The sequence below is a fragment of the Dryocola clanedunensis genome (genome assembly GCF_038405435.1).
In the GTDB taxonomy this organism is placed as follows: Bacteria; Pseudomonadota; Gammaproteobacteria; order Enterobacterales; family Enterobacteriaceae; genus Dryocola; species Dryocola clanedunensis_A.
The window spans coordinates 137,305-193,310 of sequence record NZ_JBBYHZ010000002.1; the positions used below are offsets into that span (position 1 = coordinate 137,305).

Annotated in this window: 57 protein-coding genes, 2 tRNA genes and 1 pseudogene (1 of these 60 running past the window's edge); 20 read left to right on the forward strand and 40 right to left on the reverse strand. The window is 55.1% G+C overall.

The genetic code is table 11. The features are described from left to right. Position 1: 1 nt before the first annotated feature. The 3 genes from AAE045_RS04675 to mdtK all read right to left on the reverse strand — a co-directional run bounded on the left by AAE045_RS04675 (position 2) and on the right by mdtK (position 1,790). Positions 2-78 (reverse strand) — tRNA-Val (locus tag AAE045_RS04675). An 18-nt stretch (positions 79-96) separates the two neighbouring features. Next, positions 97-173: transfer RNA gene (locus AAE045_RS04680), tRNA-Val, on the reverse strand. Positions 174-416: 243 nt separating this feature from the next. Next, positions 417-1,790, reverse strand: a complete 1,374-nt coding sequence (gene mdtK / locus AAE045_RS04685; RefSeq protein WP_455546683.1) for an MdtK family multidrug efflux MATE transporter — start codon at positions 1,788-1,790, stop codon at positions 417-419. 248 nt (positions 1,791-2,038) lie between these two features. Between mdtK and AAE045_RS04690 the strand changes: the two genes are divergently transcribed. After that, positions 2,039-2,680 carry a riboflavin synthase subunit alpha gene (locus AAE045_RS04690; protein WP_455546684.1) on the forward strand — a complete coding sequence of 214 codons (642 nt, stop codon included), beginning with the start codon at positions 2,039-2,041 and terminating at the stop codon, positions 2,678-2,680. A 35-nt stretch (positions 2,681-2,715) separates the two neighbouring features. Here the strand turns inward: AAE045_RS04690 and AAE045_RS04695 are convergent, their stop codons facing one another. The 5 genes from AAE045_RS04695 to punC form a co-directional block, all read right to left on the reverse strand. Then, positions 2,716-3,639 (reverse strand): LacI family DNA-binding transcriptional regulator, encoded by a 924-nt coding sequence (locus AAE045_RS04695; protein ID WP_455546685.1) that lies wholly within the window; start codon positions 3,637-3,639, stop codon positions 2,716-2,718. Between the two features lie 50 nt (positions 3,640-3,689). Continuing rightward, on the reverse strand, positions 3,690-5,081 hold the full coding sequence (locus AAE045_RS04700) for a glycoside hydrolase family 1 protein (protein WP_455546686.1): 1,392 nt from the start codon (positions 5,079-5,081) through the stop codon (positions 3,690-3,692). Between the two features lie 49 nt (positions 5,082-5,130). Further along, complete coding sequence (locus AAE045_RS04705) at positions 5,131-6,450, reverse strand: PTS sugar transporter subunit IIC (protein WP_455546687.1); 1,320 nt, start codon at positions 6,448-6,450, stop codon at positions 5,131-5,133. A 207-nt stretch (positions 6,451-6,657) separates the two neighbouring features. Continuing rightward, complete coding sequence (gene cfa / locus AAE045_RS04710; protein ID WP_455546688.1) at positions 6,658-7,806, reverse strand: cyclopropane fatty acyl phospholipid synthase; 1,149 nt, start codon at positions 7,804-7,806, stop codon at positions 6,658-6,660. Between the two features lie 304 nt (positions 7,807-8,110). After that, on the reverse strand, positions 8,111-9,307 hold the full coding sequence (gene punC / locus AAE045_RS04715; RefSeq protein ID WP_455546689.1) for a purine nucleoside transporter PunC: 1,197 nt from the start codon (positions 9,305-9,307) through the stop codon (positions 8,111-8,113). A gap of 115 nt (positions 9,308-9,422) precedes the next feature. On the opposite strand from punC, the gene punR reads away from it, so the two are divergent. Next, positions 9,423-10,361 carry a DNA-binding transcriptional activator PunR gene (gene punR / locus AAE045_RS04720; protein ID WP_455546690.1) on the forward strand — a complete coding sequence of 313 codons (939 nt, stop codon included), beginning with the start codon at positions 9,423-9,425 and terminating at the stop codon, positions 10,359-10,361. On the opposite strand, the gene purR is transcribed toward punR, so the two are convergent. After that, positions 10,358-11,383: an HTH-type transcriptional repressor PurR gene (gene purR / locus AAE045_RS04725; protein WP_455546691.1), complete on the reverse strand. Its 1,026-nt coding sequence runs from the start codon at positions 11,381-11,383 to the stop codon at positions 10,358-10,360. The genes punR and purR overlap by 4 nt on opposite strands. Positions 11,384-11,679: 296 nt before the next feature. Here purR and cydH point away from each other — a divergent pair, with 296 nt between their 5' ends. Next, on the forward strand, positions 11,680-11,769 hold the full coding sequence (gene cydH / locus AAE045_RS04730; protein ID WP_455546692.1) for a cytochrome bd-I oxidase subunit CydH: 90 nt from the start codon (positions 11,680-11,682) through the stop codon (positions 11,767-11,769). Between the two features lie 109 nt (positions 11,770-11,878). Here cydH and sodB read toward each other — a convergent pair whose 3' ends face one another. Both sodB and AAE045_RS04740 read right to left on the reverse strand, forming a co-directional pair. Beyond that, positions 11,879-12,457 carry a superoxide dismutase [Fe] gene (gene sodB / locus AAE045_RS04735; protein WP_455546693.1) on the reverse strand — a complete coding sequence of 193 codons (579 nt, stop codon included), beginning with the start codon at positions 12,455-12,457 and terminating at the stop codon, positions 11,879-11,881. A 121-nt stretch (positions 12,458-12,578) separates the two neighbouring features. Continuing rightward, positions 12,579-13,409 (reverse strand): C40 family peptidase, encoded by an 831-nt coding sequence (locus AAE045_RS04740; protein WP_455546694.1) that lies wholly within the window; start codon positions 13,407-13,409, stop codon positions 12,579-12,581. A 358-nt stretch (positions 13,410-13,767) separates the two neighbouring features. On the opposite strand from AAE045_RS04740, the gene grxD reads away from it, so the two are divergent. From grxD to AAE045_RS04755, 3 genes are all read left to right on the forward strand, one after another. Then, complete coding sequence (gene grxD / locus AAE045_RS04745) at positions 13,768-14,112, forward strand: monothiol glutaredoxin 4 (RefSeq protein ID WP_202304332.1); 345 nt, start codon at positions 13,768-13,770, stop codon at positions 14,110-14,112. Positions 14,113-14,242: 130 nt separating this feature from the next. Continuing rightward, entirely contained in the window at positions 14,243-15,655 is a 1,413-nt protein-coding gene (gene pheP, locus AAE045_RS04750) for a phenylalanine transporter (RefSeq protein ID WP_455546695.1), read from the forward strand. Positions 15,656-15,671: 16 nt separating this feature from the next. Beyond that, on the forward strand, positions 15,672-16,571 hold the full coding sequence (locus tag AAE045_RS04755) for an EamA family transporter (protein WP_455546696.1): 900 nt from the start codon (positions 15,672-15,674) through the stop codon (positions 16,569-16,571). Between the two features lie 93 nt (positions 16,572-16,664). Here the strand turns inward: AAE045_RS04755 and rnt are convergent, their stop codons facing one another. The 5 genes from rnt to eptA all read right to left on the reverse strand — a co-directional run bounded on the left by rnt (position 16,665) and on the right by eptA (position 21,540). Further along, positions 16,665-17,324 carry a ribonuclease T gene (gene rnt, locus AAE045_RS04760; RefSeq protein ID WP_455546697.1) on the reverse strand — a complete coding sequence of 220 codons (660 nt, stop codon included), beginning with the start codon at positions 17,322-17,324 and terminating at the stop codon, positions 16,665-16,667. Between the two features lie 96 nt (positions 17,325-17,420). Continuing rightward, on the reverse strand, positions 17,421-17,828 hold the full coding sequence (gene gloA, locus AAE045_RS04765) for a lactoylglutathione lyase (RefSeq protein WP_455546698.1): 408 nt from the start codon (positions 17,826-17,828) through the stop codon (positions 17,421-17,423). Between the two features lie 259 nt (positions 17,829-18,087). After that, positions 18,088-19,185: an N-ethylmaleimide reductase gene (nemA, locus tag AAE045_RS04770; protein WP_455546699.1), complete on the reverse strand. Its 1,098-nt coding sequence runs from the start codon at positions 19,183-19,185 to the stop codon at positions 18,088-18,090. 55 nt (positions 19,186-19,240) lie between these two features. Then, entirely contained in the window at positions 19,241-19,840 is a 600-nt protein-coding gene (locus AAE045_RS04775) for a TetR/AcrR family transcriptional regulator (RefSeq protein WP_455546700.1), read from the reverse strand. A 71-nt stretch (positions 19,841-19,911) separates the two neighbouring features. Next, positions 19,912-21,540, reverse strand: coding sequence for a phosphoethanolamine transferase EptA (gene eptA / locus AAE045_RS04780; protein WP_455547165.1), 1,629 nt, complete (start codon positions 21,538-21,540; stop codon positions 19,912-19,914). Positions 21,541-21,724: 184 nt separating this feature from the next. Between eptA and AAE045_RS04785 the strand changes: the two genes are divergently transcribed. The 3 genes from AAE045_RS04785 to sodC all read left to right on the forward strand — a co-directional run bounded on the left by AAE045_RS04785 (position 21,725) and on the right by sodC (position 23,509). Continuing rightward, positions 21,725-21,964 carry a DUF1289 domain-containing protein gene (locus AAE045_RS04785; RefSeq protein ID WP_455547166.1) on the forward strand — a complete coding sequence of 80 codons (240 nt, stop codon included), beginning with the start codon at positions 21,725-21,727 and terminating at the stop codon, positions 21,962-21,964. Between the two features lie 57 nt (positions 21,965-22,021). Next, positions 22,022-22,918: an aldo/keto reductase gene (locus AAE045_RS04790; protein ID WP_455546701.1), complete on the forward strand. Its 897-nt coding sequence runs from the start codon at positions 22,022-22,024 to the stop codon at positions 22,916-22,918. A 69-nt stretch (positions 22,919-22,987) separates the two neighbouring features. Then, complete coding sequence (gene sodC / locus AAE045_RS04795; RefSeq protein ID WP_455546702.1) at positions 22,988-23,509, forward strand: superoxide dismutase [Cu-Zn] SodC; 522 nt, start codon at positions 22,988-22,990, stop codon at positions 23,507-23,509. A gap of 1 nt (position 23,510) precedes the next feature. On the opposite strand, the gene AAE045_RS04800 is transcribed toward sodC, so the two are convergent. The 3 genes from AAE045_RS04800 to AAE045_RS04810 are packed head-to-tail and all read right to left on the reverse strand — an operon-like array spanning position 23,511 to position 26,638. Then, a complete protein-coding gene (locus AAE045_RS04800) occupies positions 23,511-25,532 on the reverse strand; it encodes an FUSC family protein (RefSeq protein WP_455546703.1) in 2,022 nt (673 codons plus the stop codon). A 7-nt stretch (positions 25,533-25,539) separates the two neighbouring features. After that, positions 25,540-26,397, reverse strand: coding sequence for an efflux RND transporter periplasmic adaptor subunit (locus tag AAE045_RS04805; RefSeq protein WP_455546704.1), 858 nt, complete (start codon positions 26,395-26,397; stop codon positions 25,540-25,542). A gap of 4 nt (positions 26,398-26,401) precedes the next feature. After that, positions 26,402-26,638, reverse strand: a complete 237-nt coding sequence (locus AAE045_RS04810) for a DUF1656 domain-containing protein (protein WP_202304321.1) — start codon at positions 26,636-26,638, stop codon at positions 26,402-26,404. A 175-nt stretch (positions 26,639-26,813) separates the two neighbouring features. Between AAE045_RS04810 and slyA the strand changes: the two genes are divergently transcribed. Further along, a complete protein-coding gene (gene slyA, locus AAE045_RS04815) occupies positions 26,814-27,254 on the forward strand; it encodes a transcriptional regulator SlyA (protein ID WP_455546705.1) in 441 nt (146 codons plus the stop codon). 59 nt (positions 27,255-27,313) lie between these two features. Here slyA and slyB read toward each other — a convergent pair whose 3' ends face one another. Continuing rightward, positions 27,314-27,781: an outer membrane lipoprotein SlyB gene (gene slyB, locus AAE045_RS04820; protein ID WP_455546706.1), complete on the reverse strand. Its 468-nt coding sequence runs from the start codon at positions 27,779-27,781 to the stop codon at positions 27,314-27,316. Between the two features lie 282 nt (positions 27,782-28,063). On the opposite strand from slyB, the gene anmK reads away from it, so the two are divergent. From anmK to tyrS, 4 genes are all read left to right on the forward strand, one after another. After that, the gene (gene anmK / locus AAE045_RS04825; protein ID WP_455546707.1) at positions 28,064-29,188 is read left to right on the forward strand and encodes an anhydro-N-acetylmuramic acid kinase; all 1,125 of its coding nucleotides are present in this window, start codon (positions 28,064-28,066) and stop codon (positions 29,186-29,188) included. A gap of 93 nt (positions 29,189-29,281) precedes the next feature. Beyond that, positions 29,282-29,605: a C-type lysozyme inhibitor gene (gene mliC / locus AAE045_RS04830; RefSeq protein ID WP_455546708.1), complete on the forward strand. Its 324-nt coding sequence runs from the start codon at positions 29,282-29,284 to the stop codon at positions 29,603-29,605. Positions 29,606-29,662: 57 nt separating this feature from the next. Beyond that, on the forward strand, positions 29,663-30,319 hold the full coding sequence (gene pdxH, locus AAE045_RS04835) for a pyridoxamine 5'-phosphate oxidase (protein WP_455546709.1): 657 nt from the start codon (positions 29,663-29,665) through the stop codon (positions 30,317-30,319). Between the two features lie 141 nt (positions 30,320-30,460). Further along, complete coding sequence (gene tyrS / locus AAE045_RS04840; protein WP_455546710.1) at positions 30,461-31,735, forward strand: tyrosine--tRNA ligase; 1,275 nt, start codon at positions 30,461-30,463, stop codon at positions 31,733-31,735. 85 nt (positions 31,736-31,820) lie between these two features. Here the strand turns inward: tyrS and gstA are convergent, their stop codons facing one another. The 11 genes from gstA to ydgT form a co-directional block, all read right to left on the reverse strand. Further along, positions 31,821-32,423: a glutathione transferase GstA gene (gstA, locus tag AAE045_RS04845; RefSeq protein WP_455546711.1), complete on the reverse strand. Its 603-nt coding sequence runs from the start codon at positions 32,421-32,423 to the stop codon at positions 31,821-31,823. Positions 32,424-32,532: 109 nt separating this feature from the next. After that, on the reverse strand, positions 32,533-34,035 hold the full coding sequence (gene dtpA, locus AAE045_RS04850) for a dipeptide/tripeptide permease DtpA (RefSeq protein WP_455546712.1): 1,503 nt from the start codon (positions 34,033-34,035) through the stop codon (positions 32,533-32,535). A 614-nt stretch (positions 34,036-34,649) separates the two neighbouring features. Further along, positions 34,650-35,285, reverse strand: coding sequence for an endonuclease III (gene nth, locus AAE045_RS04855; RefSeq protein ID WP_455546713.1), 636 nt, complete (start codon positions 35,283-35,285; stop codon positions 34,650-34,652). Further along, positions 35,285-35,971: an electron transport complex subunit E gene (locus AAE045_RS04860; protein WP_455546714.1), complete on the reverse strand. Its 687-nt coding sequence runs from the start codon at positions 35,969-35,971 to the stop codon at positions 35,285-35,287. The genes nth and AAE045_RS04860 overlap by 1 nt, the downstream gene beginning before the upstream one ends. Then, positions 35,968-36,594, reverse strand: a complete 627-nt coding sequence (gene rsxG / locus AAE045_RS04865; RefSeq protein WP_455546715.1) for an electron transport complex subunit RsxG — start codon at positions 36,592-36,594, stop codon at positions 35,968-35,970. Before rsxG ends, AAE045_RS04860 begins: the two co-directional genes overlap by 4 nt. Before the next feature lie 9 nt (positions 36,595-36,603). Then, positions 36,604-37,656 (reverse strand): electron transport complex subunit RsxD, encoded by a 1,053-nt coding sequence (rsxD, locus tag AAE045_RS04870; RefSeq protein WP_455546716.1) that lies wholly within the window; start codon positions 37,654-37,656, stop codon positions 36,604-36,606. Then, the gene (rsxC, locus tag AAE045_RS04875) at positions 37,657-39,729 is read right to left on the reverse strand and encodes an electron transport complex subunit RsxC (RefSeq protein WP_455546717.1); all 2,073 of its coding nucleotides are present in this window, start codon (positions 39,727-39,729) and stop codon (positions 37,657-37,659) included. Continuing rightward, on the reverse strand, positions 39,722-40,300 hold the full coding sequence (rsxB, locus tag AAE045_RS04880) for an electron transport complex subunit RsxB (RefSeq protein ID WP_455546718.1): 579 nt from the start codon (positions 40,298-40,300) through the stop codon (positions 39,722-39,724). Before rsxB ends, rsxC begins: the two co-directional genes overlap by 8 nt. Continuing rightward, complete coding sequence (rsxA, locus tag AAE045_RS04885; RefSeq protein ID WP_455546719.1) at positions 40,300-40,881, reverse strand: electron transport complex subunit RsxA; 582 nt, start codon at positions 40,879-40,881, stop codon at positions 40,300-40,302. Before rsxA ends, rsxB begins: the two co-directional genes overlap by 1 nt. Positions 40,882-40,958: 77 nt before the next feature. Then, a complete protein-coding gene (locus tag AAE045_RS04890) occupies positions 40,959-41,399 on the reverse strand; it encodes a DUF2569 domain-containing protein (RefSeq protein WP_455546720.1) in 441 nt (146 codons plus the stop codon). 100 nt (positions 41,400-41,499) lie between these two features. Continuing rightward, positions 41,500-41,715 carry an HHA domain-containing protein gene (ydgT, locus tag AAE045_RS04895; RefSeq protein ID WP_455424595.1) on the reverse strand — a complete coding sequence of 72 codons (216 nt, stop codon included), beginning with the start codon at positions 41,713-41,715 and terminating at the stop codon, positions 41,500-41,502. A gap of 707 nt (positions 41,716-42,422) precedes the next feature. Here ydgT and AAE045_RS04900 point away from each other — a divergent pair. Further along, positions 42,423-43,466, forward strand: a complete 1,044-nt coding sequence (locus tag AAE045_RS04900) for an oxidoreductase (RefSeq protein WP_455546721.1) — start codon at positions 42,423-42,425, stop codon at positions 43,464-43,466. 47 nt (positions 43,467-43,513) lie between these two features. On the opposite strand, the gene add is transcribed toward AAE045_RS04900, so the two are convergent. The 6 genes and pseudogenes from add to AAE045_RS04930 form a co-directional block, all read right to left on the reverse strand. Next, complete coding sequence (gene add / locus AAE045_RS04905) at positions 43,514-44,515, reverse strand: adenosine deaminase (RefSeq protein WP_455546722.1); 1,002 nt, start codon at positions 44,513-44,515, stop codon at positions 43,514-43,516. A 93-nt stretch (positions 44,516-44,608) separates the two neighbouring features. Then, entirely contained in the window at positions 44,609-45,772 is a 1,164-nt protein-coding gene (locus AAE045_RS04910) for a site-specific integrase (protein WP_455546723.1), read from the reverse strand. 293 nt (positions 45,773-46,065) lie between these two features. Beyond that, on the reverse strand, positions 46,066-46,359 hold the full coding sequence (locus AAE045_RS04915) for a hypothetical protein (protein WP_455546724.1): 294 nt from the start codon (positions 46,357-46,359) through the stop codon (positions 46,066-46,068). After that, complete coding sequence (locus tag AAE045_RS04920; RefSeq protein WP_455546725.1) at positions 46,356-46,604, reverse strand: DNA polymerase III subunit theta; 249 nt, start codon at positions 46,602-46,604, stop codon at positions 46,356-46,358. The genes AAE045_RS04915 and AAE045_RS04920 overlap by 4 nt, the downstream gene beginning before the upstream one ends. Before the next feature lie 45 nt (positions 46,605-46,649). Further along, the gene (locus AAE045_RS04925) at positions 46,650-47,192 is read right to left on the reverse strand and encodes a hypothetical protein (protein WP_455546726.1); all 543 of its coding nucleotides are present in this window, start codon (positions 47,190-47,192) and stop codon (positions 46,650-46,652) included. Next, positions 47,189-47,377 (reverse strand): annotated as a pseudogene (locus AAE045_RS04930) (hypothetical protein); the annotation flags it as partial. The gene AAE045_RS04925 and the pseudogene AAE045_RS04930, both read right to left, overlap by 4 nt. 99 nt (positions 47,378-47,476) lie before the next feature. Here AAE045_RS04930 and AAE045_RS04935 point away from each other — a divergent pair. Next, positions 47,477-48,613 carry a hypothetical protein gene (locus tag AAE045_RS04935; RefSeq protein ID WP_455546727.1) on the forward strand — a complete coding sequence of 379 codons (1,137 nt, stop codon included), beginning with the start codon at positions 47,477-47,479 and terminating at the stop codon, positions 48,611-48,613. Here AAE045_RS04935 and AAE045_RS04940 read toward each other — a convergent pair whose 3' ends face one another. After that, positions 48,614-49,753 (reverse strand): acyltransferase family protein, encoded by a 1,140-nt coding sequence (locus tag AAE045_RS04940; RefSeq protein WP_455546728.1) that lies wholly within the window; start codon positions 49,751-49,753, stop codon positions 48,614-48,616. Positions 49,754-49,884: 131 nt separating this feature from the next. On the opposite strand from AAE045_RS04940, the gene AAE045_RS04945 reads away from it, so the two are divergent. Together AAE045_RS04945 and AAE045_RS04950 are read left to right on the forward strand one after the other, a co-directional pair. Then, a complete protein-coding gene (locus AAE045_RS04945; RefSeq protein WP_455546729.1) occupies positions 49,885-50,124 on the forward strand; it encodes a DNA polymerase V in 240 nt (79 codons plus the stop codon). Further along, entirely contained in the window at positions 50,124-50,513 is a 390-nt protein-coding gene (locus AAE045_RS04950; RefSeq protein WP_455546730.1) for a HumD family translesion DNA polymerase, read from the forward strand. Before AAE045_RS04945 ends, AAE045_RS04950 begins: the two co-directional genes overlap by 1 nt. Positions 50,514-50,702: 189 nt before the next feature. Here AAE045_RS04950 and AAE045_RS04955 read toward each other — a convergent pair whose 3' ends face one another. Both AAE045_RS04955 and malX read right to left on the reverse strand, forming a co-directional pair. After that, positions 50,703-51,875 (reverse strand): MalY/PatB family protein, encoded by a 1,173-nt coding sequence (locus AAE045_RS04955; RefSeq protein WP_455546731.1) that lies wholly within the window; start codon positions 51,873-51,875, stop codon positions 50,703-50,705. A gap of 47 nt (positions 51,876-51,922) precedes the next feature. Continuing rightward, the gene (malX, locus tag AAE045_RS04960; protein WP_455546732.1) at positions 51,923-53,515 is read right to left on the reverse strand and encodes a maltose/glucose-specific PTS transporter subunit IIBC; all 1,593 of its coding nucleotides are present in this window, start codon (positions 53,513-53,515) and stop codon (positions 51,923-51,925) included. A 188-nt stretch (positions 53,516-53,703) separates the two neighbouring features. On the opposite strand from malX, the gene AAE045_RS04965 reads away from it, so the two are divergent. Both AAE045_RS04965 and AAE045_RS04970 read left to right on the forward strand, forming a co-directional pair. Then, positions 53,704-54,738 (forward strand): Mal regulon transcriptional regulator MalI, encoded by a 1,035-nt coding sequence (locus tag AAE045_RS04965; RefSeq protein WP_455546733.1) that lies wholly within the window; start codon positions 53,704-53,706, stop codon positions 54,736-54,738. 263 nt (positions 54,739-55,001) lie between these two features. Beyond that, positions 55,002-56,006: the 5' portion of an aldo/keto reductase gene (locus AAE045_RS04970; protein WP_455547167.1), read on the forward strand. It continues 30 nt past the right edge of the window; the window shows 1,005 of its 1,035 coding nt (coding positions 1-1,005); the start codon lies at positions 55,002-55,004; its stop codon lies off the right edge, out of view.

The following is a 56,006-nucleotide window of genomic DNA, read 5'->3' on the forward strand; positions in this document are numbered from 1 at the left end:
ATGGTGCGTCCGAGTGGACTCGAACCACCGACCCCCACCATGTCAAGGTGGTGCTCTAACCAACTGAGCTACGGACGCACTGTATGAAATTTTAAATGGTGCGTCCGAGTGGACTCGAACCACCGACCCCCACCATGTCAAGGTGGTGCTCTAACCAACTGAGCTACGGACGCATCATGTTGTCTGGCGACAACGGGGACGAATATTAGCGGCAGCTCCCGCTGCTTGCAAGCTGAAATCCTTCATTTTCTGCAAGATTTCATCCGATTGCTGAGCAACTGCGCAGTACGTCGAAAAAATAGCCGCCCGGCGGGTAAACATCATCCATTGTTAACGGCTGCTGTGTCGGATGGCACTGCGCTTATCCGACCTACGAATATTATTCAAAAGCCACGACAAAGCTGGCTGACGGATTTTTATCGCGCCGCGCGCTGCAAAATAGTGATGGACGGCTGACGCTGTAGCCAGCGCATGCGCAGCATCATCATGATTGCCGCCGAGGTCAGGCCAATAATAAAGCCCATCCAGAAGCCTGCCGGCCCCATTCTGTCCACCACCAGGTCGGTCAGCCCCAGAATATAGCCGCTCGGCAGCCCCAGCACCCAGTAGGCGATAAAGGTGATGAAGAAGATCGAGCGGGTGTCTTTATAGCCGCGCAGCACGCCGCTGCCGACGACCTGAATGGAGTCGGATATCTGATAGACCGCCGCCAGCAGCATCAGCTGGGCTGCCAGAGCCACGACCTCCGGATTGTCGTTGTAGAGCAGGGCGATATGTTCGCGCAGCGTGACGGTAAACAGCGCCGTGCAGACGGCCATGCACACCCCAACGCCAATACCTGTGCGGGCAGCCGTTTGCGCGTCCAGCGTTGACCCCTGGCCAAGGCGGAAGCCGACGCGGATAGTCACCGCCGCCGCCAGCGACATTGGCAGAACGAACATCAGCGAGCTGAAGTTCAGGGCTATCTGGTGTCCGGCCACGTCCACAATCCCCAGCGGGGAAACCAGCAGCGCCACTACGGCAAACAGCGTCACCTCAAAGAACAGCGCCAGCGCAATCGGCAGGCCAAGCTGGGTCAGACGTTTCAGCACCTGCCAGTCCGGCGCGCTGAATCCGGCAGGGTTGCGGATATCGCGCATGGAGCGCGCGCGACGCACATAAGAGATCATGCTGAAGAACATGACCCAGTAAACCGCCGCCGTCGCCACGCCGCAGCCTACGCCGCCCAGTTCAGGCATGCCGAAGTGGCCGTAGATAAAAATGTAGTTAACCGGAATATTGACCAGCAGGCCGATAAAGCCCATCACCATGCTCGGCTTGGTTTTCGCCAGGCCCTCGCACTGGTTGCGCGCCACCTGGAAGAACAGGTAGCCGGGCGCACCCCACAGCAGGGCGCGCAGGTAGCCCACGGCTTTTTCTGCCAGCAGCGGATCCATGTTTTTCATCGAGCTAATAATGTAGCCCGCGTTCCACAGGACAAACATGATCAGCACGGAGACGATCCCCGCCAGCCAGAACCCCTGGCGAACCTGGTGCGCGATGCGTTCGCGTCGGCCCGAGCCGTTTAGCTGGGCCACGACCGGCGTTAACGCCAGCAGCAGGCCATGGCCAAAGAGAATGGCAGGCAGCCAGATGGAGGTGCCGATGGCCACCGCGGCCATATCGGTGGCGCTGTAGCCCCCGGCCATCACGGTATCGACGAAACCCATTGCCGTCTGGGCGACCGAGGCGAGGATTACGGGTATCGCCAGCGCTAAAAGCTGGCGGGCCTCAACAAAATACTTATCCATTAATACACCTGATTATTATTAGTTATTGGAGACACTAAGACGCCGCCGTAAATGGCAGCAAAAAGAAATATGCAGGGGGAAGAACCAGACTATTGTAGCGACAGATAATTAAATCGCCAGACAAATCATGGTAGGGCAGTGATGATGACTGGCAAGCTTTTTTTCCAACTGTTATTGTGCTGTTCACGGATGCAGGCCTCCCTGAAACGGGCGGGCGCTGCCACTTATTGACTTGCCGGAGTTTAAGGATGTTTACAGGAATTGTGCAGGGCACCGCGGCCCTGGTCTCCATCGAAGAAAAGCCCAATTTCCGCACCCACGTTATCGAGATGCCAGAAGAGATGCTGCCTGGCCTTGAGACGGGCGCGTCCGTAGCCCATAACGGCTGCTGTCTGACCGTCACGGAAATCAACGGCAGCCGCGTGAGCTTCGATCTGATGAAAGAGACGCTGCGCATCACCAATCTGGGTGAGCTGGCGGTTGGCGACGTCGTCAACGTCGAGCGCGCGGCGAAATTCAACGATGAAATCGGCGGCCATTTGATGTCCGGTCACATTATGACCACGGCCGAGGTGGCGAAGATTTTAACCTCGGAAAATAACCGTCAAATCTGGTTCAAAATTCAGGACAAGAGCCTGATGAAATATATCCTGCACAAAGGGTATATCGGCATTGACGGTATAAGCCTGACGGTTGGTGAAGTAACGGCGACCCGCTTCTGCGTGCATTTAATCCCCGAAACGCTGCAGCGAACGACCCTGGGCAGCAAAAAGCTGGGCAACCGTATTAATATTGAAATTGATCCGCAGACCCAGGCGATTGTGGATACGGTTGAGCGAGTGCTGGCGCAGCGAGAGGCAACGCTGGCAGCAGTATTAACGAAAGAATAAGAACGTGCGGCGGGTTCGCAGCGACCCGCCGCCGCTTAAGCGATCAGCAGGCTTCCGCGCACCAGATCGCTGCTATGGCGATCCCCCAGCAGTAACTCCACCGCCCGACGGGCAATGTTTTCCAGCGGGTACTCAATGGCCGGAATGGCGTTTGTGCCGGGCAGGCGGGTTGACCCATCCAGGCTGAATACCATCACTTTTTCCGGTACGTGCAGCTGATACTGGTTGAGCATCATCACGGCTTCCTGCGCCTGGCTGTCGTCGGTGACCAGCAGGGCGGAGAACTTCACGCTGCTGTTGATAAGCTTTTGCAGGGCAATGCGTAAAGAAGGCTCATTTTCGATAACCAGCTGGCGGTTAAACGGCACCACGTAGTTGTGCAGCGCCTGGCGGTAGCCTTCAATCGTCTGCGTCGCCGCATCGCCGCCCGCAAAGTTGATTAGCGCAATATGCCGACGCTGCTGGGAACAGAGATAGTGCACGGCGGTTTCGACGGCGAAAACCCGGTCGCACTGGACGCTGCTGGCGGTGGAAGGGCTGAGGCAGTCGATCAGCACTATGTCATCCGCAAGCTCGGGCAGAGGGAAACGTGCGCCCACCACCACCAGGGCATCACACATGCCGTGGGACAGCTCCGCCACCGCGTGTAGCAGGCTGTCCGCATCGTTAGCGAAGCGCAGCAGCAGGTGCTTGCGGTGGGCTTTTAGCTGCTTTTCCAGCGCCTGCAAATAGCCGGTAGACTGCTGGATATGCTCGGTGGCGCAAATTACCCCGATGCAGTTTGTTGACTGGCTGCTCAGGGACTGGGCAATGGCGTTTGGCGTGTAGTTGAGGATTTCCGCCGCGCGCAGCACCGCCTGGCGGCTCTCTTCTTTCACGCCGCGGCTGCCGCTCAGCACCCGGGAAACGGTGGCTTTGGATACCTGCGCGAGTCGCGCTACATCATTGATATTCGACATGCTTGTTTCCTGCCCAGCTAAAGGCGGGCCATCGTGGCCCGCATGATTTTTTAACCCCGGTCGTCAAAACCGTTTTTTGCTGCCGTTTCCCTGAACCACTCGCCGCTCTTCTTGATGGTGCGCTTCTGGGTTGCCAGATCCAGCGACACGAAGCCATAGCGGTTTTTGTAGGCGTTACACCAGGACCAGTTATCGATAAACGTCCACATATGGTATCCGAGGCAGTTGCTGCCCTCGCTGATGCCTTTGTGCAGCCACTTCAGGTGGTCGCTGACGAAATCGATGCGGTAATCATCCTGAATCTGCCCGTTTTCGTCAAAGCGTTGTTCATGCTCTACGCCCATGCCGTTCTCGGAGATATAGCAGCGCGGGTTGCTATAGTTTTCACGCAGGTTGGTCAGAATGTCGTAGATGCCCTGCTCATAGATTTCCCAGCCGCGGTACGGGTTCATTTTGCGGCCCGGCATTTCATAGGACTCGAAGAACCACTCCGGCATAAACGGGCTGTCGGGATTGACCAGCGAGTCGCGGCACTTGATACGGCGCGGCTGATAGTAGTTGATACCGAGCAGGTCGACAACGCCCGCGGCGAGTAATGCTTTATCCTCCGGCTCGCAGGCCGGAAGCTGGCCATGCTCTTTCAGCAGCGCAACCAGCTCCTGCGGATATTCACCGCGCAGCGCCGGGTCAAGGAAGCTGCGGTTGAACATCAGGTCCGCAATATTCGCAGCCTTTACGTCCGCCGGATTTTGCGAACGAGGGTAGGACGGCGTCAGGTTCAGAATGATGCCGATTTCGCCGCCGTCGTTGCGCTCGTGGTATGCCTTAACCGCCAGCGAGTGTGCCAGCATGGTGTGATAAGCAACGGTAGCCGCACGTTTGAAATCGACCACGTTAGGATAGTGGAAGTCATACAGGTAACCGCCTTCCACAGGCACAACCGGCTCGTTGAAGGTGAACCAGTGCTTCACCCGATCGCCAAACAGCTCGAAGCAGGTCTTCGCGTATTCGCCATACGCCGTGACAACGTCACGATTTTCCCAGCCGCCCAGCTCCTGCATCACCATCGGCATATCAAAATGGAAGAGGTTGATAAACGGCGTGATGCCCTGGGCATGCAGCTCGTCGAAAATCTGGTTGTAAAACTTCACGGCCTCCTGGTTTACTTCGCCCCGGCCCTGCGGGATCAGGCGCGCCCAGGAAATAGAAGTGCGGAAGGTATTGTGGTTCAGCTCTTTGAGCAGCGCGATATCCTGTTTCCAGTTCTGATAAAACGTGGAGGTGTCCGCCGGGCCTACGCCGTTGTGGAAGCGCGTTGGCTGCTCCGCAAACCATCGATCCCAGATGGTTTCCGATTTGCCAAAGTTAAGCGTTTCGCCTTCGGTCTGCGGCGCGGAGCTGGCACTGCCCCACCAGAAATTATCAGGAAATGCATATTTCATTACTTCTTCCTCTTTGGACGTGCCTGCCAGACCGGCAGGCAATAAATGTTCAGTTGACGGTAACCGGGTTTTCTTCTTCCTGCGCGCCACGCTCTTCGTCCTGCTTCAGCAGGGTGCGCTCGTAGGCCTTCAGGAAGGGGTAATACATCACAGCCGACATCACCATACAAATCAGGCACATGATTACGGGACTTACCGCCCAGTTTGCGGCCCATGAAGCCCCGATTGGCGCGGGCGTCGTCCACGGCGTCAGTGAAACGACCTGAGCAATCCAGCCTAGTTTGGTAGCGATATACGCAAGCGTGGCGTTAATCATCGGCACCAGGGTGAACGGCAGGAAAAACACCGGGTTCATGATGATGGGCGTCCCGAACAGAATAGGCTCGTTGATGTTAAAGAAGCTTGGCACGACGCCCATTTTGCCGATGGTGCGCAGATGCACGGCGCGGCTGCGGAGCAGCAGGAAGGCCAGCGGCAGCGTCGACCCCACGCCGCCAATCAGCAGATAGTGGTCCCAGAAGCCCTGCAGATAGATATGCGGCAGCGCTTCGCCCGCGGCCAGCGCGGTCTGGTTAGCCGAAAGGTTTGCCATCCAGAACGGGTTCATTATGCCGGTGACAATCAGCGCGCCGTGTATTCCGGCAAACCACAGGATCTGGCAGATAAACACCGAGATAAGGATCGCGGGCAGCGAGTCGGAGGCCGAAACCAGCGGGGCGAGCAGGTGCATTATTGCCTCGGGCAGAATCATGCCCGTTGTGGCTTCTATCAGCAGGTTGAGCGGATGCAGCGTAAAGACAATCACCACTACGGGGATGAGGATTTCAAACGAGCGCGCAACGCCGGTGGGCACCTCTTTTGGCAGCCGAATCGTAATGTTGTGGCGCTTGAGGAACGAATACATTTCGCTGGCGTAAATCGCGGTGATCAGGGCGGTGAAAATGCCCTGGCCGGAGAAATACTGCGTCGAGATATGGCCATCTTGATACGGTGCTGCGACCAGCAGAAACGCCATAAAAGCCAGCAGCCCGGTCATGATCGGATCGAGCTGGTAATGCTTGCCGAGGCTTGCGCCAATGCCGACGGAAATAAAAAACGTCATCACCCCCATGCTGAGATTGAACGGCAGCATCAGCTGATCGCGGTACTTCAGCGAAAAGTTAAGCCAGCCGCGGGCAAAACTCCAGCTGCTGTCGGGGGAAAAGGGAGGGAAGATAAAAACTAACAGGAATGAACCGATAATCATAAACGGCAGGGCGGCAATAAAGCCGTCGCGGATGGCGATGACGTGGCGCTGAGAGCCCATGGTCCCCGCCAGCGGGGTCACTTTTTGCTCAATCACATTGACCATTTTTTGGTACATGCTCATGGCGGTATCCTTGCTTGTTTCACGGTAAGTGGGTCTATTGTGAAACACAACGGAAACCGGTTTCCACTCGGGATATTCATAACTGTTAACGGGATCAAACTCACAGAATTTTACGGCGATAAAACGTGATGGTTATCACGAATTGTTAAGAAGTTGCTGCAAAATAGCGGCAGGCGTTAACCCCGGACAGCGCCGGGGCTAACGTGATTAGTGCGGCACCCGCAGCCCGTTCTCAATACCGCGGCTGAAGACCACCTGCCACAGCTGAATATCCCTTGCCCGGAAGGCTCCGGCGCAAGCGTTGAGATAGTAGCTGAACATGCGTTTGAAGCGTTCAGAATAGTTATCGGCAATCTCCGGCCAGCTGGCGTGGAAGCGTTCGTGCCACGCCATCAGCGTTTTATCGTAGTCCGCGCCGAAGTTGTGCCAGTCTTCCATGACGAAATGGCTTTCGCTCGCCTCGGCAATCTGGCGCACGGAGGGCAGGCAGCCGTTCGGGAAGATGTATTTATCAATCCACGGGTCCACATTGTTATCGGTTTTATTCGAGCCGATGGTGTGCAGCAGGAAAATACCGTCCGGCTTCAGGTTGCGGTCCACAACGTTGAAATAGGTGGCGTAGTTTTTTGGCCCGACGTGTTCAAACATGCCCACCGAGACGATTCGGTCGAACTGCTCGTTCAGGTCGCGGTAGTCCTGAAGCAGGATAGTCACGTCCAGCCCGGCGCAGCGGTCCTGGGCCATTTTCTGCTGCTCGGCCGAAATGGTGACGCCGTGTACTTTTACGCCGTAGTGACGCGCGGCGTACTCCGCAAGCCCACCCCAGCCGCAGCCGATATCAAGCAGGGTCATCCCCGGCTCCATATGCAGCTTGTCGCAGATCATTTTGAGCTTGGCGTCCTGCGCTTCGCTGAGGGTAGTAGCTTCTTTCCAGTAGCCGCAGGAGTACTGCATATGCTCGTCAAGCATGCGGCTGAACAGGTCGTTACCAAGATCGTAATGCTCTTTGCCGACTATCCAGGCGCGTTTTTTACTTTGCAGATTAACGAGGCGGGCGGCAGCAATGCGAAGGGTGTCTTTAATATGGTGCGGGAGCTGATGCTCCAGACCGGCACGAATGACCTTGCTGAAAAAGGCATCCAGGCGTTCGCAGTCCCACCAGCCGTCCATAAAGCTTTCACCCAGACCGAGTGATCCTTCCTGCAGGACGCGTTTAAAAAAATCGGGATGTTTTACCTGAATATCAAAGGGATGGGGACCGTTAACGGTGATCCCTGCCCGGGTAAGCATTTCGTTCGCGATACGATACCATTCGTTATCTCGTATGCTGACTTCTTCTATACACGATGAACTCATAGCTTCTCCAACACCTTCTGTGCGAGGAACCTTAAAACAGCGTAGACGCTATTTCGGGTATGTGAGAAATCTCACGGAAAAATCCGCGTGCCTGATATCCGACGTAGGAAAGAGAAAGGGGCAAGAGCCCGCAAAAACTAAAGAGAAAACAAATAAAAAAACGGGAGCACAAGGGCTCCCGTTACACATTCTTTATAGTGGTACTCATCGAGCCGTTTTGAGTATAAGCCTGAAAATCAGATGATTCAACGCTTTATCGTTAGCAAGCTAATAACCTGATTTCAACATTATCCCCCAGGTTACCTTACGAATGCTGATGCGCCTCTTTGGTCTCCCAGGCTTCGGCACCTTTGCGACGCTGCATCAGGTAGCCCAGCATTGCCAGCACGACGGTCGTCAGCATGACGCTTGTGGTGGTCAGCAGCGCGCTGGAAACCAGCCAGGAGACCATCAGGCTTGCAAAGAAGCACAGGCCAAGCTGCAGGGTGTTCTGCAGCGCGGCGGCTTTACCGGTTGCCTGCGGGAACGGCAGCAGGGCAGAAGCAACCACAATCGGGTAAATCGCGCCGTTAGCCATCGCCATAACACAGAATGGAATCAGCAGCAGCGTCAGGTTGGCATGACCGCTGGCCGCCACGCCCCAGGTGCCGAAAATGCTCAGGGTATAAAGGGCCAGCAGCCACGGCAGCATCTGCTTACCGCTCCATTTTTGCAGCGCGCTGCGGCAGCCGTAGCCGCCCACCAGAAACGCGATGGTCTGCGGCATATAGCTCAGGCCGATAGCTGAAGGGCTGTAGCCCATATCGTTGAGAATAAACGGTGAGCCGGTCAGCCACGCAAAGAAGCTTGCGGAGCAGGCCGCGTAAATCAGCACGTTACCGCTGTAAACGCGCGAGCGCAGCAGCGACATAAAGCTCACTTTGTTCTCTTCGGTTTGCGGATGGTGCTGGGTGCGCGGCTTGAGGCGCAGCGTGGGGATCATCAGCAGCAGCGTAATGGCAAACAGCGTGGCGAAGATAGCCTGCCATTCGAAATGGTTAAGGATCCAGCTGCCCAGCAGCGGAGCCAGCGCCGGAGAAAGGCCGACCAGCGGCATAATAGTGGCGAAAATACGGTTTGCGCGGCTGGCGGGATAGTAGTCCGTCACCAGCGCCTGCCAGCTTACCGCCGCAGAGCAGACGCCCACGGCCTGAATAAAGCGCAGCACCAGCAGCGCCGTTGCGCTCTCCACCCACAGCATGCCCAGGCAGCTGACGGCGAAAATGCTCAGGCCAGCCAGCAGGACGGGTTTGCGTCCGAAGCGGTCGGACATGGGGCCCCACATCAGCTGCGCGAAGGCAAAGCCGGCTAAAAACAGGCTAAGGCTGGCGCTGACCGCGGAGGCCTCGGTGTTCAGATCCTGCTGGATGGCGGCAAAAGCAGGTAAATACATGTCGGTGGCAAGGAAACCCAGCACGCTCAGACCGGCGAGCCAGATAAGAAATCCTTTTGATGGTTGCATAGTTATCTCTTGAATTATTTGCAGGTAATCAGCGCCCGGAGTGTACGGAGTGCAAACTGGCTTGTGAAACGCTAATATTTGTAGATTGCATTCAAATATTTTGCAGGCAGAAATTATGTGGTCTGAATATTCTCTCGAAGTCATCGATGCGGTGGCGCGCAACGGCAGCTTCAGCGGGGCGGCACAGGAGCTCCACCGCGTTCCGTCTGCTATCAGCTATACGGTGCGCCAGCTTGAGGAATGGCTGGCGGTACCGCTGTTCGAACGCCGCCATCGCGATGTGGAACTGACCCCAGCTGGCGCCTTTTTTTTGAAAGAAGGCCGTTCTGTTATCAAAAAAATGATGACGACGCGGCAGCAGTGCCAGCAGATCGCTAACGGATGGCGAGGGCACCTGGCTATCGCGGTGGATAACATCGTGAAGCCTGAAAGAACGCGGCAGCTGGTGCTCGATTTTTATCGTCACTTTCCGGATATCGAACTGCGTATTTTCCAGGAGGTCTTCAACGGCGTGTGGGACGCGCTGGCCGACGGGCGCGTGGAAGTGGCTATTGGCGCCACGCAGGCTATTCCCGTTGGGGGACGCTATGCGTTCCGGGATATGGGCACGCTCAACTGGCGCTGCGTGGTGGCCGCCAGCCATCCGTTAGCACAGCGGGAGGGGGCGCTGAGCGATGAAGATCTGCGCGCATGGCCGTCGCTGGTGCTGGAGGATACCTCGCGTTCGCTGCCCAAACGCATAACGTGGCTGCTGGATAACCAGCATCGCGTGGTGGTGCCGGACTGGCAGTCCGGCTCCGATTGCCTCAGCGCCGGGCTGTGCATCGGCATGGTGCCATCGCATATCGCAAAACCGTGGCTGGAAACCGGCGAATGGCAGGAGCTTGAGCTGGAGAATCCTTTCCCGGACGCGGCATGCTGCCTGACCTGGCGGCAAAACGATGCCTCACCGGCGCTAGGCTGGCTGCTGGATTATCTGGGGGACAGCGAAACGATGAATCAGGAGTGGTTAAAAGAGCCTGAAACGAACGTCCAGGCTCCTGATGAGGCTTAGCGGCGATAGTCGCGGAACGGGCCGTCCGCGACGGAGCGGCGCTCAATAAGGCGCGGATGCACCTCGATGGTCTGCGACTCTTCGCGTTTGTTGACGATACGGTCCAGCAGCATGCCGAAGGCCGTTTCACCCAGCGAGTCTTTCGGCTGGTGGATGGTGGTCAGCGCCGGGGAGAAGTAGCGGGCGTTGCGCACATTGTCGTAGCCGATAATGGAGATATCCTGCGGGACACGCAGGCCCATTTCATCCGCCGCGCAGATCGCGCCCATTGCCATGATGTCACCGCCGCAGAAAACGGCGGTAGGGCGATGGGACTGGTTGAGGATCTGCTGCATGGCCCGGTAGCCGGATTCAGGTTCGAAGTCGCCCTGCACGATCCAGTTTTCAGGAATGGCAATGTTTGCCTCCTGCAAAGCCTGCATAAAGCCCGCGTGGCGACCGCCGCCGGTGTTACGCTCCATTTGTCCCGGAATGGCGCCAATCTCGCGGTGGCCGCGCTCAATCAGGTAGCGCCCGGCCAGATATCCGCCCCGGAAGGCGTTATCAATCACCGAGTCGGTAAAGTCCGCTCGCGACTCACCCCAGTCCATCACCACCATCGGGATATGGCGATACTCTTCCAGCATGGTCAGCAGCGTATCCGGGTATTCCGAGCACATCACCAGCAGGCCGTCTACGCGCTTTTGCGCCATCATTGAGAGGTAGGCGCGCTGCTTTTCAAAGTTGTTGTGCGCGTTGCCCAGAATCAGGGTGTAGCCTTTCTCGAAGCAGCTGTTTTCAACGGCCTCAATGATTTCGGCGAAATAGGGCGCTTCGCTGGATGTGGCAAGCAGGCCGATCGTTTTGGTGTGATTAACCTTAAGGCTGCGCGCAACCGCGCTTGGCGAATAGTGTAATTCTTTGATTGCCGCCCATACCGCGTTGCGGGTCTCTTCTGCCACGAAGCGGGTTTTGTTAATAACATGTGATACGGTTGTAGTGGAAACGTTTGCGCGCTTCGCCACGTCCTTGATTGTCGCCATTAGATATCACTCCAGGCCATATCGTAAACTCCTGATAATTCTTGTGTTAAACGTTTGCGTTCGCTAACTCCAGGGCAACTTTTGGGTTGCAGGCATGTCGGGGAGGCGACATAAAGCGGGAGGAGGGCGTTGAATTGATAGCACGCAGTAAATTAGCGAAGGATTTTGGCGCATCTTTTCGAAAAGTGGAAGAGGGAAAACTAATATCATTATAAATCCAGGAGGATTTTTGTTGCTGGTTGTGGGAAAATCCCTCCGAACGCACTCTTTACAGGGTTATAAAAAGGAGATTATCCATGAGCACCGATCTGAAATTTTCCGTTATCACAACGGTTGTCGTACTGGCTCTGATTGTTGCAGGTGCTTTAACCGCCGTTCTGCACTGATTAAAATGGGCCGCTTTTGCGGCCCATAGCTTTATATCCGGATAATATTTAGTGGTTGGCGCTGGCGCTTTTCCACCCTACAACAAGCGTAGCCTTATCCCAGACTGGCTTAAGCCAGGTTCTTCGCCACAAACTCCCAGTTCACCAGCGCCCAGAAATGCTCCAGATAGTTTGGACGAGCGTTGCGGTAGTCGATGTAATAAGCGTGTTCCCATACGTCCACGGTCAGCAGCGGCTTCGCGTCGGTGGTCAGCGGCGTGCCTGCGTTAGACGTTGAGACGATTGCCAGGCTGCCGTCGGCGTTCTTCACCAGCCAGGTCCAGCCCGCGCCGAAGTTTTTCACCGCCGCGTCCGTAAACTGCTGCTTAAAGTCTGCGAAGCTGCCAAACGCTTTATTAATGGCGTTGAGCAGATCGCCTACTGGTTCTCCGCCCGCGTTCGGTGCCAGACAGTTCCAGTAAAACGTGTGGTTCCACACCTGGGCGGCGTTGTTAAATACGCCACCTTCGGAAGAACGAACGATCTCTTCGAGTGATTTACCTTCAAACGCCGTGCCCTTCACCAGGTTGTTCAGGTTAGTGACGTAGGTTTGATGGTGTTTGCCGTAGTGGTATTCCAGGGTTTCGGCTGAGATATGCGGTGCCAGGGCATCCTTCGCATAGGGTAATGCAGGTAGTTCGAACGACATTGCTTAACTCCTTATTATTGTTGACGCTAAATAACCACGTTTAGTGTGGGTTTAGGGTAACAAATTGAAAGGATGAGCAAAAGGGGGATGTCACCCTCTCCGCTAAGAGAAGGTGACAGGTTTAACGAATGGTTTTCGGGGTCATCACGCGGCGCGCGCCAACGTAGTGACGCTGCCAGTAATCTTCGCTCAGCGAAGTGATCTGGATGTCCCGCCCGGTGCGGGGAGACTGAATAAACTTGCCGTTGCCGACGTAAACCCCAACGTGGTCCGCCGTGCCGCGTCCACGGGTGCGGAAGAAGACCAGGTCGCCGCTTTGCAGCTCGCCGCGGTCAACCGAAGCGGCATCACGCAGGTGATACATCTCGTTGGCCGTACGGGGGATGCGGAACTTGACCAAATCTTTATAAGCGTAATAAACCAGACCGCTGCAGTCGAAGCCGGTACGGGGAGAAGTGCCACCCCAACGGTACGGTTTGCCAATCTGCTTCATCAATTTGTTCATCGCTGTTTTCTGCGCTTTTTGCACGCGAACCTTATGGGCCTGGGCAATGGTCAGATTGCTGTCAGTTTTTACCGTGGTGCATTTTGCCTTATGGCCCTTGCGTGCTTTCGTGCAGTGCTGGGTGGCGGCAAGCGATTGGGTTTTGATAGCCGGAGCGGTTTTTTTAAGCGATTTTTTGCTGCTGGATTTTGCGAGGGTTTTACTTTTACTTTTTACGTCTGTCTTTTTCTTTTTCACTGCGGCAACTGATTTGCTGCTGGACTTCTTCGTGGTGGAGCTCGCTTTTACGTTACTCTTGCTGGTTTTCTTTTTCGCCGTGCTCTTTGTCGCATGTGTTTTTTGAGCAGAGGCAGTGGACGCATGCTCTGAAGCGTGCGTCAATGGGGTCAACGGCAAGGTAAATAGCAGAGCACAGAGCGTGATAGATCTTTTTGTTATCCGCGCCACTCAACAATCCCCTGATTATGCGGACACGACGAATACCATCATGCCCACGTATGATTTTAGAAACCTGCCGATTCTAATCGATAAGACGCCAGAAAGTTAACAGTCTTTTCCCCCGGGAAGGGCATTTCGTTACCGGTCGCAAAAAAATTAACCGATTATGCACTCATTAAGCAATTTATTGATCGAGATTGGGGTATTTTGCCGATTGGCGCTATTCGGAAAAGTGTTATTCTTAATCCATGTTTGGCGCTCGTCGCGCGCCGGGGAATAACCTTATGCAATTTGGTGTTTTCGGGCGGGGGCGCTACTCGTTACAATGGCAGACTACTGCCGTAAAAAGGTTTGAGGAAGCAAGACAATGAGCACAATCGAAAAAATCCAACGCCAGATCGCTGAGAACCCAATTCTTCTGTATATGAAAGGTTCCCCGAAGCTGCCAAGCTGCGGTTTCTCCGCCCAGGCCGTGCAGGCGCTTTCCGCCTGCGGCGAGCGCTTCGCCTATGTGGATATTCTGCAGAACCCGGACATCCGCGCAGAGCTGCCAAAATACGCTAACTGGCCAACCTTCCCGCAGCTGTGGGTTGACGGCGAGCTGGTCGGCGGCTGTGACATCATCATCGAGATGTACCAGCGTGGCGAACTGCAGCCGCTGATCAAAGAGACTGCGGAAAAGCATAAGTCAGAAGAGCCAGACGCGGAATAATCCTCCCCGGCTGTACAAGAACCCGCCACTTATCCGGCGGGTTTTTTTATGCCGTGTTTCTCGCACCTTGCCACTCCCGTCCTCAGGTGTTAAAAGGTGCCCCCTTGAATGAAAGAGACAGGAGAGGGACGTGAAAGACACGTCAACAACATCAGGGCGGATGGGTCAGGATGTTACGCACGAAGATGAGCCGGTGCTTAAGCGCGGCCTGCAGAACCGCCATATTCAGCTAATCGCCCTCGGGGGCGCCATCGGCACCGGCCTGTTCCTGGGGATTGGGCCTGCTATTCAGTTGGCAGGGCCTGCCGTGCTGCTGGGCTACGGGGTGGCGGGGATTATCGCCTTTCTGATCATGCGCCAGCTTGGCGAAATGGTCGTTGAAGAGCCTGTGTCCGGTTCGTTTTCCCATTTTGCCTATAAATACTGGGGGCCGTTCGCAGGCTTTCTCTCGGGCTGGAACTATTGGGTGATGTTCGTGCTGGTGGGCATGGCGGAGCTCACCGCCGCCGGTATCTACATGCAGTACTGGTTTCCGGACGTGCCGACGTGGATTTGGGTGGCGGCGTTCTTTGTCATCATCAACGCGGTCAACCTGGTCAACGTGAAGCTGTACGGCGAAATGGAGTTCTGGTTTGCGCTCATCAAGGTGCTGGCGATAGTCGGGATGATCGGCTTCGGCATCTGGCTGCTTGCTTCGGGCCACGGCGGCGAAAAGGCGACAATCGCTAACCTCTGGCAGCACGGCGGCTTCATGGCGACCGGCTGGCACGGGCTTATCCTGTCGCTGGCGGTAATTATGTTCTCCTTCGGCGGGCTTGAGCTGATTGGCATCACCGCCGCAGAGGCGCAAAATCCGCAAACGACGATCCCGAAGGCCATTAATCAGGTGGTCTACCGTATTCTGCTGTTTTACATCGGCTCGCTGGTGGTGCTGCTGTCGCTCTATCCGTGGCTGGACATAAAGTCCAGCAGCAGCCCGTTCGTGATGATTTTCCACGAGCTGGACAGCAACATCGTGGCGTCGTCGCTGAACTTCGTCATTCTGGTTGCCTCGCTTTCGGTCTATAACAGCGGCGTCTACTCCAACAGCCGCATGCTGTTCGGCCTTTCGCTCCAGCGCAACGCGCCCGCCTTCCTGGCGAAGGTCAACCGCGGCGGCGTACCGGTTAATTCGCTGATGCTCTCCGGGGCGATAACCTCGCTGGTGGTGGTGCTGAACTACGTGCTGCCTCACGATGCGTTTGGCCTGCTGATGGCGCTGGTGGTAGCCACATTATTGCTCAACTGGATCATGATTTCGCTGGCCCACCTGAAGTTCCGCTGCGCCATGCGCCGTAAGGGACGGGAGACACGCTTCAGGGCGCTTCTTTATCCGTTCGGCAACTATCTGTGCATCGCCTTTATGATGATGATCCTGGCGCTGATGTGTACCATTGACGACATGCGGCTTTCGGCCATGCTGTTGCCGGTGTGGATTGTCTTCCTGTTTGGCGCGTTTAAGCTTTCCCGCCGCAGGCAGGTTAAGTGGGTTCAGGGACATTAATTAAAGGGCAGGGGAAATGAGCGTTAGTCGGAAAGGGATGCTGTACGTGCTGTTTGCTGCCGTGCTGTGGGGCAGCTCCGGGGTTTGCGCCCAGTTCATGATGGAGCGAAGTCATATCTCGTCGGAATCGCTGACCATGCTGCGTCTGCTGTTTTCCGGTTTAATCCTTCTGACGCTGTCGTTTATGCACGGGGACAAGATCTTCGCGGTGTTTAAGCACCGTCAGGATCTTATCTCGCTGCTGATTTTTACGGTATTCGGCGCGCTGATAGTCCAGCTTACGTTTCTGGTGACGATCGAGAAGTCTAACGCGGCCACTGCCACCGTCCTGCAGTTTCTCTCGCCGACGATAATCGTGGCCTGGTTTGCGCTGGTGAAGAAAAAACGCTCCGGCAAGCTGGTATTTGCTGCTATCGGCACGTCGCTGGTGGGGACGTTCTTACTGGTGACGCACGGCGACCCAACGTCGCTGACTATTTCTACGGCCGCGCTGTTCTGGGGCATCGCCTCGGCGTTCTCTGCCGCTTTCTATACAACTTATCCCTCAGCGCTGATAGCGCGCTACGGCACTTTGCCGGTAGTGGGCTGGAGTATGCTGCTTGGCGGGATCGCGCTGCTGCCGTTTTACGCCAGCCAGATCGGCAGCTTCAACGCCAGCGGCGGCGTGCTGCTTGCCTTCTTCTATCTGGTGGTGGTGGGGACGGCGATTACCTTCAGCCTGTACCTGACCGGCGCGCAGATGATTGGCGGGCCAAAGGCCAGCATTCTGAGCTGCGCGGAGCCGCTGAGCAGCGCATTTTTATCGGTGCTGCTGCTGGGGGTGTCGTTCGCGGTGCCGGACTGGATTGGCTCGCTGCTGATTATCTCTTCGGTGCTGCTGATTTCGCTGGATACGCGCGGGAAACTTCACGGCTGAGGATATTGTCGGATGGCGCATTCGCTTATCCGACCTACGTATTCACTGATTTGTAAGGTGGATAAGCGAAGTCGTCATCCACCATTTCTGCTATTAAGCCTCAGGCGCTTCCTGCTCGGGCAGCGGCAGCGGCCAGCCGCCTAAACGCTTCCAGCGGTTCACAATCTCACAGAACAGCAGGGCGGTCTGCTCGGTGTCATAGAGCGCCGAGTGTGCCTGGCTGCTGTCGAACGGCATACCTGCCGCGATACACGCTTTTGCCAGCACGGTCTGACCGAGAGCCAGGCCGCTCAACGCTGCGGTATCAAAGGTCACGAACGGATGGAACGGGTTACGCTTAAGCGACGCGCGCTCTGCTGCTGCCATTGTGAAGCTGTGGTCGAAGGTCGCGTTGTGCGCCACCATAATTGCCCGGTTACAGCCGCTGTCTTTGATGCCTTTGCGGATCATTTTGAAAATGGCGTGCAGCGCTTCATATTCGCTGACGGCTCCACGCAGTGGGTTATGCGGGTCGATACCGTTGAAGGCCAGCGCTTCAGGCTGGAGGATAGATCCCTCAAAAGGCTCAACGTGGAAATGCAGAGTTTCGTCAGGCATTAACCAGCCGTTCTCATCCATCTTCAGGGTAATGGCAGCAATCTCCAGCAGGGCATCGGTTTTGGCGTTAAACCCGGCGGTTTCAACGTCGATGACGACTGGATAAAAGCCACGAAAACGGTCGCACAGGCCATGCAGTTGCGTGTTGTCAGACATCAGGATCTCTTAATACGGGGAAAATGCAGCGCGCATTATGGCAAATTTTGCGGAGTGTTGCAGTAACGGGTGCAGGGAGCACCCGTTAACAGGAGATTAGTTGCCCAGACCCTTACCGGCGTCTTTGCTTTCGATAAGCTCGATTTTGTAACCGTCCGGATCTTCGACGAAAGCGATCACGGTGCTGCCACCTTTAACAGGACCAGCCTCGCGCGTCACGTTACCGCCGTTATTGCGGATACGCTCGCAGGCTTCGGCTGCGTTATCTACGCTCAGCGCGATGTGGCCGTAGGCGTTGCCGAGATCGTAGCTGTCCACGCCCCAGTTGTAGGTCAGTTCGATAACCGCCTCTTCGGTCTCCGGGCCGTAGCCCACGAAGGCCAGAGAGTATTTGTATTCGGTGTTTTCGCTGGTGCGCAGCAGGGTCATGCCCAGCACGTTAGTGTAAAATTCGATGGAGCGTTGCAGGTCGCCAACACGCAGCATGGTGTGAAGTAAGCGCATAAAATCCTCTTAGAATTAAACGTTTAACATCCGAAAACGTTTTGAATGTGCGGTAAGTATAGCGGCGTTTGCGCGCCGCTCAGACTGAAAACAAACTTAATGATTTCCAGTTTCTGTCAGATACCATTAAACAGATAAACAGGAAAATCAATTTATTGATTTTCGACACCTTCCTGCAAAGAAGGAAAAACCACGCTTTTTCCTTCTTTGCCAGCATTTAAAGCGGCGTTTGCGCGCCGCTATCAATCACCTACTAATCTTATAGCGTAGGGTAATCGGTGTAGCCTTCCGCGCCGCCGCCGTAGAAGGATTCAGGGCGCTGCTCGTTGAGTTCGGCGTTGCGGTGCAGACGCTCGACCAGGTCCGGGTTGGCAATGTAATCGCGGCCAAACGCAACGGCGTCGATTAATCCTTTCTCAATCAGGGATTCTGCTTTTTCCGGAGTGTAAGCCCCGGCGCCGATGATCACGCCGCTGAAGCGGTCGCGCACTTTCTGACGGAATTCGTCGCTGTAAGGTGCGCCGCCCGCCCAGTCCGGCTCGGACATGTGCAGATAGGCGATGCCGCGTTTGTTCAGCTCTTCAATCAGGTACAGCGCGTCCGCCTCTTCGTCCGGACCGTTATCAACGTTCTGGAACGAGCCAATAGGTGATACGCGGATGCCAATGCGATCAGCGCTCCACTCTTTGCTTACCGCATCCACAACTTCCAGCACCAGACGGGCGCGGTTTTCGCGGCTGCCGCCGTAGGCGTCGGTACGGTGGTTGGAGGACGGGGAAAGGAACTGGTGCAGCAGATAACCGTGCGCGGAGTGCAGCTCAACCAGGTCAAAACCTGCGTCGCGGGCGTTGCCCACGGCCTGACGGAAATCGTTCACGATGCCCGGGATTTCTTCGAGTTCCAGCGCGCGCGGCATGGAGGTATCGACGCGGATCGCTTTGCCATTTTCATCACGCAGCGAGGTGCGCGTTCCGGCAGAAAGGGCTGAAGGCGCGACAGGAGCCTGCTGGTCCGGCTGGATGCTGGAGTGGGAGATGCGCCCGGTGTGCCACAGCTGCACGGCAATACGGCCTTTTTCAGCGTGAACGCCCGCGGTGATTTTTTTCCACGCTTCGATTTGCTCTTCGCTGTGCAGGCCGGGGGCGCCTTCGTAGCCTTTAGCCTGAGCGGAAATCTGCGTCGCTTCGGTGATGATCAGGCCGGAGCTTGCGCGCTGGCGGTAGTATTCACCCATCAGCGGAGTAGGGATGTCTCCCGGCACGATGCTGCGCAGGCGCGTCAGCGGAGCCATGAAAATGCGGTTTGGAGCGGTAACGGGACCCACCTTCAGTGGGGTAAACAATTTATCTGCTGACATAGTTAATCCTTAGAATAGACCGGTCGTCTAGTAATGAAATAAATAAAAAAGCCCGTCAGGAGACGGGCTCCGCAATTAAGCGATCCACATAAACGAACGCGCTTTCCAGCGGCATTGCGCTGCGTGAAATCTTCGCCTGCAGGCTGGCGCCCAGCCACAGGGCATAAATCGTTTGTGCCAGATCCATCGCGCTGCCGTTAATCAGCAGGCTTTTTTCTGACTGGCCTTTCTCCAGCGCGTTTGCCAGCTGGGCGATAATCTGCGCGGCGCCTTTATCGAGCGCCCCGCGCATATCTTCCGAAAGGTCGCAGACTTCCGCCGAGAGCTTCACCGTCAGGCAGCTGATAAGGCGGCTGTGCTGGCTGAAATAAGTCAGGGATTCCTGATACCAGCCGAGCAGTTTTTCACGATAGTTTCCGGCACCCTGACAGAAATGCTGCTGCAGCCGCTGGTTGTAGGCTTCGTAATAGCGCTCGAGCATCACCACGCCAAACGCCTCTTTTGAGCGGAAGTAGTGATAGAAAGAGCCTTTCGGCACGTCAGCGGTGCGTAACAGTTCGCTTAATCCCATGCCGGTGAAGCCGCGCTGCAGGCAAAGCTGCTCGCCGGTGGCAAGAAGATGTTCACGAGTATCATGTGCAGGGTTTCTGTTCATGGGGCTTACTGTAATAGACCGGTCAGTCTAGCGCAAGCGCCGGGCGGATTTTTTTCTGACCGCCCGGCCGGTCAGCCCTTACGACAGCTGGCGAGAATATCCATATCTGACTGATATTCAGAAGTTTTAATGTCCATCATGCCCAGCATCGTTGAGAACAGATTGTCCTGAGAAACATCGCTGCTGGCCGCCTTTTTCGCCAGGCAGTCGGCGTTGACCGCGTAGTTTTGCTGATAATCTTTCGACAGCCAGAACAGGAACGGAATGTGCGTCTGCTGGGAGGGGGCAAGCATATAAGGTGTGCCGTGCAGATAAATCCCGCTTTCGCCCAGTGATTCCCCGTGGTCAGAAAGATAGACCAGCGCGGTGTTAAATTTATCCTGTCGCGCCCTGAGCTTATCAATCGTCCGGCTGAGCACGTCGTCGGTGTAGAGGATCGTATTGTCATAGGTGTTGATCAGCGCCTGACGGTCACAGTCCTGGATCTGGTTGCTGTCGCATGTTGGCGTAAATCTGCGGAACCTGTCCGGATAGCGCTGGTAGTACGCCGGGCCGTGGCTGCCCATCAGGTGCAACACAATTACCGAATCCTGCTGCACGCCGTCGAGCACGTTGTCCAGCCGGTGGAGTACCGCATCGTCAAGGCACGACTCGCTCTTACAAAGGTTTTCAAGCTGCCACTGGGGCATAGTGGTATGTGGGATGCGGTCGCAGGCACCCTTACAGCCCCCGTCGTTATCTCGCCACAGCATGTTCACCCCTGCATGCCCCATCACGTCCAGCAGGCCTTCCTGATGACGCGCAAGGTCAGCATCGTATTTACTGCGCGGCATATCTGAAAACATGCAGGGTACGGAAACGGCCGTTTCGGTCCCGCAGGAAGTCGCTTTCGGGAAATAAACGACACCCTGTTTTTTCAGCTCCGGGTTTGTTTCACGGGCATAGCCGTTCAGGGAGTAGTTTTCGGCTCGCGAAGCTTCACCCACCACCAGAATGACGACGGTTTTCTTTTTCTGCTGGCTAATCACCGGGCCTTTTTTGGCATCTTCGCCGATGCGAATCAACGTCTGATCCCCGGCAAACCAGCGCTCTTTGCTGTAGCGGCCGATGGCGCTGATATAGTTGGCGGGGGTCACCATTTTTACCACGCCTTTATTATTGCGGAACAGCGAGGCGTAATCTTTATAAAAAACGGAGGCCACAAGAATAATGACCAGCAGCCCTGCCAGAATTCCTACCAGGCGGGTGAGGGCAATATGCCACCAGCGCGCAGGTTTAATTTTAATCGCGCCCAGAATAACAGCGGGGATAATACCCGCCAGCGCAAGCCACATTATAAGCTGCGGCGTGATGAGCGAGGTGGCCTCCTGGGAATCTGTCTCAAAGACGTTAACCATCATGCTCTTATCGATGACGGCTCCGTAGGTATACATAAAGTAATTGCTGCCCGCGCAGCCCAGCACCAGTATTACCAGCATCGGCTTGCGCAGCCATGGAATATTGATCGCGCTGAATATTGTCAGCCAGGCGCAAAAAAGCACGACCGGAACAGTCGCTGCAAATAGCCAGCTGTGCAGGGAGTCGGGCGCAATGATTTGCCAGCTGCGACGAATAAACAGGGCGTTAATAACGGTAAAGAAGAATGCGCAGCAGAGGTTAAACTTCGCATCGTTACATTGTAACTTTTTAATGAGTTCCATAACGGCCATAAAAATTTCTGGAGATTGTGGCCAGAATAAAGAGGGAAGATTAGGCGAACCTTAACGTCACCGTGAAACGCAGCTTTGTTGATGGAACGTTTAAGTTGGCTTTATTCCCATGCCGGGCTTGCATCCTTTCTGATGTCGGGCTTCAATTGAAGGAAGTCAGAGCGTGGGGGTAAAAGTGGCCGAGCAGCTTGAGTTTTTCCCGATACAAAGCCCTTGTCGTGGGATCTGCCAGTCGGATGAACGCGGGTATTGCCGCGGCTGTATGCGCAGCCGGGACGAGCGATTTAACTGGCAAAAGCTCAGCGATCCCCAGAAGCAGGAAGTGCTGCGCCTGTGCCGCCAGCGTTTTTTGCGCAAGTTACGAACAAACGCCACCGGTGCATCCGAAGAACCGCAGCAATCCTCACTTTTTTAATCATTTATCCCCGCTATACTCCGGCGCAGAATTCTTCCAATACTGAGGTCATGCTTTATGGTACAGCGCATTACGATTTCCCCGCAGGGACCCGAGTTTTCACGCCTGGTGATGGGGTACTGGCGTCTGATGGAGTGGAATATGTCTCCGCGCCAGCTGGCCAGTTTTATTGAAGAGCATGTTGAACTGGGGATCACCACCGCCGACCACGCCGATATTTACGGCGGCTACGCCTGTGAAGCAGCCTTCGGCGACGCAATGCGCCTGGTGCCGCATCTGCGCGAGAAAATGGAGATTGTCACGAAATGCGGTATCGCCACTACCGCGAATCCCGACCACGCGCTCGGCCATTACATTACCGATCGCAGCCACATCATCAGCAGCGCCGAAGCCTCGCTGCAGAAGCTTGCCACCGACTATCTCGATCTGCTGCTGATCCATCGCCCGGATCCGCTGATGGACGCGGATGAAATCGCTGAAGCTTTCACCGAACTGCATAAGAGCGGCAAAGTGCGCCACTTCGGCGTGTCGAACTTCACTCCGGCCCAGTTTGCGCTCCTGCAATCGCGCCTGCCGTTTACGCTGGCAACTAACCAGGTGGAGATTTCTCCGGTCCATCAGCCTGCCATTCTGGATGGCACCCTCGATCAGTGCCAGCAGCTGCGTATCCGCCCGATGGCGTGGTCCTGCCTCGGTGGCGGCAGCCTGTTTAACGATGAGGCCTTCCAGCCCCTGCGTGATGAGCTGCAGGCGGTGGCTAACGAAATCGGCGCCCAGACGATTGAACAGGTTGTCTATGCGTGGGTGATGCGCCTGCCGTCCCAGCCGCTGCCAATAATCGGCTCGGGTAAAATTGAGCGCGTGCGCTCTGCAATCCACTCCCTGTCGCTGGAAATGAACCGTCAGCAGTGGTTCCGCATTCGTAAAGCCGCGCTGGGTTACGACGTGCCGTAAGCCTGATTAATTGCCTCCTGGCCATATTCTGCCTAACCTTAACTGGGCAAATAAATACAGGAGGTAATGATGAAGCGTTTGAGTCTCGCACTACTCGCAATGTTGACCTGCGGCGCAGCCCAGGCGGCAAGCGAAAAAGTTGAAATGAATCTCGTCACGCCGCAGGGCATCGGCCACTCTCTTGGCTCCGTCACCATCAACGAAACCGATAAGGGGCTCGAATTTGCCCCTGACCTGCGTACGCTCCCGCCCGGAGAACATGGTTTTCATGTTCACGCCAAAGGTACCTGTGAGCCAGCCATGAAAGAGGGTAAACCTTCAGCCGCCGAGGCGGCGGGCGGCCACCTTGATCCGGAAAACACCGGCAAACATATGGGGCCGGAAGGCGTGGGGCATCTCGGGGATTTACCCGTGCTGGTGGTGAACAATGACGGTAAGGCAACGGAGCCCGTCACAGCACCGCGCCTGAAAAAGCTTGATGACGTGAAGGGCAAAGCGCTGATGATCCACGTGGACGGCGATAATATGTCCGATCGGCCCAAACCGCTGGGCGGTGGCGGCGCACGCTACGCCTGCGGCGTGATTAAGTAGCTCAGCTGCTGCCTGTCAGCGTACCGACAGGCGGCGCTTGTTCCAGCTGTGAGAGGGAGCAGTACAGCCGCCAGATGATCCCCGCCAGATCCCGCGCCGCAGGACTGTGGTGGTGGGCAAGCGTATCGCAAATCCTTTGTAGTTCCCGCAGCGCCTCGCCCAGAGGACGCTGCTGCACGCCGCGTTCGCTCATAACATCCCGTAGCGTATGAATGCAGACGTCCCGCACGTTAGACAGCGGGTCCGATCGCGTTTCCCAGCCGCGAAGCTGCCACACAACGTGCGAACAGTTCAGCAGCACAACCCCCCAGCGCAGCAGCCACCGCCTGGCCGTTTCATCCTTGCTGTTGCTTAACTGGCTGATGTGGTGATAAACGAGCGATTCGAACTGATTTTCATCACGCTGCGGCCTGCGGCTTAGCTGATCGATGAAACCACGGCGGAGCGAACGAATATGACGTCGGCTTTTTCGCGTGTCTGAGCTTGGCCGCAGGACGGAGAATGCCACCCACGACAGCCCCACGCCGATGACCTTGGCGAGGTTATCGTTCAGGAAACCGCCAAAGTCGTAAACCGGCGGATTGGTAACGGCGACAAACGATCCCATAAACACGATTAGCTGGCCCCAGAGGCCAGCGAGCTTAGGCTGCTGAAGCTTGAGCAGCTGCATCGTTGCCAGCAGCGGGAACAGGAAAATCAGGAACTGCCAGAGGTCGGTTATCTGCACCATCAGCCCGAACTTCACCAGGAAGCTGAACAGCGACAGCCAGAGCAGGGTGCGCATCAGCAGCGTCAGCGAGCCCAGCGGAGAGGCGACCGAGGAATACAGCACGCAGCTGATGGCCGCGAGGGATAACGCTCCGCTTGCGGCATCCCACTGCGTTCCGATGCTCCACGCGCCCGTCACGATGATGACGCAGAAAGTTCGCAGCGCGCTCCAGCTTGCTTCTGCGCTGTCCGTATGGCGGGCAAGAGAGGGCGTTTTGGGCGGTGTTATGACCGAAACGGGCGTGGCGTTCTCCAGCTCGCGCAGCCAGCGGCTGCTGTCGAGATACAGCCAGCAGAAATAGCGCAGGCGGTGCCAGAAGGCATGGTGGCGATAGTCGTCGCCCACCCCCGGCGCAAGCTGCTGGAGCAGGCGCGCAACCTGATACTTATGGGTTTCCGGGCGGGCGAGTTCCTTCAGTAGCGCATCCAGCAGCGGCCACAAACGTTCGGGCGGATTTGACCAGTTCACCAGCATGCGGCGCAGGCCGGAAATCACGCTGGTCAGGCGCAGCTGCTGGTGCAGCAAATAGTTGAGCAGGTTGTTCTGACGCCGGAAGCGGTAATGGCTCCAGAAGGCCTGAATGCGCAGCAGGTTCATGGTCAGGATCTGGCCGATGACCCCTTCGTGGGCGGTACGGATTTCATCGGTGGTTTCCGGCTTCCACAGCAGGCTTGCGTGTTCCAGCAGGCGGGCGTGCATCGTTTTCAGGGCCGTGATGAGCGTGGTGCCGTCCGAGGTGCTGGGCAGCACCATCATCATAAAGCCGCCGCATAAAATCCCGACGATAACCTCGCAGACGCGGGCCTGAGCGATATCCCACAGCTGGGTGGTTTCCACGGTATCAATCATCGGAAAGGCGATAATGGCCGCCGTGTAGCCCGCCAGCATAAACGCGTAGGCCGCATTGTTCTGGAAATGGCTGGAGACCCAGGTGCAGAGCGCAAGCCAGGCGGCCATTGAAAGCGTAAACAGCCACGGATCGTTAAGGGTATTACCGGCAATAATCAGTGCTGCCGTCGCGCCTATCAGGCTGCCGGCGATACGCCCCAGGCTTTTACTGACCACGCCGCCCACGGTAGGGAAACTGACCACCGCCGCAGAGGTCATTGCCCAGTACGGTTCGTCTAAATCAAGGCAGTAGGCAATGGTGAGGGCGAGGCACATCGCAATGGCGTTGCGCAGGGCGTAGCGCCACTGCCCACCGGATGCTTTGCCCCACGGGGTGTTATGCCACTCAAGCCAGCTTAGTTTCATCTCCGGCTCATTGCGTAATAGTCACGGTACAGGTGGTACCGGAAACCAGCGTCACGCCCTGCGGCACAGAATCCAGCCGGATGCGGACCGGCACGCGCTGCGCCAGCCGGACCCACGGCACGTTGGGTTTGATATCCGGCACGAGATCGCTCTCGCTCTCGATGCTCTGGTCGTAAATGGCCCGCCCGATGCTTTCAACCTTGCCCGACAGCGGCTGGTTGCCGCTGTATAACACGATATTAGCCGGGTTGCCGGGCCGGATATGCCTGAGCTTCGTCTCTTCGAAATAGCCCACAACGTAGAAAGAATGGCTGTCCACGAGGGCGAAGACCGGCTGGCCCGTGGACGCGTAGTTGCCCGTCCGCGTAGAGAGGTTGGTGACCCAGCCGTCCACCGGGGCGGTGACCGTGGTCTGGCTAAGCTGCCATTGCGCCTGCTTAAGCGTGGCCTGCGCCGCTTTAACGGCGGCCTCGGCGGCCTTCACGTTGATGTTCGCCGTGTCCATATCCTCGGCGGAAATGTAATTTTTCGGCAGATGGCGGCGGCGATTGGCTTCGTTATTCGCTTTGGAAAGCGTGGACTGCGACTGGGCAAGCTGCGCTTCGGCGTTAAGTTCGGCAATCTGATAGGGCGTGACGTCCAACGTGAACAGCACCGAACCCGCTTTAACAAACTGGTTATCGACAACGTTCAGATGAGTAATGGTTCCGGAAACCTGGGGGGTGATGCTGACCTGTTCGGCGCGCACCTTGCCGTCCCGCGTCCACGGGGACTGCATGTAATAATTCCAGAGCAGCCATCCGGCGACGACGGCCGCCGCGAAAACAACGAGGGTCGAGAAATACTTTAAAGTTTTGAAATTCATCTGCTTACCACATAGCCAGGATGACAAACGCCGCGCTTACCGACAGGGAAAATAGCGATAAATCCATCAGGGTCGGATGCCAGATTTCGCCGGAATACATCCAGTCGCGTAACAAACGGTGCAGGATAAGCCAAAAGAAAAAGCCCAGCAGCACCGGTTTAAACAGGGGGGGGAAGTAGATGGACGCGCCAACAATTAAGTCCTGAAGCGCCAGGCCTGATGCGGAAAAAGTGAAGCTCACGTCGAATAATCCTTTAATATATCGGGGACTGCTGCCGTTTTCCCGGACTTCGCTGTAATATTAAAGTGTAGATGGTTACATAACATCAGCGAAAGTAAGGAATTTGTTTTTTAATTTAAAGCCTGCACAATAGTCTAAAATCAGTATAATAACTTAGCAAGCTAATTATAAGGAGATGAAATTGGAATCGCCACTAGGATCAGATCTGGCCCGCTTGGTGCGTATTTGGCGTGCTCTGATTGACCATCGCCTGAAACCTCTGGAATTGACACAGACACACTGGGTGACGCTGCATAACATTCATCAGCTTCCGCCCGAGCAGTCACAGATTCAGCTGGCCAAAGCGATTGGCATCGAGCAACCCTCTCTGGTCCGCACGCTGGATCAGCTGGAGGAGAAGGGGTTAATCTCCCGTCAAACCTGCGCAAGCGACCGTCGTGCAAAGCGTATCAAACTGACCGAACGTGCCACGCCGATTATCACTGAAATGGAAGCGGTGATTAACCACACGCGCGGCGAAATTTTATCGGGGATCAGCGACGAGGAGTTAACCCTGCTGATCAAACTGGTTGCCCGCCTTGAGCAAAACATCGTTGAGCTTCAGGCGCAGGATTGAACCGGCGTTTGTTGCCCAATAAAAAAGGCCTGAATCATTCAGGCCTCTTTTTTTGCATATTAGCGTGGTGAAACGGTCGTCTGGCTGCCGTTGCTGGCAATCATTACGCGTTGCCCTGCGGAGTATTTAGTGGCGCCCTGTTTCTGAACTACCAGGATGGTGTTGCCGTCATCTTTACGAATTTCCAGCTCGACACCCTGCGTCTTATTCATTGCGCCCTGAACGCCCTGGCCCGCTACGCCACCGGCTACGGCACCCGCTGCGGTTGCAAGGGAGCGACCGGTACCGCCGCCAACGGTATTACCCAGGAAGCCGCCCAGCACGGCCCCGCCGATTGCGCCCATCACGTTTTTGTCATCGCCACCCTGAATCTGTACCGGACGAACCGAGACCAGCGTGCCGTAAGTGACGCTCTGGACCTGCTTCGCTTCTGAGGCGCTGTAAACGTCCCCGGAAAGGGAGCTGTCATTAACACAGCCTGCCAGCGTAAATCCGACCAACGAAACAACCAGTACACGTGAAATCATTTGAGAATCTCCTGTTTCAACAACGCCCATGTGAGCATCCATAATGGGTAAATTATAAGGTATTTAGATGCTGAATTTTAGATTAGTTCACAGCGCTGAAAGTAAAAATAATAAATGAGCCTTCGTCAACCGTGAGTAAACGGCGTCACGCCTGGGTTTACCACGAGGTGCGGGGATGCGCCAGGTCGCGAACTTGTTAAAAAGTATTAATAATTTATCGTACTGTCCCGGCGTTTGTGGTGGAGTACTCGGATAATCCGTAATTTTTTACAGGAGCAACTGATGAAATCTGGTCGTTATATCGGCGTGATGTCGGGCACCAGCCTCGACGGCATAGATGTTGTATTAGCGGCTATTGATGAACATCTTGTCGTTCAGCTTGCTAACCATAGCCATCCCATCCCCCTTGAACTAAAAAATGCGATTCTGGCGGTTTGCCAGGGGCAGCAGCTGACGCTCTCGCAGCTGGGCCAGCTGGACCATCGTCTGGGAAAGCTTTTTGCCGAGGCGGTACAAACCCTGATGGACAAGCAGGGCCTGACGCACGCGGACGTGGTGGCCATCGGCTGTCACGGTCAGACGGTCTGGCACGAGCCGCAAGGAGATGCGCCCCACACGATGCAAATCGGCGATAACAACCACATTGTTGCGCGAACCGGCGTCACCGTGGTGGGGGATTTCCGCCGCCGGGATATGGCCCTGGGCGGTCAGGGCGCGCCTTTAGTTCCCGCTTTTCACCACGCGCTGCTGGCACACCCCACCGAGCGCCGGATGGTGCTGAACATCGGCGGGATTGCGAACCTCTCTTTGCTTATCCCTGACCAGCCGGTTAAAGGGTATGACACCGGCCCCGGCAACATGCTGATGGATGCCTGGATCTGGCGGCAGAAAGGTAAGCCCTACGATAAAGACGCCGCGTGGGCGAGCAGCGGCAAAGTAATTTTACCGCTGCTTCAGCAGATGCTCAGCGACCCTTATTTTGCTGCCCCGGCGCCGAAAAGTACCGGGCGTGAATACTTCAACTATGGCTGGTTAGAGCGCCAGCTGGCCGCTTTTCCGGGCGTTGCGCCGGAAGACGTGCAGGCGACGATTACCGAACTGACTGCGGTAACAATTGCCGAACAGGTGCTGCTGAGCGGCGGCTGTGAAAGGGTAATGGTCTGCGGCGGCGGCAGCCGTAACCCGCTGCTAATGGCGCGTCTGGCGGGGCTGCTGCCGGGAATCGAAGTGGGCACCACGGACGAAGCGGGGATCAGCGGTGACGATATGGAAGCGCTGGCGTTCGCGTGGCTTGCCTGTCGTACCGTCTCCAGCCTGCCTGGCAACCTCCCGTCGGTGACCGGCGCGTCAGAGGCCAGCATCATCGGTGCCATATTCCCCGCAAATCCATTGCATAATCAGAGTTAACTGAAATTAACTTCTGCCCCGACTCTTTACACTTAAGACGATAATGGAGGGTGGCCTGCCCTCCAGGGATAAGAAGATCGCCAGGATACGCTGATGAAAAAACTACTTGTTGCCGCTGTTCCTATGCTGCTTGCCGGCTGTAGCTACTACAACTCCTTCGTCGAACGGATGCACACCGACACGCTGCAGTACCAGTGCGACGAAAAGCCGCTGACCGTGAAGCTCAATAACCAGAAGCAAATGGTTAACTTCGTCTATGACAATGACTATCTCTCTCTGACCCAGGGCCTGTCTGCTTCGGGCGCCCGCTATACCGACGGTGTCTACGTTTTCTGGTCTAAGGGTGACTCCGCTACGGTCTACCGCAAAGACAGCATCGTGCTGAATAACTGCCAGCTGCAAAATCCGAAAAGTTGAGATTTCTGAGGGTGGGGCGCACAATAGCCCCACCTGATGATAACCTGACGTAACGCCATGTCTGACAACGACTCTTTGCAACAGATTGCCCATCTGCGCCGCGAATACACCAAAGGTGGCCTGCGCCGCAGCGATCTTACCGATAAGCCCCTCGACCTGTTTGAACGCTGGCTTGCCCAGGCCTGCGAGGCGAAGCTTGCCGATCCTACCGCGATGGTGGTGGCGACGGTGGATGAAAACGGTCAGCCTTATCAACGTATTGTCCTGCTTAAACATTTCGACGAGCGCGGCATGGTGTTCTATACCAACCTTGGCTCGCGCAAAGCACATCATCTGGAGCAAAACCCGCGTATCAGCCTGCATTTCCCATGGCACATGCTGGACCGCCAGGTGATGGTGCAGGGGACGGCAGAACGCCTGTCCACGCTCGAAGTGATGAAATACTTCCACAGCCGCCCGCGCGACAGCCAGATTGGCGCCTGGGTCTCTAAGCAGTCCAGCCGTATTTCCGCGCGCGGCATCCTCGAAAGCAAGTTCCTTGAGCTAAAGCAGAAATTCCAGCAGGGCGAAGTGCCGCTGCCGAGCTTCTGGGGCGGCTATCGCGTCACATTTGAGCAGATGGAATTCTGGCAGGGTGGCGAACACCGCCTGCACGATCGCTTTTTATACCAGCGCGAAGGCGATGCCTGGAAAATTGACCGCCTGGCCCCGTAACCCCCACGATTTATTGCGTTAAGCGCTGGCACTCCTTGGGCTGGCGTTTTATTCTATGCCCCCTAAGAAATGAACCCATTCGCCACGAGGCGAAGAGCTGTGTACCAGCAAAGGTGCAGTCGTATATACATGGAGAATTTGATGGCAAGCATCAATTTGATAAAACAATTGCAAGAGCGGGGCCTGGTGGCTCAGGTCACGGACGAGGAAGCGTTAGCGCAGCGCCTGGCGCAGGGGCCAATCGCGCTCTATTGCGGCTTCGATCCTACCGCCGACAGCTTGCATTTGGGCCATCTGGTTCCGCTGCTGTGTCTGAAACGTTTCCAGGAAGCCGGCCACAAGCCTGTTGCTCTGGTTGGCGGCGCAACGGGTCTGATTGGCGACCCGAGCTTTAAGGCCGTCGAGCGTAAGCTGAACACGGAAGATACCGTTCACGAGTGGGTGGAAAAAATTCGCCGTCAGGTTGCACCTTTCCTTGATTTTGACTGCGGTGAAAACTCAGCGATTGCGGCTAACAACTACGACTGGTTCGGCGGCATGAACGTGCTGACCTTCCTGCGCGACATCGGCAAACACTTCTCTGTTAACCAGATGATTAACAAAGAAGCGGTAAAGCAGCGTCTGAACCGCGACGACGTGGGCATCTCCTTTACCGAGTTCTCCTACAACCTGCTGCAGGGCTATGATTTCGCCTGTCTGAACAAGCTGCACGGCGTTGTGCTGCAAATCGGCGGTTCGGACCAGTGGGGCAACATCACCTCCGGTATCGACCTGACCCGCCGTCTGCATCAGCAGCAGGCATTCGGCCTGACCGTACCGCTGATCACCAAGTCTGACGGCACCAAGTTCGGCAAAACCGAAGGCGGCGCGGTGTGGCTGGATCCGAAGAAAACCAGCCCGTACAAGTTCTACCAGTTCTGGATCAACACCGCCGACTCCGACGTTTACCGCTTCCTGAAGTTCTTCACCTTCATGAGCCTCGAAGAGATCGACGCGCTGGAAGAAGAAGACAGGAACAGCGGTGCGGCTCCACGTGCCCAGTACGTGCTGGCAGAGCAGGTCACCCGTCTGGTGCATGGTGAAGAGGGCCTGGTGGCCGCTAAGCGCATCACAAGCAGCCTGTTCAACGGTAACCTGAGCGACCTGACCGAAGCAGACTTCGCGCAGCTGGCGCAGGACGGCGTGCCGATGGTTGAAATGGATCGCGGTGCCGATCTGCAGCAGGCGCTGGTGGACTCTGAGCTACAGCCGTCCCGCGGCCAGGCGCGCAAGACCATCGCGCAAAATGCCATCACCATCAACGGTGAGAAGCAGTCCGACCCGGAATACACCTTTGCCGAAGGCGATATCCTGTTCAATCGCTACACTCTGCTGCGTCGCGGTAAGAAGAACTACTGCCTCGTCTGCTGGAAGTAAGCGATAAAAAAGGCGAGTGGCTTAACGCCCTCGCCCTTATTATTGAACGCTGCCAAATGCCCTCTTAACCGAGGGCATTTTTGTTTTAAATACCTTCCGCCGCCATTGCCGCTTCGACGGCCGGGCGCGCCTTCATGCGCTCCATAAACGCTTCGATGTTGCTGAGACCGTTCAGATCCAGCTTCAGCGCCTGCGCCCAGCGCAGCACGGTAAACAGATAGGCGTCCGCCACGGTAAAGCGCAGGCCCATCAGCCACTGTTTGTCGTTCAGCTCTTCGTTAACGTATTTGAACTTCTTCTCCAGCGCCTGGCGGGTGACGGTTTTGAACTCATCAGGGGTAGCCGGATTGAACAGCGGGCTGAAGCCTTTGTGCAGTTCGGTGGCGATGTAGTTCAGCCACTCCAGCGTGTGGTAGCGCGTCATGCTGCCCGCGGGGGCCAGAAGCTGGCGGTCCGGCACTTTGTCTGCCAGATACTGCACGATGGCCACGCCCTCGGTGAGCAGCGAGCCGTCGTCCATCAGCAGCGCAGGGACCTGGCCTTTAGGGTTCACCTCAAAGTAGTCGTCACCGGCTTCGGTGCGTTTGGTGGCTAAATCAACTTTGATGAGGGAGAAATCGAGCCCGGTTTCACGCAGGATGATGTGGGGAGAGAAGGAACAGGCACCTGGCTTATAATACAGTTTCATTACTGAACTCCTTTAGGGCGCTAAGATTCCTTATGGTAGTGCTCCTGCAGGCAAAAAAAAAGCCGTTAGCGAAAAGCTAACGGCTGAAAATTAAGTGTTTCCCGCTATATTACGCGGTGACTTTCTCGGATGCCGCGTCAGCAGCATCTGACTGGGTCATACGGTTCAGTTTTGGCGCGATAACAATCATCAGCAGGGCGATAACGCCGGTGGCGATACCAATCTGCATGAACACGTGACCGTAGACATGCAGGGACTGCAGCGGATCGGTAACGTTGTCCGGTACGGCCATCAGGTTAGCAACTTTACCCGCGATTAGTGCCGCACCCGCGGTAGTCAGGAACCAGCTACCCATGATGAAGCCCATCAGGCGCTGTGGCACCAGCTGCGCAACCATTGCCAGGCCCAGACCAGAAATCATAAGTTCACCGATGCTCTGCAGCGCGTAGCTCAGAATCAGCCAGTTCACGGATACGATACCCGCGTCAGTAGCGAACTTCGCACCCAGCGGCAGCACCAGGAAGGCGAAGGAGCACAGCACCATACCAATGGCGAACTTGTGCGGCATCGGCAGGCGGTCACCCATCTTGTTATAAATAGCGGCCAGAATCGGGCTACCAATCATGATCCAGAACGGGTTCAGCGCCTGGAACTGCTCTGGCTGGAACGTGATGCCTAAAATGGCGTGCTCAACGTTACGGATCGCAAAGAAGTTCAGGGAAGTTGGCATCTGGCTGTAGAGCACGAAGAAGACAATCGCTTCCAGCATCAGAATGAAGGCAACGATCATCTTACGACGCGCCGCGCCTTTCATGGCGATCGCTTCTTTAGCGAAGATAATCACGATACCCAGCGCGACCAGGCCCAGCACGCCACGAGCAACGCCCTGGTTGTGCAACAGCCAGGTTGCGATAACGATCAGCACGACAACGCCGATGATGGTGGCGAACAGTTTACCGAAGTGAACCGGTAAGAAGTCAGGCTTAGAGCCGTAGTCTTTAACCCAGCGCTTGCAGAACATGAAGTTCACCAGGGTGATCAGCATGCCGACGAAGCTCAGTGAGAAAGCAACGCTCCAGCCAAACTTCGCGGCCAGCCACGGGGTGGCGAGCATGGAGAAGAAGGAGCCGATGTTGATGGACATGTAATACATGGTGAAGGCGCCATCAAGACGCGGGTCATCTTTCTCATAGCAGGTAGAGAGCAGGGCGGACGGGTTAGCCTTAAACAGGCCGTTACCGACGGCGATAGTCGCCATACCCATATAGACGATTGCTGCGTCATGGCCGGAATAGGCGACGAGTCCGTAGCCGAGAGCCAGAACGATGGTCCCCAGCATAATGACGCGTTTGGTGCCGAGCACTTTATCACCCAGCCAGCCGCCGACGGCAACGAGGCCATAAACCAGTGCGCTGAAAGAGGAGAACAGTGTAATAGAATCCGCTTCTGACATACCCAGTTGTTTGACCAGGTAGACGGCCATGATCCCTTGCAGGCCGTAGTAACCAAAACGTTCCCACAGCTCGATAGAGAAGATCAGGTAGAACGATTTAGGTTGTTTGAAAGCGTTCAGACTAACGCTTTCTGCTGGTTTATTGTTTGCAGTCGACACATATACCTCTTTTTTTACATCCCACTTTAACAGGAGTCTTATAAGCGTGAAGGCCTGTGGCAGTCACTTTATTGTTATTATGGAAGGGGGAAACGGCGGGTAATGTTCACTATCCTGCGCTTTCAGGCAAGTGTTTTGTAATGCCCTGTTACATTTAACTGCGGTGGAATAATGTCACTGAGAATGAAATGTTATTCAGCGTTAAATTTTAATAAACGTCATTTTACCCATTTAAAATCTCTCCCGTTACGTTTTACCGGCCATTTCAGGGATATGTTCTGCTGAAAAAGCGATTAAGCAGCGATAAAGGCCAGCCCTGAAGTTTTAGCCAGCGTAATGTATTGGTTCAGATCCCATAGCAATAACGATTGCCGGGGTTTGGTGACAAAAAAATGACCGGAATTTAACGTTGTGTTATCAAAGTGATCTGCATCACATATTTATAGAAAATTCTCATCGTAAAAAAACGATTAACCTGCTCAGGCGATTATCAGCCATATGTTGTAAAGCTGTTAAAGGAGATTAATGGTGTGAAAAGCTAATGATTTGGCTTTCGCCGGTGGGCATAATTTTAAGGGAGGTAGCCCCGGAGAGAGACCCACGGGGCGGGTAAATTAGATATCTACTTTTTCTTTATATTCGCAGAGGTTTTCGATGATGCACGAGCCGCAGCGGGGCTTGCGGGCAACGCAGGTATAACGTCCGTGCAGAATCAGCCAGTGGTGGCAGTCAACTTTAAATTCTGCCGGAACAACCTTAAGCAGTTTTTGCTCTACCTGCTCAACGTTTTTGCCGGGCGCAAACTGGGTGCGGTTACAGACGCGGAAAATATGGGTATCCACGGCGATGGTCGGCCAGCCAAACGCGGTATTCAGCACGACGTTAGCTGTTTTGCGGCCAACGCCGGGCAGCGCTTCCAGCGCGGCGCGGTCTTCAGGCACCTCGCCATTGTGCAGCTCAATGAGCATGCGGCAGGTCTTGATGACGTTTTCCGCCTTGCTGTTAAACAAGCCAATGGTTTTGATGTAGGACTTTACCCCGTCCACGCCCAGCTCAAGCATCGCCCGTGGCGTATTGGCGACCGGGTAGAGCTTAGCGGTCGCTTTGTTAACGCTGACGTCCGTAGCCTGCGCGGAAAGCAACACCGCAATCAGCAGTTCGAAAGGCGAGCTGAACTGGAGCTCGGTTGTCGGGTTTGGGTTGTTATCACGCAGGCGCGTCAGGATCTCATGACGCTTTATCTTATTCATTACGCTTCCCTGGTTTCAGCTTCCACCACCACGCTTTTCGCCGCGCGGCGCGCCTTCATTTTCTCGTCAATAAGATACTTTACCGCCAGCATCAGCCCGAGGCCAATAAAAGCACCCGGCGGCAGCATGGCGAGCAGAAACGGCGTGTCGGTGTGGAATATCTCAATGCGCAGCACCTTCGCCCAGCTGCCGAGCAAACCGTCTGCGCCGTCAAACAGCGTGCCGTTGCCGATAATTTCCCGCAGCGAGCCGAGCACGAACATTGCGCTGGTCGCCCCTAAACCGATAGCGAAGCCATCCAGCGCTGCCAGCGGCACCGAGCTTTTTGCGGCAAAGGCCTCTGCGCGACCGATAACAATACAGTTGGTGACGATCAGCGGAATAAAAATGCCCAGCGACTGGTACAGTCCGAACGCGTAGGCGTTGATCAGCATCTGTACGGTGCTGACCACCGAGGCGATGATCATCACATAGATGGGAATACGAATTTCCGACGGCACCCAGCGGCGCAGGGCAGAGACGGCGGCATTGGTCAGCGTCAGGACCAGCGTGGTCGCCAGCCCCAGCCCCAGGGCGTTAGTTGCCGTAGAGGTCACCGCGAGCAGCGGGCAAAGGCCCAGCAGCTGCACAAGGGCGGAGTTATTTTTCCACAGCCCCTGGACCAGAATATCTTTTACTTCACTCATGGTTGTGCTCCGCAAGAAGGTAGCTGTTCAAGCGTCGGCGGCAGCGTTTCCGCGTAAAGCCCCGCACGTTTCACGGCGTTAACCACCGCGCGCGGCGTGATGGTCGCACCGGTAAACTGATCGAACTGGCCGCCATCTTTTTTGACGGCAAAGCTCGCGTCGTTCGGGCCGTGAATAATGACATCCGCAAAATGGGTGATCCAGCTGCTCAGGCGCAGCTCGATTTTATCCCCAAGGCCCGGCGTTTCATGATGCTGGGTGACTCGCGTTCCCAGAACCTTGCCGTGAAAGTCCGTACCAACCAGCAGCTGAATGGCACCGGAATAGCCGTCAGGCGCAGTGGCTTCCATCACTACCGCGACGGGCTGCTCTCCTTTACGGGCTACGTAGATACGATGCTCACCCGCGCCGAGCTGCGGCTCATTAACCACGAGGCAGCTGTTCTGAATGTCGTTATCGTACAGATCTGACGGCAATACCTGATCGAACAGCAGCTTCTGCTGGATCGCCGCCTGGCGGTCGATCGTAGGTTTGGTTAACTCGTTAACCACGGCTGTCAGGCCGGTAGCCAGCGCGGCAAAGATCGCCAGCGTTACGCCATGTTTTTGCATAGTTTTCAGCATGACGATTCCTTAGCGGTGGCCGTAAACGCGCGGGCGGGTGTAGTAGTCGATCAGCGGTACGGTGATGTTCGCCAGCAGTACGGCGAACGCCACGCCGTCAGGATAACCACCGTAGGTACGAATCAGCCAGACCAGCAGGCCAGCCAGCGCGCCAAATATCAGGCGGCCACGGTTTGTTGTTGATGCGGTTACCGGGTCGGTGAGGATAAAGAACGCGCCAAACATGGTTGCGCCCGAGAACAGGTGAATAACCGGGGAAACGCACTTCTCGGGGGAAATCAGCCAGCCCAGCGTGGCGCACAGCGCCAGCACAAGCAGGAAACTGACCGGGATATGCCAGCGAATCGTGCCGCGCGCCAGCAGGAACAGGCCGCCGGCCAGAAACGCCACGTTCACCCACTGCCAGCCCAGCCCGGCAAGTACGCCGCCGTAAATCGGCTCCTGGAGAAGATCGCCTGCGGCGTGACCTGCGCGGATACCCGTTTTAAACGTATCCAGCGGCGTGGCCTGGCTGATGCCGTCAATGCCCAGCCGCAGCTGCGTCATGGTGTCGCCCGCGGCTGTCGTACCGGTGAAAATCACGTGCAGGATATCCGTAATGCCCGGCACGTTCGCAGCGATAGACTGCGGCGGCAGCCAGGAGGTCATCAGCACCGGGAAAGCTATCAGCAGTACGACATAGCCAACCATCGCCGGGTTAAACGGGTTATGCCCCAGACCGCCGTAAAGCTGTTTGGCGATGATGACGGCAAACACGGTGCCGACGATAATCAGCCACCACGGGGCGAGCGGGGGGATGCTCGCGCCGAGCAGCAGACCCGTAAGCGCAGCCGAGTTGTCCCCCAGCGTTTGTTTGTAAGACTGTTTGCGCAGCTTAACAACCAGCGCTTCCGCCAGCACCGCGCTGACGATCCCTAAGGCAATCTGAATCAGGCTACCCCAGCCAAACCAGAAGCACAGCGCGGCGATGCCCGGCAGCGCGGCCAGGGTAACCAGCAGCATGATTCGCGACGTGCTGCGCTGGTTGTGGGTATAGGGAGAGCTTGCGATTTTAAAAACCATTTAATCCTCTGGCGCCATCTGCTGAGCGGCCTTACGTGCCTGCACGCGGGCGATGGCCGCGGCAACAGCTGCTTTTCTTGGGTCTTGTTCTTCTGTGGATTCTGCTGGCGCTGCTTCTTTAGCTTCGGCCTGCTGCGCGGCTTTGCGCGCCTTAGCACGAGCGATAGCCGCCTCAACCGCCGCTTTGCGCGGATCGATGGCCTGAGCTGGCTGCGCTTCAGTTACGGGTTCGCTGGTCGCCTGTGCCGCTTTACGTGCTTTCGCACGGGCAATGGCAGCTTCGACGGCGGCTTTACGCGGGTCGACAGCTTCAGCAGGTTGTGCCTCAGCTACAGGTTCGGCAGTGGACTGAGCCGCTTTACGGGCTTTCGCTCGGGCAATAGCTGCTTCAACGGCGGCTTTACGCGGGTCCGCTACGCTCGCTTCCGGCACATCAACCTGCTGCGCTTTTTCAGCCTGTTTTGCTCGCGCCAGCGCCTTACGGGCCTCGCGGGCAGCAATCATTTCGCTGTTGTCCGGTTTGCTACCGGCTTTGATAATAATCGGCTCGTTGCCGTCTGCCTTTTTACTCTTCACCCGGGCGAGGGCGGCCTGAATGGCGTCGCTGTCCTTCGCGGAGGGCTGGGCGGCAGACTTTTTATGGCGCTCCTGGCGTGCGGCTTTCTCACGCTCCAGACGGGCCTGGCGGGCTTCAAATCGCACCTTCGCTTCCGCAGTGCGTTTTGCCTCCAGCTCAATTTCGCGGATCTCTGCCTTTTCCTGGCGGAAATACTGCACCAGCGGAATGCTGCTGGGACAGACATAGGCGCACGCGCCGCACTCGATGCAGTCTTTAAGATTATGCGCGGTGGCCTTGTCGTGCTGCTGGCCTTTGCTGAACCAGTACAGCTGCTGCGGCAGCAGGTCGGCAGGGCAGGAGTCCGCGCAGGCACTGCAGCGGATGCAGCTTTGCTCCGGCTCCGGCTCGCCCATTTCGCCTGCGGACGGGGCCAGCAGGCAGTTGGTGATTTTTACCACCGGCACGTCCAGCCACGGCAGGCTGAAGCCCATCAGCGGGCCGCCCATAATGACCTGCTGGTCGTGAGCAGGCCGGAACCCCGCGAATTCCAGCAGGTGACGAACTGGCGTACCAAGACGCGCCCAGACGTTACCCGGCTGCGCGACAGATTCCCCGGTCAGCGTGACGACTCGCTCGGTGAGCGGCTCCCCGTCGATGACGGCGCGCTTAACCGCAAAGGCGGTGCCGACGTTCTGCATCAGTACGCCGATGTCAGAGGAGCGACCGCCGTGCGGAACCTGCTTGCCCGTCAGGATCTGCGTCAGCTGCTTTGCCCCGCCGGAAGGATATTTCGTTGGGATCACCCGCAGTTCGATATCGTCTGAGCCGACCAGCACGGCACGCATCATGGAGATGGCCTGCGGCTTATTATCTTCAATGCCGATCAGCACGCGCTGCGGCTGCAGAATGTGCGCCAGGATGCGAATACCTTCAACGATTTGCGCCGCGCAGTCCTGCATCAGGCGATCATCCGCCGTGATATACGGCTCGCACTCGGCGGCATTGATAATCAGCGTTTCGATTTTATCGCCGCCGCCCTGCAGTTTATTACCTGTCGGGAAGCCAGCGCCGCCCAGACCGGCCACGCCGTACTGGTGGACGCGCTCAATCAGTTCTTCACGACTGCGGCTACGGTAGTCCGCCCAGCCGTCGCGCTCGAACCAGATATCATCGCCGTCCGCTTCAATAATCACGCTCATTTCTGCCAGCGCGGAAGGGTGCGCCGTGGAGTGCGGGGCGATAGCGATAACGGTGCCGGAGGTTGGGGCGTGAACCGGCAGCATTCTGCCGCGTCCCCTGGTCAGGGGCTGCCCGCGTAACACATGGTCACCGGCTTTAATGCACAGTTCGCCCTCAGCACCGATGTGCTGCTTCAGGGGCAGGATAAGCCGTTCGGGCAGCGGCACCTGGCGCAGGGGCGTGCCGTTAGACTGGGACTTCATCTCTGGCGGATGGATACCGCCGTCGAAATCCCAGATTTTGTCTTTTTTGAACCGACTGAAGAAATTAAGCATGTTGCTCCACCGGAATATTACGTACCGGGATGGTCTGGAGATCCCATTTCCAGCTCTCCGTGGTGGTGGCGACCGGGATCAAATCAATACAGCTTGTCGGGCAAGGGTCCACGCAGAGATTGCAGCCGGTGCAGAGGTCGCTCAGCACCGTATGCATCGCGCGCGTTGCGCCAACAATGGCATCTACAGGGCAGGCCTGGATGCATTTGGTGCAGCCGATACAGTTGGCTTCGTCGATAACGGCCAGCATGCGCACGGGGGCGAGAGCAGACTCGTCGCCTTCAATGGGCTGCGGCTCGACGTTAAGCAGGGTGGCAATTTTTTGCATCACCGCTTCGCCGCCGGGCGCACAAAGATTTATTTTTGCGCCGTTGTTGCCCACGGCTTCGGCATACGGGCGGCAGCCGGGGTAGCCGCACTGGCCGCACTGGCTCTGCGGCAGCAGCTCCTCGATTTTCTCGACGATAGGGTCTTCTTCCACCGCAAAGCGGCGGGAGGCGTAGCCCAGAATAAGGCCGAAAAGCAGCCCCATCAGGGTCAGCGCAATAACAGCAATCCAGACGGTGCTCATCAGAACTTCACCAGCCCGCTAAAGCCCATAAAGGCCAGGGACATAAGCCCGGCGGTGATCAGCGCGATGGCGTTGCCTTTAAAGGGAGCTGGGACGTCGGCAACGACCAGCCGTTCACGAATAGCGGCAAATAGCACCATCACCAGCGAGAAGCCAACCGCCGCAGAGAAACCATACAGGGCGGACTGCAGGAAGTTATGGCCCAGATTAACGTTGAGCAGCGCCACGCCTAATACCGCACAGTTTGTGGTGATGAGCGGCAGAAAGATCCCCAGCAGGCGATAGAGGGCCGGGCTGGTTTTACGCACCACCATTTCCGTAAACTGCACCACAACGGCAATAACCAGAATAAAGGCAAGGGTACGCAAATAGACCAGATCGAGGGGGATAAGGATCAGGTCGTTAATAATCCAGGCGCAGACAGAGGCCAGCGTTAATACAAAAGTGGTCGCCAGCCCCATGCCAATGGCCGTCTCCAGCTTTTTGGAAACGCCCATAAACGGACACAGGCCGAGAAACTTCACCAGAACGAAGTTATTGACCAGTACCGTACCAACAAAGAGCAGCAAATAATCTGTCATGATGAGACCTGAAACAAAAAAAGCCGTCCATTATCGTCCATGCGGCGCAGGACGACAACGGAGTATTAATAAGGTTATTACGGATTAATAAAGGTTTGCTTCACGCGTTTTGAGCGTTTGAAGTAGGGCACCAGCAGTGAAGCCGCAAGCAGCGGGAACAGAAGCTGACGCAACGCCAGCTCGTCGCTGACCGGAGAGAAGGCAAACGCTTTGATCGCCAGCAGTATGGAGATCAATAACCACAGGATGTAATGACGCACCACATTCTGACGTTTTTTAAAAAACGCGATGGTCAGCCAGACGGTATAGCCCCACATGGCAATGGCGCAGGCCACGGAGAAATACCAGAACAGCACCATATGCTGCCCCTGCGCGCTCATCAGACGATGGCTTTCAGGCGAAATCAGCATCATCAGATAAATCGCCAGCGCAACAGTACTGCTGAGTAAGGTCAACAGCAGCCAGGCGAGAGGGGCGAGAAGCCAGCCTGCAATACGCGGCGCCTGCGTGGTAGTCATTTTGCCTCCCGGGATGCAAAGAATAGAATGCGGTCCTTATGTCTGACATAAGGCGGGGGCGATTATAAGGCTTTTTGAGCGTAATGCTACTCGCACACGGTTACACCACGTAACGCCAGACCGTTTTTGGCACGCAGCCGAGGTCAAACAGCCGGCCACCTGAGACCAGCTCCGCGCGGCGATGATCGGCTGCGCGATACATATTCATAATTTCATTGTTATCGGTAAGGCTATAATTGAGGTGGTCGAACAATTTTTCCAGGCTTTCCAGGGTACTAATTTTTCTGAACTTCATTAAATAATCTTGAGCTGTCATAGGGGATATCCGTAGAGGAGGTTTTATTAGTTTAAAAGCAGAAGTTGAATCCCAGCATAATAAACGCAACCCGTGTGAAATTATCAGCGCAATTTCATCTGGCAGATTATTTCGGACTTTTCCTTGAAATGCGACGCAGTTGTTAATCAGCGCTGCCGGAATATCTTAATGGATACCTGGCGTTTCGCTGTAAACCACGATCGGCAGTCAGCCTCGTTACCGGGCAGGGCCTGGCGGCTGGCGGCAGGTGAACCTGAGGTTTTAAGGGGGAGGGGGCATCAGCATCGCCCTCTTTTCTACGAGATAAATCGGAATATTATAAAACCGTTTAATTAGCTGGCCGGCAGAGCATAAACAGATTCACGACGAAGATGGAATATAAATATAATCTTAAAAGATCATTCATGAGCGCTATTCATTTGTTTTCACAAACCGATACACAAATGGGCCGTCTGTCATTTATTACCACCTTTGTTGACAATAAAAGTATACCGGTAAAATTTTGCTCTTAGCCCTGCATAATCGTATTTATACCGGCTGCGTTAAACCCTGGCGCGGGCGCGGGTATATATGTCAGGCGGTCCTGAAGGGGGAATACGTGAAAACGCCTGGCAAGTATGCAACCGACACGTAACAATTAAAGTACCGGTTGTTACACCGTGGTGGATGGTGTCAAATGAGCTGGTCCATAAACGTGAGGAATACAAATGAGTGATAAGATTCGTGTCGGACTAATCGGCTACGGCTACGCCAGTAAGACATTCCATGCGCCGCTCATTGTGGGCACGCCGGGAATGGAGCTTGCTGCGGTATCCAGCAGCGATGCGGCAAAAGTCCATGCAGACTGGCCAAACATGCCCGTTGTCTCCGACCCGCACCACCTGTTTAACGACCCGGATATCGATCTCATTGTGGTTCCTACCCCAAATGATACGCACTTTCCGCTGGCGAAAGCCGCGCTGGAGGCGGGGAAGCACGTGGTCGTCGATAAACCCTTTACCGTGACGTTGTCACAAGCGCGCGAGCTGGATGCGCTGGCGAAAAGCCGCGGGCTGCTGCTCTCCGTGTTCCACAACCGCCGCTGGGACAGCGACTTCCTGACCCTGAAAGCCCTGCTGGCCGACGGCACGCTGGGGGAAGTGGCCTATTTTGAATCCCATTTCGACCGTTTCCGTCCCCAGGTGCGCAACCGCTGGCGCGAGCAGGCAGGCGTCGGGAGCGGCATCTGGTACGATCTGGGCCCGCATCTTCTCGACCAGGCGCTGAACCTGTTCGGCCTGCCGGTCAGCCTGACGGTCGACCTGGCGCAGCTTCGCCCGGGCGCGCAGGCTACGGACTACTTCCATGCCGTGCTGGCCTACCCGCAGCGCCGCGTTGTGCTCCACGGCTCCCTGCTGGCCGCCGCCGAGTCCGCACGTTATATCGTGCACGGTACCCGTGGCAGCTATATCAAATATGGTCTCGACCCGCAGGAAGATCGCCTGAAGGCTGGCGAGCGTCTGCCGCAGGAGGACTGGGGCTATGACATGCGTGACGGAGTGCTGACGCTGGCGCAGGGCGAAGCGATGGCGGAACAAACGCTGCTGACCGTGCCGGGTAACTATCCTGCCTACTACGCTGGTGTTCGCGATGCGCTGACCGGCCACGGTGAAAACCCCGTTCCGGCGGCTCAGGCCATTCAGGTGATGGAGCTGATCGAACTGGGTATGGAATCCTCAAAGCAGCGTGCGACGCTGAATCTGGCTAATTAATTCGCCTCTGCCGTCCGGCCTCGTGAATACGAGGCCGTTTTTAATGGCTAAGCGGCACGAACCTTATTGATAAGCGCCTGCTTTTCCGCCTCGCTCAGGAAAGCGATTTTTAAGCCGTTCTCCTGTGCGGTACGGATCTGCGCCGCGCTCAGGCCTGCACGAGGCGCTGCAACGTTATATTCATGAATAATGTCGATACCCTGAACCGCCGGGTCGTCGGTATTGATGGTTGCCAGCACGCCGTGGTCGAGGAATTTGATCAGCGGATGTTTGTCCAGCGACGGCACCGTGCTGGTCTGAATGTTTGAGGTCAGGCAGGACTCAATGCCAATCCCTTGCTCCGCCAGGAAATCCATCAGCGCCGGATCTTCAATGGCCTTAACGCCGTGACCAATACGCTCAGCCCCCAGCTCGCGAATCGCCTGCCAGATGCTTTCAGATCCAGCGGCTTCGCCTGCATGAACGGTGATATGCCAGCCTGCATCCCGCGCGCGGTTGAAGTGGTTGAGGAACAGGCTGCCTGGGAAGCCAAGTTCGTCACCGGCCAGGTCCAGCGCCGTAATATGGTCGCGATGCGCTAACAGGGCTTCCAGCTCAGCCTGGCACGCGGCCTCGCCGAACGTCCGGCTCATAATACCGATTAAACGCGCCTCAACGCCAAAGTCACGGCAGCCTTCACGTACGCCTTCAATTACCGCCTCCACCACGCCGGCAACCGGCAGGTTATGCGTCATTGCCATATAGCCCGGCGAGAAACGCAGCTCGACGTAATCCAGTCCGTTTCGTGCGGCATCTTCAATGTTTTCCCACGCCACCCGGCGGCAGGCATCAAGCGTTGCGAGCACCTTAACGCCCCAGTCAAGCTTTGAAAGGAAGCTCACCAGGTCTGGTGCGGTATCGACAACCCGGACGTGAGGAATTAACGCATCGATGGAGTCTGCCGGAAGCGGCAAATTATGCTGGCGGCCCAGATCGAGGATGGTTTGCGCACGAATGTTGCCATCAAGGTGGCGGTGCAAATCGGTTAACGGCAGGGAGGTATCAATCATGGTCGCACTCTTTTTTTGATTAAAGTGCGTTACATTATAAATGCTACGCACTGTAAGTGTACAAGCATCAAATAATCTATATATTACATGTGTTTACTTGCTGGCTAACTTCATCAAAACTCCTTCGTGGGACATATCTGTGCCGATGTCAGAGAAAAGTGAGTCAATTTTGCGGGAATGCTCAGATAAATGGTTAGGTGCCAGGTGTGCATACCGACGAACCATTTCTATCGATTCCCAGCCACCCATTTCCTGAAGAACAGAAACCGGGACGCCAGCCTGAACTAACCAACTGGCCCAGGTGTGTCTCAAATCGTGAAATCTAAAATCCTCAATCCCAGCCTTTTTGATGGCAAGCTTCCATCTTGCGTTAATACTCCCGCTCATCTTCCTTACTGCAGGCATTTTCACGCCCTGCGGACTTGTGCATTCTTGCTGATGAACAAACACCCATCTATGATGATTGCCGATCTGCCTTTTCAGGACAGCACAAGCAGTGTCATTAAGCGCTACGCCAATAGCGCGGTTAGACTTGCTCTGTTCTGGATGTATCCATGCAACCTTCCTTTGCATGTCGATCTGCTGCCATTCAAGATTGAGTATGTTGGAACGCCGTAGTCCGGTGGAGAGGGCAAACTCTACAACGGACTTTAGCGGCTCTTTGCATACTTCAATCAGCCTCATAGCTTCATGCGGCTCCAGCCATCGAATACTTCTGTTCTTCGGCGTAGGAACTTTGATGATCGGCGCTTTCTCCAGCACCTTCCAGTCACGTTCTGCAGCACGCAACAGAGCTTTGATGAATGCGAGTGTTGCCGTCTTCGTTCCCTGAGCTGATTCCTTTGGCTTCAAAACCGGCACTTCCTTTCCCTTTCTTTTTGCGGCATCAACGCTCATCTTCCACTTAATCTCGACCGATCTGTTCATCATCCCTTTGACAGCTGAGTAAATCTTATCCTCGGTTATTTCGCTAAGGTACATACCTGAGAAGTGTTGCAGCCAGAACCGGATGCGGCTTTTATCGGCATTCAGCGCTTTCTTGTGCGCCTTCTCCTCAATCCATCTGACACATGCCTCTTCAAAGGTTATGTCTGTGATTTCACCAAGGCGGCTTACCCTCCAGGCCTCAGCCTTTAGTCTGTCGTGGAGCTCACTCGCCTGTCGCTTGTCCGTTGTGCCAAGAGACTGTCTAATACGGCTACCATCCGGCGCTGTGTAACTGGCGTACCAGACTTCGCCCCTGCGGAAGATTGACATGTTTTTCTATCTCCATGTTCATCAGCCGCGCTCACGGCCACAGTGTGGATCGGATCGTTAAGTGCGGCAAGACATGCCGTACGGGTGAAAAGGTAAGGGGAGTTCTTCTTCGTGGGATTCTTTCTGGTGTAGGCGATACGGCCCGCTTTACACCATTGCGTCAGTGCATCCTCATCTATACCGATGAAAGCAGCTGCTTCACGCCTTGTCAGGCTTACTCGTTCCATTGGTTTCCTCCAGGCAATAAAAAACCCCGCCGTGGCGAGGTTCGTTGGTAAATTTTAGTATTGCTGTCAGTCTAAGGGTTTAGCACCAGAAGCTCTTACTGCCGCCTCGATATGAGATGTCATTGGCTGCTCAGGTGAGAGAATTGCCACCGCATAACGCTTTCCTTTAATAACAATATCAGGCTTGAGAACGGTAAATGTATTTGTTGGTTCTTGTGGCTGCTGGCGAACATTACCATCATGTGACGAAACCAGAACGCCGCCAGAACGCGGGTAAGTGATTCTATCCGCAGGGTAGGCATCAACTGTTTTTTCACCAGTAAATTCCCCACCAACCAAGGTGTATTCCACTTCACTCATTTCCCTTCCTCCACCTTCTGATAGACCGGCGCATTGCCGTTCGGTGACTGCTTCGACACTTCACGATAGTGAGCAAGTCGCTCAATGAAGTATTGCTTCAGATGCTCCGGCTGCTCACGCGCAACCATCTCCGCGACTACCGGCATGTTCATGCGCTCTTTGTACGCAACGCCAGCCGCAGCTAAGTCTACGTTAACCTTATCGCGCTCATCTTCTGATTTTGCTGCAATGTTGAAGTCTGTCATATAACCCTCCGTTGCAGAGAGTATATAGCGAGCGTGAGAGGCGGGCTATTTTCCTAATGGCTGCGGGGCGGCGGCGAGCATGGCGGAACGACAGGCGTTCCATGATGCCGCTCGTATAATCGCATCACCCATGGTCATCTCGGGATTCTCTATGCACAATTCTTCCCATGTTTGTTCATCCGGCACAGTAACAGCCTGTAGTGGTGGGGCTTTCTGTGGGGCATACACAGGGAATAGGCGCACGATATCCACTTTTGAAAATGGGAACATTTCGTCATATGGGTAGTTCTCTGGCAGTTCATCCTCATTCAACCATGCAATCGGCTCCTTGCTGGCTTTTCGGTATTCTTCCAGCTCTGCACGGTCGTTGCTGATATATGACGGCGGCAGGCCCAACGGAGGTTTCCACTGCTCTCCACCGTTCCATGTATAAAACAGGTGCGTAAGCGTCTTTCTTGCTGCTTTTAGCTCCTTAGCCATGAGGTAGAATGCCCAGCTAGTAACAAACATCGTGGTGCCTTTCTCGGTGCTGTCGATTATCTGCTGAATATCGGCATCGCTGGCGCGCTCATTGTTCAGATTGCTCATAAAGCCTCCGGCTCTTTTGGAATTGGTGCCCAGTGGGTTATTTCGAGATTGGTCATCCCTTCAATTTGGAACGTCCATTCCCATTCGCCGGTTTCAACCTGTCCAAGCCCGTACCACAAAGAGCGCCAGCCAATTAGCAAACCTTCGCCACCTGCATCAAATAGCAGCACGTTTGTATTAGCAGGGGTGTTGCGTCAGCGGCTAGTAGTTCAGAGGAAGATATTCATTATGGAGGTGGTTACTTCCAGGCAGTAAGAAAACAGTCGCTTATTGAGGATTATGGCGTGACGATCGTTCCGTTAACGGGCACATTGTCATGGGTCAGGATGAACAGAGGTGAGCCTTGCATTACTTGGTTTGGCGTGAGGCCAAATAGCAATGTTGATAATCAGGCGGAGATTGAAAAATCAGCACTGTATGGCAAAACCAATAGCGTTGCGATGAAGGCTCCAGCAGGTGTAATTCAATACAGTACTGGCATTCCAGTTTATTCTAGAAGTGGTTTCGTTGGTGCTGGAAAACAAAAAACAATTTTCGAAAAAACAACAAATAATAAATTCACTGTTTCTACAGGCGCTTCCTTTGATGCGCTCGCTTTGTCTATCCCTGATGCATATGCACCAGATGGCACTGATGAGTCATCATACTGTGTTTTCGCAAATTTGACAGGGATGACCTTTAGGAGAAAGAATATAGCAGACAGAAATAATGCGCCAGCTTATGGGTTCTGGTGTCAAAAAATGGCGGTGTCTTTGATAAAGGATTTGCGTTTTGAGTGCGGTAATTTTGGTTTCTGGGGGGAGGATTGCTGGTCTAATATATTTGAGTCTGTACAGTTCCTTGGTTTAGGAATCGGGCAGTACTGCGGATTTAGCCTTGCTAAGTTAAGGGGTAGTATTTATCACTTATCTGGAACAAGTAATGTGATGAACATGGTTCAAGTTGCTAATTATCAACTTGGTTTTCTTATTGCGGCGTTGCAATACTCAACCATGACATGCTGTACAGCAGATAACATACTCCCTATGACAGGTACAAGCGAGACAATTGCATCAGCATATTCATTTTATAACCCTCATAACTTAACTATTAACTCGTGCGCATCAGAAGGTGTTAAGGGTGCGCAGATAAGAATATCAATGGCTGATGGTGCTGTATATAACGGGAGCTTGAGCATCATTTCTTTCATGGGAGTTATTGGACAGCAGGACCCGCTGGTAAGTACATCAGTTTTCACGATAATAAACCAATACGCGAAAAGGCTGTCAGTGGTTTTTAATGCTGGTGATTTGATTGTAGATGGTTCTCTTTCAAATCTTCATGTTGGGCAAGTAGACGGGGCAAACACTTATGTAACTTCGGTAGGGTCAATCATGGATGCGCCACTAGTAACTAATGGCGCTCACTTCACACCGCTATGATTAGACTATCGGCCTCATAGATGTAAATGCAGCCTTAGAAAGTTTAATAGATTGGAAGTCAAATGCCTTATAAAAGGCATTTGATGCCATGTAAATAACAAACACTGTCAAGAATGATGAGGTTAAGGATGCATAAAAATAGCCCAATTCATTTAAAAATGAGTTAAATATAAATGGAGATATTAAATAAATAATCGGCATGTGTATTAGATAAACTGAAAAAGAAACCTTTCCAGAATAAACAACAATCTTCCCACTAAATAGTCTAGATAATGATTCATTTGAGATAATAGACATCACAACCAGAACGCCTGAAAAAGCACAAAATAAATAGTATGCATTTATCATTTCACCTAGAACACTGAATGAAACAAACCCTATCACCATGGAGTAAGCAGATGAACCATAATGCACACCTCCAAAATATGCGCCAACAATAAGAAAAGGCAAGGCCATTTTTAAAGGTAATCTAATGTCAACCCCGCTAATATAAGCTCCAAAAATAAAACATAGATAACTATATTTCTCAATTTGAGAAATTGGCAGCAGTGATATGCACAACGAGAAAAGCAGTGCTACTACAAATTTCCTATTAACTTTAGACGATACTGCGCAGTAATAGAATACAATGAATGAACCTATCAATTCTATTTTCATTGTCCAAAGAACAGGATTGTAGTTAGACCCACCCCTGAAAAAAGTTTCAACCAATCCCGAGTAAATAGCACCGAAGAATGTAGGTTCAAACTTACCATAGCTTTGAGCCCACGCAGAAAGGGCGCTAGTATCAGAACCAATGAAATTCAGAGCAACATACGCTAGGATACAAGATGCTACAACTGGTGGGGCTAATCTGAAATACCTACGAATTGTCATCATGGAAATGGAAGCTAATATATCCTTATTCTTCATGATCCCAAAGGTAAGGACATAACCGCTTAGCACAAAGAAAATGTAAACAGCGGCCGTGCCAGAATAGAAAAATGGCAATGGGCTGTCATAGATAACACGCTCCCATCCGTGGATAATTAAATCGTGCTCATGCAGCCCAGGATAAAACACCAGAGCTAAATGAGACAGCACAACCATGAAGCATGCTACCCCTCGAATCCCTTCAATATACAGAAGCTTATCTTTCATCATTATCCTGCAGTGCTATCAGCGTGTGTTTCCGTTAGTTTATCATCCAGGATGAATCTGATCAGCACTTGATCAACTACCAGTTTTGAAATACTGTTTATGCATACAGTATTTTGACAAAGGAGTTCATCATGCCGCGAGACTATGACATCAGAGGGGCGTTCGTCAGTGCCATCAAGCAAGACCCGGTAAGGGGTCAGGTAGTATCAGCTGCTGACTTTGTGCGCGAGCTTGAAAAGGTCAATCACCACTGGTCGCTGAAACAGGCTAACGAGTGGATATCTTTCTATCAGGGCTCGTTCCGCGATTACACGCCGCATGAAGGCGTGAACAAAGTTTACTTCATGATGAACATGGGCGGGGTGCGATAATGGGCTTTCCTTCTCCGGCTGCAGACTTTCTGCAAGAGCGCGTAAACCTCGACAGACACTTGGTGAGCCGTCCGAGCAGCACGTATCTGTTCCGTGCAAGCGAACCGCAATGGCGGGCCGGTATCATGAAAGATGCGTTGCTTGTTGTTGATATGGCGCGTAACCCCATCGATGGCTCAATCGTCGTCTGTGCGCATCAAGGTGAGTTCAAGATGCGCCGCTTCCGCAAGTATCCGTCTCCACACCTGGAGAACATCGACAATCTTCAAACTACGTATCCGTTGCCGGGATATGTCGATGGCGATCCGGATGATGTCGTTTACGGCGTAGTTACGTGGATACTGAACGATGCCCGCAGCGGTGAGTTCGACGATGTGCCGGTGATGTGACACATTTGTGCCAGGTATGCTCGGGCGAGGTGACTTAAGGCAACATGTAACGTGTGAGCGCGGTCTTATGCTGTAAGTGACTGTATTGAATAGGGGTGTATGAAATTATAAAAACATTCACGGGAGAATTGCTATCGGCTGGCAGCAATTAGTTGCGCAAATAAAAGGGGAGTAGCCTCCCCGCGTATATTATTGCAGTGATTTAATGGCGGCAATCAGTCGCTTCACGCCTTCTTCCAGCTTCACCCTCGGGCAGCCGCAGTTCAGGCGGATAAAACCGTTTCCTTCTTCGCCGTAGGTGTATCCCGGCATGATGGCGACTTTTTGCTGCTCGATCATCGCTTTTTGCAGCTCCCCGTCATCCAGGCCCAGCGGGCGAAGATCGATCCACGCCAGATAGGTGGACTGCGGCGGCTGCCAGTTGAGTTGCGCAAACTCCTGATTCAGGGTATCCGCGACGTATCTGAGATTCTCCTGCAAATAGGCGCGCAGGGCGTCGAGCCACGGCTCACCCTGCCGGTAGGCGGCAATATGCGCAACCAGCGCCAATACCGCCGGGGATGAGAGACCGTCCTGACCCTTAAGCACGCTCAGGTAGCCGAGACGATCCTTTTCATCGTTGATTAGCCCATACGCGCCGGTAAGCGCCGGAATATTGAAGCTTTTGGAGCCGGACGTCAGCAGCGCCCAGCCGCCTTTGCCCACTTCGCACCACGGCGTGTGGTGGTTGCCTTCCCAGACCATATCCATATGAATTTCATCGCTTATCACGCGCACGCCGTGGCGTTCACAAAGCGCCGCCATTGTTTCCAGCTCTGCGCGCGTCCACACTTTCCCGGTCGGATTCTGTGGGCTGCACAGCAGCATGATTTTGCACTGCGGTTTTGCGAGCTGGGCCTCAAGGGCGTCCATATCACATATCCAGCCTGTGGCCGTACTGTGCAGCGGCGCGCTCAGCACTTCGCGCCCGTTCCCCTCAATCGCTTTATAAAAAGCATCGTAGGCCGGAGTGTGAATCAGCACCGCGTCGCCCGGCTCGGACCACTGGCGAATCAGCTGAGAAACCATGTAAATCACGGAAGGGCCGTAGACCACGCTCTCGGGATCGATTTCGCTGCTAAAACGCTGCTGATACCAGTGGGCGATGGCACCGATGAAATCATCATTCTTCCAGCGGCTGTAGCCGAGCACGCCGTGCGCCAGACGCTGCTGGACGGCGGAGAGAATGACCGGGGCGGTGGGGAAATCCATATCGGAGATGGTGAACGGAAGCAGGTCGGGGGCACCGAAACGGTCTGCCACATAATCCCACTGTGTGCACCAGGTTCCGTGGCGGTCAACGGGAACGGAAAAATCGAACATAACACCTCGCAGAAGAGCGGGCACCGTATTAAGTGCCCGCTTCTTATTTACGCCTGAGCCGTGCTCATCAGGCTTGCCATTTCATCTTTTACCGACTGAACCTGTGGGCCGATGACTACCTGCAGGTTGTGCTGGTTAAGCTGTACAACGCCGATGGCACGCAGGTTTTTCAGCGCCGCGCTGTCGACCAGCGCCATATCTTTCACCGTCATACGCAGGCGGGTGATGCAGTTATCCAGCGTGACGACGTTTTCCGCGCCGCCCAGCGCCGCCAGCATAGCCGGTACGTTATAGCCGGATTTGCCAACCTGACCCGCAAGCGCTTTTTCAGCGCTGGTGGTGGTGTCGATATCGCGGCCCGGCGTTTTAATGTTAAAGCGGGTAATTGCGAAGCGGAAGATAACGTAGTAGCCCGCGAACCAGATAGCCGCTACGACCGGCACCATATACCACTTGGTGGACAGGCCGTGCAGGATGCCAAAGACCACGAAGTCGATGATATTGCCGTCGGTGTTGCCGATAGTCACGCCCAGCACCGCCATAATGGTGAAGCCGAGGCCGGTCAGCAGGGCGTGGATGAGGTAAAGAACCGGAGCAACGAACAGGAACAGGAATTCCAGCGGTTCAGTGGTGCCGCCCACGACGCAGGCGATAACGCCGGAAATAAGCAGGCCTTTAATTTTATGACGGTTTTCAGGACGGGCACAGTGGTACATCGCCAGCGCCGCGCCCGGCAGGCCGCCCAGGAAGGCAGGCATTTTACCCTGCGACAGGAAGCGGGTCGCGCTTTCAGAGAAGCCGTGCACCGTCGGGCAGCTCAGCTGCGCCTGGAAGATGGTCAGTGCGCCGCTGACGCTGTGGCCGCAGACGTCCATGGTGCCGCCAGCCTCGGTAAAGCGAATCAGCGCTACCAGGATGTGCTGCAGACCAAACGGCAGCAGAAGACGCTCGCCGGTGCCGAAGATCATTGGCCCGAAGATGCCAGCGCTGTTGATCACATTGCCAATTCCGGTGATCCCGGCTGCAAATACCGGCCAGATTAACGGGATAACCAGGCCGACGAGACCCATCACCACGGTAGTAATAATCGGCACAAAGCGGGTGCCGCCAAAGAAGGCCAGCGCGTCCGGCAGGCGGATGTTGTGGAAGCGTTTGTGCAGCATTGCCACAATCACGCCCGCGATGACCGCGCCCAGGATCCCGGTATCAATAGACTGAATGCCGAGGATGCTCTGAATGTTGTTCGCTTTCAGAATCGCGGCATCGGTAGTGGGCAGGATGCCTTTCGCAGTCAGCCAGAAGTTAACGCCCAGGTTCATCACCACGTAGCCGACAAAACCGGCAAAGGCGGCGACGCCTTTATTCTCGCTCGCCAGCCCCAGCGGGATTGCGATACAGAACATAATAGGCAGGAAGCTGAAGGCGAAGGAGCCGACTTTGCTCATCCACACGAAGATGAGCTGCAGCACCGGGTTACCCAGCGCAGGGAGCAGCGTGACGACGTCATGGCTGCTTAAAGAGCTGCCGATCCCCAGCATGATCCCGCAGAACGACAGCAGCGCCACCGGCAGCATGAAGGTTTTGCCAAGGTTTTGAAAAAACTCCCAAAGCGTAATTTTTTGTGGTGTATTAGCCGCCATAACGACTCCTGTTCCCGGTTGATAAAAGATAGTAACAGTACGAAACTGAGCGGATGATAAAACGTTTAACCTGATTTTATTGCGCGTCAGCTCACAGATTAAAAACGACGCAACGCGCCTAATGTGCTCAGGCAGGTAAAACGTTTTATCCTATGGCATCCCTGATTTATGGAGAATCATCCCCGCCCATGACCACGATGGCCAAAAAAATCACTATCAATGACGTTGCCAGCGCCGCAGGCGTTTCGGTGGCAACCGTTTCGCTGGTATTAAGCGGTAAAGGGCGTATTTCCGCGGCAACGGGCGCGCGGGTTAACGAAGCTATCGAAAAGCTGGGCTTCGTGCGTAATCGCCAGGCTGTATCGCTGCGCGGCGGGCAAAGTGGGGTAATAGGCCTGATCGTGCGCGATCTCTGTAATCGTTTTTATGCCGAACTGACGGCGGGATTAACGGACGAGCTGGAAAAACAGGGCAAACTGCTTTTCCTGACGCAGAGCGGCGCGCAGGGTCAGCACATGCAGCGCTGTTTCGACACGCTGGTTTCCCAGGGCGTAGACGGCATTATTATTGCCGGGGCGGCAGGACAGGGCGCTGAACTCAGGGAGCTTGCGGATCAAAAAAGCCTGCCGCTGGTGTTTGCCTCACGCGCGAGCTATCTCGAAGAGGCCGACATCATCCGCCCGGATAACATGCAGGCGGCTCAGCTGGTCACAGAACATTTGATTAAGCGCGGGCATCAGCGCATTGCCTGGCTGGGGGGAAGAGGATCGTCACTTACCCGCGCCGAACGCCTGGGCGGCTACTGCTCGACGCTGCTGAAATACGGCCTGCCGTTTCACAGCGAATGGATACTGGAGTGCGAATCAAGCCAGAAGCAGGCCGCAGACGCCATCACCACGCTCCTGCAGCATAACCCCACGATTACCGCCGTGCTTTGCCACAACAGCACCATCGCTATGGGCGCATGGTTTGGGCTGCTGCGCGCGGGTCGTCAGAGCGGAGAAGGCAGCCTGGACAGCTATTACGATCGCCACGTTGCGCTGGCAGCGTTTGCGGAAGTCATGGATGAGGAGCTGGACGATTTGCCGCTGACCTGGGTTTCTACGCCAGCCCGCGAGATTGGCCGCAGCGCGGGCCTGCGTGTTTTGCAGCGTGCGCAAAGCGGCGATGACGAAGCGCGAAACCAGATCATGCCCGCACGGCTTGTGGTGCGGAAGAGCTAAAAATCTCGTGAGCCGACCCGCTCGCCACCGTGCCTGCTATGACGTGGTCCGGTGAATTTCTGTGAACTACACTCAATAAACTAAAATGCTGTGTAATAAGCATTCCGGTCACCCGCAGGTTTTCGGCTGATAGCCAGAATTGTCATGGATGTTAAGTCTACGTTCTGGGTATGGGTGCTCTGTAACCTGCGCTGTCGGCGGCTACCCCTGTGTTCAGACAATCCTAATTCCTTTCAGGAAACTGAATGCTGGAGGTTGAAGCTATGCGCTATCGAATCTTTGGAAATACAGGTCTCAGAGCGTCGACTCTTGCTCTTGGTACGGGCAATTTTGGCAATGGCTGGGGCTATGGGGCGGACAAGGACGCCGCTCGTAATATTTACACCCGCTACCGTGAAGCGGGCGGCAATTTCATTGATACGGCCGATCAGTACCAGTTTGGGCAATCTGAGGCTATGCTCAGCGAGTTTATCGCTGTCGACCGCGAAGATATTATCCTTGCCACGAAATATTCACTTGGCGACTCGCCTGAGTCGGGGCTACAGCACAGCGGTAATAGCCGCAAATCGATGATCAACTCCCTTGAAGCAAGCTTAAGGCGCCTGAAAACCGACCGTATCGATTTGTTCTGGGTGCATATGCCTGATGGCGTCACGCCCGTTGATGAAATTGCGAAGGCCCTCGACGATCTTATCCGCTCCGGCAAAATCCTTTATGCGGGGCTGTCGGATTTCCCGGCGTGGCGGGTAGCCACGGCCGCCACCCTGGCGGAGCTTCGGGGTTGGTCCCCTATATCTGCCGTGCAGCTGGAGTACAGCCTCGTGGAGCGCTCCGCAGAACGCGAGCTGTTACCCATGGCGGCAGGATTTAACCTGGGGACGGTAAGCTGGTCACCCTTAGGAGGCGGTCTGCTTACCGGAAAATATCGCAAGGGCGAATCTGGCCGGGCGCAGGGGCTGGGGGCGGTCATTCATGATGAGAGCAATCAGATAAAAATCGCCACCGTTGATGCCGTACTGGCAATTGCGGAAGAAACAGGGTATCCGCCAGGGCAAATCGCCATCGCATGGGTGATTGCCAAAGGAACACTGCCGATTATCGGTCCACGTACGGAAGAACAGCTGGCAGATAATCTAGCGTCGGTAGATGTTCAGCTCACTACTGAACAAATCGCACGTCTGGATGCGGCGAGCGCTATCTCACTCGGTTTTCCGCACGACGTTGTTGCCGCATCCATTCCATCTCTGGGCGGTGGAAAACATGAGTTA

Excerpts from the sequence above, each read along its gene's own strand:
- rsxA (WP_455546719.1), bottom strand. The coding sequence starts at position 40,881 with ATGACAGATTATTTGCTGCTCTTTGTTGGTACGGTACTGGTCAATAAC.
- ydgT (WP_455424595.1), bottom strand. The coding sequence starts at position 41,715 with ATGACAGCTCAAGATTATTTAATGAAGTTCAGAAAAATTAGTACCCTG.
- AAE045_RS04890 (WP_455546720.1), bottom strand. The coding sequence starts at position 41,399 with ATGACTACCACGCAGGCGCCGCGTATTGCAGGCTGGCTTCTCGCCCCT.
- gstA (WP_455546711.1), bottom strand. The coding sequence starts at position 32,423 with ATGAAACTGTATTATAAGCCAGGTGCCTGTTCCTTCTCTCCCCACATC.
- AAE045_RS04915 (WP_455546724.1), bottom strand. The coding sequence starts at position 46,359 with ATGAGTGAAGTGGAATACACCTTGGTTGGTGGGGAATTTACTGGTGAA.
- grxD (WP_202304332.1), top strand. The coding sequence starts at position 13,768 with ATGAGCACAATCGAAAAAATCCAACGCCAGATCGCTGAGAACCCAATT.
- nth (WP_455546713.1), bottom strand. The coding sequence starts at position 35,285 with ATGAATAAGATAAAGCGTCATGAGATCCTGACGCGCCTGCGTGATAAC.
- AAE045_RS04775 (WP_455546700.1), bottom strand. The coding sequence starts at position 19,840 with ATGAACAGAAACCCTGCACATGATACTCGTGAACATCTTCTTGCCACC.
- AAE045_RS04920 (WP_455546725.1), bottom strand. The coding sequence starts at position 46,604 with ATGACAGACTTCAACATTGCAGCAAAATCAGAAGATGAGCGCGATAAG.
- AAE045_RS04690 (WP_455546684.1), top strand. The coding sequence starts at position 2,039 with ATGTTTACAGGAATTGTGCAGGGCACCGCGGCCCTGGTCTCCATCGAA.
- AAE045_RS04965 (WP_455546733.1), top strand. The coding sequence starts at position 53,704 with ATGACCACGATGGCCAAAAAAATCACTATCAATGACGTTGCCAGCGCC.
- mliC (WP_455546708.1), top strand. The coding sequence starts at position 29,282 with ATGAAAAAACTACTTGTTGCCGCTGTTCCTATGCTGCTTGCCGGCTGT.
- AAE045_RS04800 (WP_455546703.1), bottom strand. The coding sequence starts at position 25,532 with ATGAAACTAAGCTGGCTTGAGTGGCATAACACCCCGTGGGGCAAAGCA.
- rsxB (WP_455546718.1), bottom strand. The coding sequence starts at position 40,300 with ATGAGCACCGTCTGGATTGCTGTTATTGCGCTGACCCTGATGGGGCTG.
- AAE045_RS04755 (WP_455546696.1), top strand. The coding sequence starts at position 15,672 with ATGAGCGTTAGTCGGAAAGGGATGCTGTACGTGCTGTTTGCTGCCGTG.
- AAE045_RS04955 (WP_455546731.1), bottom strand. The coding sequence starts at position 51,875 with ATGTTCGATTTTTCCGTTCCCGTTGACCGCCACGGAACCTGGTGCACA.
- rsxD (WP_455546716.1), bottom strand. The coding sequence starts at position 37,656 with ATGGTTTTTAAAATCGCAAGCTCTCCCTATACCCACAACCAGCGCAGC.
- add (WP_455546722.1), bottom strand. The coding sequence starts at position 44,515 with ATGATTGATACCTCCCTGCCGTTAACCGATTTGCACCGCCACCTTGAT.
- slyB (WP_455546706.1), bottom strand. The coding sequence starts at position 27,781 with ATGATTTCACGTGTACTGGTTGTTTCGTTGGTCGGATTTACGCTGGCA.
- AAE045_RS04695 (WP_455546685.1), bottom strand. The coding sequence starts at position 3,639 with ATGTCGAATATCAATGATGTAGCGCGACTCGCGCAGGTATCCAAAGCC.
- purR (WP_455546691.1), bottom strand. The coding sequence starts at position 11,383 with ATGGCGACAATCAAGGACGTGGCGAAGCGCGCAAACGTTTCCACTACA.
- AAE045_RS04700 (WP_455546686.1), bottom strand. The coding sequence starts at position 5,081 with ATGAAATATGCATTTCCTGATAATTTCTGGTGGGGCAGTGCCAGCTCC.
- mdtK (WP_455546683.1), bottom strand. The coding sequence starts at position 1,790 with ATGGATAAGTATTTTGTTGAGGCCCGCCAGCTTTTAGCGCTGGCGATA.
- malX (WP_455546732.1), bottom strand. The coding sequence starts at position 53,515 with ATGGCGGCTAATACACCACAAAAAATTACGCTTTGGGAGTTTTTTCAA.
- anmK (WP_455546707.1), top strand. The coding sequence starts at position 28,064 with ATGAAATCTGGTCGTTATATCGGCGTGATGTCGGGCACCAGCCTCGAC.
- AAE045_RS04790 (WP_455546701.1), top strand. The coding sequence starts at position 22,022 with ATGGTACAGCGCATTACGATTTCCCCGCAGGGACCCGAGTTTTCACGC.
- AAE045_RS04950 (WP_455546730.1), top strand. The coding sequence starts at position 50,124 with ATGGGCTTTCCTTCTCCGGCTGCAGACTTTCTGCAAGAGCGCGTAAAC.
- AAE045_RS04900 (WP_455546721.1), top strand. The coding sequence starts at position 42,423 with ATGAGTGATAAGATTCGTGTCGGACTAATCGGCTACGGCTACGCCAGT.
- pdxH (WP_455546709.1), top strand. The coding sequence starts at position 29,663 with ATGTCTGACAACGACTCTTTGCAACAGATTGCCCATCTGCGCCGCGAA.
- AAE045_RS04705 (WP_455546687.1), bottom strand. The coding sequence starts at position 6,450 with ATGAGCATGTACCAAAAAATGGTCAATGTGATTGAGCAAAAAGTGACC.
- tyrS (WP_455546710.1), top strand. The coding sequence starts at position 30,461 with ATGGCAAGCATCAATTTGATAAAACAATTGCAAGAGCGGGGCCTGGTG.
- punR (WP_455546690.1), top strand. The coding sequence starts at position 9,423 with ATGTGGTCTGAATATTCTCTCGAAGTCATCGATGCGGTGGCGCGCAAC.
- cfa (WP_455546688.1), bottom strand. The coding sequence starts at position 7,806 with ATGAGTTCATCGTGTATAGAAGAAGTCAGCATACGAGATAACGAATGG.
- sodB (WP_455546693.1), bottom strand. The coding sequence starts at position 12,457 with ATGTCGTTCGAACTACCTGCATTACCCTATGCGAAGGATGCCCTGGCA.
- AAE045_RS04945 (WP_455546729.1), top strand. The coding sequence starts at position 49,885 with ATGCCGCGAGACTATGACATCAGAGGGGCGTTCGTCAGTGCCATCAAG.
- rsxG (WP_455546715.1), bottom strand. The coding sequence starts at position 36,594 with ATGCTGAAAACTATGCAAAAACATGGCGTAACGCTGGCGATCTTTGCC.
- AAE045_RS04925 (WP_455546726.1), bottom strand. The coding sequence starts at position 47,192 with ATGAGCAATCTGAACAATGAGCGCGCCAGCGATGCCGATATTCAGCAG.
- slyA (WP_455546705.1), top strand. The coding sequence starts at position 26,814 with ATGAAATTGGAATCGCCACTAGGATCAGATCTGGCCCGCTTGGTGCGT.
- cydH (WP_455546692.1), top strand. The coding sequence starts at position 11,680 with ATGAGCACCGATCTGAAATTTTCCGTTATCACAACGGTTGTCGTACTG.
- AAE045_RS04860 (WP_455546714.1), bottom strand. The coding sequence starts at position 35,971 with ATGAGTGAAGTAAAAGATATTCTGGTCCAGGGGCTGTGGAAAAATAAC.
- gloA (WP_455546698.1), bottom strand. The coding sequence starts at position 17,828 with ATGCGCTTACTTCACACCATGCTGCGTGTTGGCGACCTGCAACGCTCC.
- rnt (WP_455546697.1), bottom strand. The coding sequence starts at position 17,324 with ATGTCTGACAACACGCAACTGCATGGCCTGTGCGACCGTTTTCGTGGC.
- rsxC (WP_455546717.1), bottom strand. The coding sequence starts at position 39,729 with ATGCTTAATTTCTTCAGTCGGTTCAAAAAAGACAAAATCTGGGATTTC.
- AAE045_RS04910 (WP_455546723.1), bottom strand. The coding sequence starts at position 45,772 with ATGTCAATCTTCCGCAGGGGCGAAGTCTGGTACGCCAGTTACACAGCG.
- AAE045_RS04805 (WP_455546704.1), bottom strand. The coding sequence starts at position 26,397 with ATGAATTTCAAAACTTTAAAGTATTTCTCGACCCTCGTTGTTTTCGCG.
- sodC (WP_455546702.1), top strand. The coding sequence starts at position 22,988 with ATGAAGCGTTTGAGTCTCGCACTACTCGCAATGTTGACCTGCGGCGCA.
- nemA (WP_455546699.1), bottom strand. The coding sequence starts at position 19,185 with ATGTCAGCAGATAAATTGTTTACCCCACTGAAGGTGGGTCCCGTTACC.
- AAE045_RS04940 (WP_455546728.1), bottom strand. The coding sequence starts at position 49,753 with ATGAAAGATAAGCTTCTGTATATTGAAGGGATTCGAGGGGTAGCATGC.
- eptA (WP_455547165.1), bottom strand. The coding sequence starts at position 21,540 with ATGGAACTCATTAAAAAGTTACAATGTAACGATGCGAAGTTTAACCTC.
- punC (WP_455546689.1), bottom strand. The coding sequence starts at position 9,307 with ATGCAACCATCAAAAGGATTTCTTATCTGGCTCGCCGGTCTGAGCGTG.